Source organism: Kitasatospora sp. NPDC048722, from assembly GCF_040650235.1.
Taxonomy (GTDB): domain Bacteria; phylum Actinomycetota; class Actinomycetes; order Streptomycetales; family Streptomycetaceae; genus Kitasatospora.
Genome location: NZ_JBEZGX010000068.1, coordinates 1 through 43,219, shown reverse-complemented (window position 1 = coordinate 43,219; position 43,219 = coordinate 1). Strand labels below are relative to the sequence as shown.

Below are 43,219 nucleotides of genomic sequence, written 5' to 3'. Positions count from 1 at the left end.
TGGATCATCTTGATGATTCCGCCGACTCCGGCGGCGGCCTGGGTGTGGCCGATGTTGGATTTCAACGAGCCGAGCAGGAGGGGGTGTTCGGTGGGTCGGTCCTGTCCGTAGGTGGCGAGGACGGCCTGGGCTTCGATGGGGTCGCCGAGGCGTGTGCCGGTGCCGTGGGCTTCGAGGGCGTCGATGTCGGCGGGGGTGAGTGCGGCCTGGTGGAGGGCCTGGCGGATGACGCGTTCCTGTGCTGTGCCGTTGGGGGCGGTGAGGCCGTTGGAGGCGCCGTCCTGGTTGATGGCGGAGCCGCGGACGAGGGCGAGGACGTGGTGGCCGTTGCGGCGGGCGTCGGAGAGGCGTTCGACGAGGAGGAGGCCGACGCCTTCGGACCAGCCGGTGCCGTCGGCGGCGGCGGCGAAGGACTTGCAGCGGCCGTCGGCGGACAGTCCGCGCTGCCGGCTGAACTCCAGGAACATGCCGGGCGTCGGCATGACCGTGACGCCGCCGGCGAGCGCGAGGTCGCATTCGCCCTGCCGCAGGGCTTGGGCGGCGAGGTGCAGGGCGACGAGTGAGGAGGAGCACGCGGTGTCGACGGTGACCGCCGGGCCCTCCAACCCGAACGTGTAGGCGATCCGGCCGGAGGCGACGCTCACGGTGCCGCCGGTCAGCAGGTAGCCGTCGAGGCCGTCGGTGGGTTCGTGCAGCCGGGCGCCGTAGTCCTGCGCGGTCGCGCCGATGAAGACGCCGGACGCGCTCCCGCGCAGTCCGTCGGGTGCGATGCCGGCACGTTCGAACGTCTCCCACGCGGTTTCCAGCAGCAGGCGCTGCTGCGGGTCCATCGCGAGGGCCTCGCGCGGGCTGATCCCGAACAGTGCGGGGTCGAACTCGCCGGCGTCGTGGAGGAATCCGCCCTTGCGGGTGTAGGAGGTGCCGGGGTGGTCCGGGTCGGGGTCGTACAGCGCGGAGAGGTCCCAGCCGCGGTTGGTGGGGAAGTCGCCGATGGCGTCGGTGCCGGAGGCGACGAGCCGCCAGAGGTCCTCGGGGGAGGCGACGCCGCCCGGGTAGCGGCAGGCCATGCCGACGATCGCGATCGGGTCGTCGGCGCCGGTCCGGGACGGGGCCGTGGCCGGCGCCGCGACGTCCGTCCGCGTGCCGGACAGCCGCTCGTGGAGCAGCCCGACGACGGCCTCGGGGGTCGGGTGGTTGTAGATCAGCGCGCTCGGCAGCGTCAGCCCGGTGGCGGCCTGGAGGCGGTCGCGCAGCTCGACCCCGGCGAGCGAGTCGAAGCCGAGGTCCTTGAAGGTGCGGCCGGTGTCCACGGTGTCACCCGTGACGTGGCCGAGCACGATGGCGGTCTGGGTGCGCACGAGGTCGAGCAGTTCGGCGGGCGCGGCCGGTCGCGCCGGGCGGCCCGCTGCGGCCGGGCCCGCCGGCCCGGTGTGCGGTGCCGGTGCGGGGGCCGCCGTCTGTGCGGGGGCGGTCTCGGGCGCAGGGGACGCGGCCGGGGTGTCCAACCAGTGGCGTTCGCGCTGGAACGGGTAGGTCGGCAGGGGGACGGGACGTCCGCCCCGGACGGCGGGCGAGCCGGCCCAGTCCACCCGGGCGCCCCGGACGTGTGCGCCCGCGAGGGCGGCCAGCAGGGTCGTCGGTTCGGGACGGCCGCGGCGCAGTGCGGCCAGCAGCGCGGGGCCGTCCTCGTCCGGGCCCGCCAGGGATTCGCGGCCCATGCCGGTGAGCACGGCGTCGGGGCCGAGTTCGAGGAACACGCCGACGCCGTGGCGGCGCAGCGTGCGGATGCCGTCGTGGAAGCGGACGGCCTCGCGGATGTGCCGCGTCCAGTACGCGGGGGAGGTGAGCTCCTCGGCGGTGGCGAGCTCGCCGGTGACGTTCGAGACCACCGGGACGCGGGGCGCGTGGAAGGTCAGTCCGGCGGCGACGCGGTGGAACTCGTCGAGGACGGGGTCCATGTGGGGGGAGTGGAAGGCGTGGCTGGTGGTGAGGCGTTTGGTGCGTCGGCCCTGGGCGGTGAGCGCTTCGATGACGCGCAGGACGTCGGGTTCGTCGCCGGCGATGACGACGGCGCGGGGTCCGTTGACGGCGGCGAGCGAGACGCGCTCGTTGAGGAGCGGCAGCACCTCGTCCTCGGTGGCCTCGACGGCGGCCATGGCCCCGCCCGCGGGCAGCGCCTGCATGAGCCGTCCGCGGGCGGCGACCAGGAGTGCGGCGTCGTCGAGCGAGAGGACTCCCGCGGCGTGGGCGGCGACGATCTCGCCGACGGAGTGGCCGGCGAGGTGTTCCGGCGTCAGGCCGAACCGTCCCACCAGGTGATGGAGGGCGGTTTCGAGGGCGAAGAGGGCGGGTTGGGTGTAGCGGGTCTGGTGGAGGAGCGCGGCTTCGGGGGTGCCCTCGTCGGCGAAGACGATGTCGCGCAGCGGGCGGTCGAGGTGGGGGTCGAGGGCGGCGCAGGCGGCGTCGAAGGCGACGGCGAACTCGGGGTAGCTGGTGTGGAGTTCGCGGCCCATGCCGGCGCGCTGACTGCCCTGGCCGGTGAACAGGAACGCGACGCCCACCGGGCCGGACGCCCGCCCCCGCACGATCGCCGGATGGTCCTCGCCCGCGGCCAGCGCCTCGACGCCGCGCAGCAGCCCGGCGGGGTCGTCCGCCAGCACCACGGCGCGCTCGTCGAAGAGCGTCCTCGTGGTGGCCAGCGCGTGGGCCGTGTCGACCGGGCGGGCGGTGCCGGCCCCGGTGGCCAGGTGGTCGCGGAGCCGGGCGGCCTGGGCCCGCAGGGACCGGGCGTCGCGTGCGGACAGCGCCCACGGGACGGGTCCGGCGCCGTCCGCGCCCTGTTCGGCGGCGAGAGCGGTGGCGGAGCCGGCCGGTGTGCTCACCGGGCCCGTTCCGCGCAGCTCGGCCACGCTCGCGGCATCGGCCAGCACCACGTGGCAGTTGGTGCCGCCCATGCCGAACGAGCTGACGCCCGCGATCAGCGGGAGCTCCGCCCGTGGCCACGGGCCCTGCTCGGTGCGCACCCGCAGGCCGAGCTCGTCCAGGGGTATCGCCGGGTTGGGCGCGCGGAAGTTGAGGCTCGCCGGGATGCTGCCCCGCGAGATGGCCAGCGCCGTCTTCAGCAGGCCGACGAGTCCGGCGGCGCCCTCCAGGTGGCCGACGTTCGTCTTCGCCGAGCCGACGTGCAGCGCGTCGTCCGGCGTCCGGCCGCGGCCGAGCACGGCGCCCAGGGCCGCCGCCTCGACCGGGTCGCCCACCGGCGTGCCGGTGCCGTGCAGTTCGACGTACTGCACGGCGAGCGGCGAGGTGCCGGCCCGCTCGTGGGCCGTGCGCAGCACGGCCTCCTGCGCGGTCCGGTCGGGGACGGTCAGGGCGGTGGAGGCGCCGTCGTTGTTGACGGCGCTGCCGAGGATCACGCAGTGCACGTGGTCGCCGTCGGCGAGCGCGCGGTCGAGCGGTTTGAGGACGACGGCGACGCCGCCCTCGCCGCGGACGTAGCCGTTGGCGCGGGCGTCGAACGTGTAGCAGCGTCCGTCGGGGGAGAGGGCGCCGAACCGGGCGCTGTCGGCACTGGACCCGGGGGAGAGGATCAGGTTGACCCCGCCGACGACGGCGAGTTCGGATTCGCCGCTGCGCAGGCTCTCGCAGGCCAGGTGGACCGCGACGAGCGACGAGGACTGTGCCGCGTCCACCGTGAGGCTCGGGCCGGTGAGGCCGAGGACGTACGACAGCCGGTTGGCGAGGATCCCGCGGTGGAGGCCGGTCACCGCGTGGCGGTCGCCGGCGTCCTCACCGCGGCGGTGGTGCAGGGCCGCGTAGTCGTCCCAGATGGCGCTCGCGAACACCGCGGTGCGGCTGCCGGTGAGTGCGGCCGGGACGATCCCGGACTCCTCCAGCGCCTCCCAGCCGAGTTCGAGCATCAGCCGCTGCTGCGGGTCCATCGCCGCGGCCTCGCGCGGGGAGATCCCGAAGAAGGCGGCGTCGAAGCGGTCGACCTCGTCGAGGAAGGCGCCACGAGCGGGGGCGGCAGCGGACCACCGGCCCGCCGGCGCCTCTCCCACCGCGTCCTCGCCGCTGCTGAGCAGCTGCCAGAACGCGGCGGGGTCGGGCGCCTTGGGCAGGCGGCAGGCGAGTCCGATGACGGCGATCGGTGCGGAGTGGTCGCTACGCATGGTCTGTGACGTGCTCCCTCGTCGACGACGACCTGGTGGCAACCACCCTCGCCAGCGGGGCTAACGACGACCTTTGCGCGTTCTAAACCCCGCTAAACCCGGCGGTCAGGGTGCAGCCCGCGGCGCAGCGTGACCAGGTGCTCGACCGCGATCCGCTGCTGGTCCTCCGGGGCCGCCGCCCCGCCGAAGGCGTGGTAGGCACCGGGGTAGTTGTGGACTTCGGTGGGCACACCCGCCTCGGCGAGCCGCAGGCCGTACCGGAGTCCCTCGTCGCGCAGCGGGTCGAGGCCCGCGGTGGAGATGTACGCCGGTGGCAGGTTGCGGAGGTCCGCGGTGCGGGCCGGTGCGGCGTACTTCGGCGTCGTCTCCCGGCCCGCTCCGAGGTACAGCTGCCAGCTCTCCTCGGCGAGCGGCCGGTTCCAGATGGGTGTGGCGGTGTGCTCGGCCATCGAGGGGGTGTTCAGCCGGTCGTCCAGCACCGGGGTGCTCAGGTGCTGGAAGCACAGCGCCGGGCCGCCGCGGTCGCGCGCGAGCAGGGTGAGGCCCGCGGCGAGGCAGCCGCCGGAGCTCGCGCCGGCCACGGCGAGCCGGGCCGGGTCGGCGCCCAGCTCGGCCGGGTTCGCGGCGGTCCACTCCAGTGCCGCCCAGCAGTCGTCGAGACCCGCCGGGAACGGGTGCTCGGGCGCGAGCCGGTAGGCCACGGCGACCACGACGGCCGAGGCGTGCAGGGCGGCCTGCGCGGCGCCGTGGTGGGCGGCGTCCACGTTGCCGAGGACGAAGCCCCCGCCGTGGATCCAGAGCACCGCGGGCAGCGCGCCGTCGTCGGCGTCGGGGCGATAGGTCCGCACCCGCACGTCCGGGGCCCCCGGAGGGCCGGGCACGAACAGCTCGCGCACCGAAACGCCGGGTACGGCGGGCAGTTCGCCGAGCGGGCGCGGGCCGGCCCGGTGGTCGGCGATCGCGTCGGCGAGGTTTCCCGTCACGGGCATGGTCAGGCCTCCAGGGCGATCGCCTGCGACGGGCAGAGCGCGATGGTCTCGCGCAGCCGCGCCTCCTCCGCCTCCCCCTCCACCGAGGGGGTCAGCACGAGCACCGTGCCTTCCGTCGACTGGTCGAAGCGGTCGGGCGCGGACAGGACGCACTGTCCCGCGCCCAGACACCTTCCGGTGTCGGCCGTGATGCGCATTGTTCTCCTCGTTCTTCTGATCCGTCAGGTACCGCTGCCGGTCTGCAGGTTGGCACCCGTCACCAGGTGACCGGCAGTTTCCAGACGCCCTGGACCCCGCCCGCCTCCTTGACCGGCAGTTCCGTCTCCGGCACGGCCAGCCGCAGACCCGGCAGCCGGCGCAAGAGCGTGGACAGGGCGATCTCCAGTTCGGCCCGGGCCAGGTTCTGGCCGATGCACTGGTGGACCCCGTGGCCGAAGGAGATGTGGTGCCGGGCGCCGCGGGCGACGTCGAACGACCCGGCTGCGGGGAAGGCGGCCTCGTCCCGGTTGGCGGTGGAGATGACCACGACGACCCCGTCACCGGCCTTGATGCGCTGTCCGCCCAGCTCGGTGTCGGTGGTGGCGAACCGGGCCACGCCGTCGGCGATCGCCATGTAGCGCAGCAGCTCCTCGACCGCGGTCGGCAGCAGGTCCGGGTTGTCGCGCAGGGCGGCGAGCTGGTCCGGGTGCTTCAGCAGGGTGAGGACACCGAGGGCGATGGCGCTCGCGGTGGTCTCGTGGCCCGCGACGAGCAGCAGCAGTGCGATGTCCACCAGTTCGCGGCGGGAGAGCGCGCCGACGGCCAGCTGCTCGGCGATCAGGGTGTCGAGCAGCCCGTCGCCCGGTTCGCGTTCCTTTCGCCGGATCAGCTCGTCGAGGTAGGAGCTCAACTGCGCGAAGGCGTCGGCGCTGTCCTCCAGGGTGGTGCTCCCGGTGACCACGCGCCGTGACTGCTGTTCGAAGAACGTGTGGTCGGCGTAGGGCACACCGAGCAGCTCGCAGATGACGATCGACGGCACGGGCAGCGCGAAGTCGGGAACGAGGTCGGCCACCGGGCCCTTGGCCTCGATGGCGTCCACGAGCTCGTCGACCAGGCGCTGGATGCCGGGGCGCAGCGCCTGCACCTTCTTGACGGTGAAGGTGGAGAGCAGCATGCGCCGTTGCACGGTGTGTTCCGGCGGGTCCATGCCGATGAAGTTCTTGACCTTGCGCGCGGATTCGAAGCGCGGGGCGGTGGCCGGGTAGTCGCGGTGGACGCGGTCGGACGAGAAGGTGGCGGCGTCGAGCAGGACCTGACGGGCCTCGGCGTGGCCGCTGACGGCCCACACCCGGCGGCCGTCGTAGAGTTCGACGGCGGATACCGGTCCTTCCTCGCGGTACCGGTCGTAGCCGGACGGCGGCTGGAAGGGGCAGCCGCGCGCCTGGGGGTACGCCGGTGGTCGGCGGTCGTCGCTCGCGGCTCGCGTGGTGTCGGTCATTCCTTGGCCTCCAGGGCGGGGACGGAGAGGGGTGTGGTGTGCGGTGCGCGGCGCTCCGCGCGGGGTGTGCTGAGCAGGCGCACGAGCGGGTTCTCGACCCAGGCGAACAGCGCGAGGGCCAGCACCAGGCAGAACGCCAGCGCCGCGACGAGCAGGGCGGCCGCGGCGGCCGTCGGCAGGTTCCGCCCCTCGACGAGCCACCGGTGCCCGTACGTGACGACGAGGCCGTGCACCATGTAGAAGGCGAAGGAGAGTTCGCCGAGCCGCACCAGGAGCCGGCCGCGGAACGGGGTCGGGGTGCGGTCGCGGTCGGCGACGGCGGCGCTCGCGACCAGCGGGGTGAGCCAGAGGGCGGCGGTGCCCGCGACGCCGTACAGGTACGGCACGGCCGAGTTGAGGGTGTAGCCGCCGACGGCGATCAGGCCGGCCGGCCACAGGCCGAGCCGCGGCCACGAGCCGGACAGCACGAGCCGGGCGGCGACCATGCCGAGGACGAACTCCAGCGCCCGGACCGGCGGGAAGAAGTAGACGAACCAGATCTGCTCGAAGGAGAGCGAGCCGTCGGCGATGAAGGGCAGCGGCTGCCCGTGCAAGGTGTGCAGGCTGATCCACGGGACCGCCACGGTGCACGCGGCGAGGACTCCGGCGAGGGCCCACAGCCGCCGTACCGGCACCCGGTCGATCAGGCGCAGGAGCCAGGGGAAGCTCAGGTAGAAGAACAGCTCGCAGGAGAGCGACCAGCTGACGGCGTTCATCGTGTTGGGGACCTGGATCTGCGGCACCCACGCCTGCAGCAGGAACAGGTTGGTCAGCGTGCCCTCGGTGGTGAAGACGTCGGAGGCCGCGAGCATCAGGGCGGCGGCGATCACGAAGGTGACCAGGTGGTTCGGGTAGATCTTGACGAGTCGGCGGCGCCAGACCCGGGTCGCGGTGTCGTTCGGCCGCGCCGACCAGGTCAGGACGAAGCCGCTGAGCACGAAGAAGAAGCTCACGCCGTAGAAGCCGGCGTTGGCGAAGACCGTGCTGAGGGTGTCGCCCGCACCTCCCGGGATGAACCGGGTCTGCCAGGTGGTGTGGAAGGCGAAGACGAGCAGGGCGGCGATGAACCGCATCCCGGTGAGCGAGGGCAGTCTGGTGGTTCTCGGCGGTCTCGGCGTGGCGGGCATGAGTGGCGGCCTCCGGGGCGCAAGAGTGTCCGAAATTGGCCCTTCGAGGCTTGCAGCGGCTCATTGGCCGGATCTAAAGCTGTTCTTTGGCAGCACCAAACGCCGCACGGGTGCGGCGCGGTACCGCGTCGAGCAACTCGGCGGTGTACGGGTGCGAGGGCGTGGCGAGGACCTCCTCCACCGGTCCCGACTCCACGACGCGGCCGGCGCGCATCACCATCACCCGTGCGCACACCTCCCGGACGACCGCCAGGTCGTGGGAGACGAAGAGCGTCGCCAGACCGAGGGAGTCCTGCAACTCCCGCAGCAGGTCGAGGATCTGTGCCTGGACGGACACGTCCAGTGCCGACACCGGTTCGTCGCACACGAGCACCCGGGGTCCGGGGGCGAGCGCCCGGGCGATGGCCACGCGCTGACGCTGGCCGCCGGACAGGGCGAGCGGCCGGCGCTCCAGCAGTTCCTCCGCGAGTCCCACCTGCCGCAGCAGCCGCACCGTCCGGTCGCGGCGCTCCGCGCGGGCCGTTCCCGCGGCGCCCAGGGCCTCGTCGATGATCCTGGCCACCGTCCAGCGCGGGTCGAAGGCGCTCAGCGGGTCCTGCGGGACGAGCTGGATGGCGTGCCGCCGGGCCCGCCGGGCCCGTTCGGGCAGCGTGCTCCACGGCTCGCCGTCCAGCCGCACCTCGCCGGTGTCCGGAGTCAGCAGGCCGAGGGCGATCCGGGCGAGCGTGGACTTCCCGGAGCCCGACTCGCCGACGAGGCCGAGCGCCTCGCCGGCGTGCAGGGTGAACGAGACCTGCTCCACGGCCGTCCGCCGGCTGCGTCGCGGACCCCGGTAGTGCTTGCCGACGCCCTCGGCCCGCAGCACCGGGCGGCCGGTGCCGGTGGACGGCCGGGCCGCCCGCGGGCGGCCGCCGGGCACAGCGGCCAGCAGCGAGCGGGTGTAGGGGTGCCTGGGGCGGTCGAGCACCTCGCCGACCGGGCCCGACTCGACGACGCGGCCGTCCTTCATCACCGCGACCTCGTCGGCCAGGGCCTCGACCACGGCGAGGTCGTGGCTGATCAGCAGCACGCCGGTGCCGGCCGCCTTCAACTGGCCCAGCAGCGCGAGGATCCGGGACTGCACGGCGGCGTCCAGCGCGGTCGTCGGCTCGTCGGCGATCAGGACCGCCGGGTCCGCCGCCAGGGCGGAGGCGATCAGCGCCCGCTGCCGGAGTCCGCCCGACAGCTGGTGGACGTACGCGCGGGCCCGCTCGGCCGGCTCGGGCACGCCGACCCGGGTCAGCAGGTCGACCACCGCCGCCGCGGCGTCGCGCCGGGGCACCGTCCGGTGGGTCAGCAGCGATTCGGAGATCTCCCGGCCGACCGGGCGCAGCGGGTCGAGGGCGACCAGGGCGTCCTGGGCGACCAGCCCGATCCGCCTGCCCCGGACCGCACGCCAGTCGCGCGGCCCGAACTCCCGGGCGTCGTCCCCGCAGATGCGCAGTCGCTGCGCGGTGACGGCCGAGGTGGGCCCGGCGAGGCCGAGCAGGCTGCGGGCGAACGTGCTCTTGCCCGAGCCGGACTCGCCGACCAGTGCCAGGCACCGGCCGGCGTCCAGGGTGAGCGAGGCGCCGCGAACGGCGTGGACCTGCCCGGGTCCCGTGCCGAAGCTGACGTCGAGCCCGGCCACGTCGATCAGTGGTTCCGTCATGCCGCGGACCGCCCTTCGGATCGTGCCTGGGCGTGGCGTCCCAGCACAGTGACGGTCACCACCGTGGTGACCAGCAGGAGGCCGGGGAAGAACGCGATCCACCAGGCCTGTTCGAGGAAGCCCTGGCCCTCGGTGAGCATCGCGCCCCACTCCGGCGTCGGCGGCTGGGCGCCGAGGCCGAGGTAGCTGAGCGCCGCCCCGGTGGAGACGGACGCGCCGAGCGTGACGGTCGCCAGGACGAGCAGCGGCGCGAGCGTGTTGGGCAGGACGTGCCGCAGGACGATCAGCGACCGGCGGACCCCGATCGCGACGGCGGCCTCGACGTACCCGGAGCGGCGCACCAGCAGGGCCTGGGCGCGGACCACCCGGGCGAAGCCGGGGGCGAGCCCGACCGCCACGGCGGCCGTCGCGCCCGTCACGCCCTTGCCGACGACGAGGACGACCAGGAGGGCGAGCAGCAGGCCGGGCACCGCGAGCAGCGCGTCGGCGACGCGCATCAGCAGGGCGTTCCCGAACCGGCCCGACAGCGCGGCGGCCAGGCCCCAGAGCACGGCGAGCGCCACTCCGCAGCCGGTGGCCGCGGCGCCGATCGCGAGCGAGTAGCGGGTGCCGTGCACCACCCTGGTGAAGACGTCCCGGCCGAGCTGATCGGTGCCGAACCAGTGCTCGGAGCCCGGCGGCTGGAGCGCGTTCAGCGGATCGGTGTCGGTCGGGCTGCCGTCCGCGAACAGGGACGGGACGAGGGCGGCCAGCAGGATCAGGGCCAGCAGGGCCGCGGCGAGCAGCACGCCGGGCCGCGGCCGGAAGCCCGGGACCCGCTGCGTCGGTGCCGTCGACCGGCCGGTCCGCACCGGCTGTTCGGTGGTCATGCCGCCGTCACCCCCGTTCCCTCGCGCAGCCGCGGATCGACCAGCACGTACAGCACCTCGATCAGCGCGCCCACGGCGACGAACACCACCGCGGACAGCGCGACCACTCCCTGCACGACCGGGAGGTCGCGGCCCTCGACGGCCTGCAGGGTGACCCGGCCGATCCCGGACCTGGCGAACACGTCCTCCACGACCACCGCCCCGCCCAGCAGGGTGCCGGTGAACCAGCCGGTCAGGGTGAGCGCCGGCAGGGCGGCGTGCCGCAGCCCGTGCCGCACGCGCACGGCGGGCTCGGCGAGTCCGCGGGCCCGGGCGGTCTGCGCGAACGGCTGCTCCAGGGCCCGCAGCAGTCCCTCGCGCACGACCGGGATGAGGACGGCGGCGATCGGCAGGGCCAGTGTGGCCACCGGCAGGACGAGCGACCGCACGTCGTCGCCGTCGGAGACCGGCAGCCAGCCGAGGCGGAACGAGAAGACCGTCAGCAGGACGATCCCGAGCCAGAAGGACGGCGTGGAGACGACGACCAGCTCGATCGCGGCCGACACCCGGCGCGGCAGCCGGGAGCGGCCCGAGGTGAGCACCGCGACGGCGACCGCCAGCGCCACCGCCACCAGCGTGGCCCACAGCGCCAGTTCGGCGGTCGGCCGGAACTGTGCGGAGAGCACGGAGGAGACCGGCTGCTGCAACTGGTAGGAGTCGCCGAGGTCGCCGTGCGCCAGCCGGAGCAGGTAGCGCAGGTACTGGACGGCCAGCGGCTGGTCGAGGCCGTAGTGGTGCCGGACCTCCGCCCGCTGCTCGTCGCCGACCAGGGAGTTCGAGCCGACGATGGCGTTCACCGGGTCGCCGGGGATCAGGTGCAGCGCGAGGAAGGCGCAGCTGGCCGCGCCCCAGACCACGAGGGCGGCGGCCCCGAGCCGGGCCACGACGACGCGCAGGAGGGCGGGCATCAGCGGGCCTCCGTCCAGGCGCCGTAGAACTCGGGCCACGCCGAGCTGCCGAGGCGCAGGCCGTGCACCTTCCGGTTCACGCCCACGGCGGCCTTCACGACGTACGCGGGCACCACGGCCGCCTGGTCGAGCGCCCAGCGCTGCACCTCGGCGTAGTTCGCGGCGCGCTCGTCCGGCGACTGGGACGCCTGGGCCCGCCGGAGCCAGTCGTCGACCCTGGGGTCGGAGACCCGGGAGAAGTTGTGGCCGGTGGCCGAACCCTCGGTGGTGAGGAAGAAGTGGCTGAGCATGTCGCCGTCGGCGCGGCCCCAGGAGGTCTCGACCACGTCGTAGCGGCCCTGGGCCAGCCGTCCCGCGACCTCGGTGGCGTCGGTGGAGGCGGCCAGGTCCAGTCTGATCCCGGACTTCTTCAGATCGCCCTGGACCGCCTGTGAGAAGAGGCTCGGCTTGCCGTAGACGGGTGCGACGACGGTGAGCGTGCGGCCGTCCTTGGTGCGGTAGCCCTGGGCGTCGCGGCCGGTCCAGCCGGCCTCGTCCAGGAGCCGGCCGGCCAGCGCACGGTCGAACGGCCAGCTCTTCTCCAGGGCGGCGTCGTAGCTGTGCGGCGTGGAGGGGGCGAGCGGGCTCCAGGCACGCGTGCCGGTGCCCTGGAAGACGGACTTGGTGATGGCGTCGAGGTCGACGGCGCGCTGGAAGGCCGTGCGCACCCGCACGTCGGAGAAGAGCTCGCTGCGGGTGTTGAGGAAGAAGGTGTCCACCACGCCGGGGACGTCCATGGTGAGGATGCCGAAGTGGGGATCCCGGGACACCATGGGCGCCTGGTTGGCCGGGACGGCGTCGATGGCCGACACCTGGCCCGAGGTCAGCGCGCCGACCCTGGTGGTGTCCTCGGCGATGAACCGCAGCGTGAGGGAGTCGAGCATGGCCGGGCCGCTGTGCCCGGCGTGCTCGGGGGCCCAGTGGTAGTCGGGGTTCCTGGTGTACTGCCGCTGCTGGCCGCGCAGGTAGGCGCCGGCCTTGAACGGGCCCGAGCCCACCGAGTCGGTGCCGGAGCACAGCTTGTCCGCGCCGGCCTTGAGCGAGGCGGGCGAGGCGATGCCCAGGTACGTGGTGCTGAGGGCCTGCAGGAAGGGTGCGTAGGGGCGCTCGAAGCGCACCTCCAGCTGGTACTTCCCGGTGACGGTGGTCCCCTGGTACGGGCCGAGCAGGCCCGCGGCGTACTGGGAGCGGGTCCCCTTGGCCGTGACGTGGTCGAAGTTGGCCTTCACGGCCTCGGCGTCGAGCGGTGTGCCGTCGTGGAAGGTCACGTCCTGGCGGAGGGTGAAGGTGTAGACCTCGCCGTCCTCGCTCGTCCGCCAGGACTGCGCGAGCCAGGGTTCCAGCTCGCCGTCCGGGGTCTGGTAGACCAGCGAGTCGAACACCGGCCGCTGGACGAAGGCCGTCACGTCCTGGGCGCTGGTGTGCGGGTCCCAGCAGTCCGGCTCCTTCTTCACCGCGTACGTCAGGTGGCCGCCGGTGCGCGGCCCGGAGCCGCCCGGCGTGCCGTCGGCGCCGGGGCCGCAGGCCTGGGCGCCGACGAGCACGAGAACGGACAGCAGCACGGCTTCGAGCGGGGCGGTGCGGCGCGAACGCATTCCAACTCCGGGGCAGCTGGCGGACTCTGGACCGTGCACGACTCTCTCGGGGATCTCTAAAGCCGAACTGAAACACCCTCGCTGCCGGCCCCCGGGCGCACCTCGGCCGCGGCCTCGGCGAGGAGCTCGAAGGAGCGCAGCCGCTCGGTCTGGTCGGGCACGATGGTCAGCGCCATCAGCTCGTCCGCGCCGGTGCGCGCCACCAGATCGGTGAGCTTCTCGCGGACCGTCTCCGGGCCGCCGACCAGCTGGGGCTCGACCAGGTCGTCCAGGAACTGCCGCTCGGCCGGGGAGAACACGTGCGCGGCGGTCTCCCGCGCGGACGGGAAGGCGTCGAAGCGCGGCACCATGCGCATCCGTATCTTGCCGAGGAGGTACGGTGCGGCCGCGGCCCGGGCCGCGTCGTCGGTCTCGGCCACCGTGACGAGCGCGGCGACCAGGGTGCGCGGCCGGTCGAGGTGGGCGGAGGGCCGGAAGGACCTGCGGTACAGCTCCAGGGCGTGCGCCGCGGCGTGCGGGTTGATCTGGTGGGCGAAGGCGTACGGCAGGCCGAGCGCGCCGGCCGCCTGGGCGCTCGACGGGCTTGAGCCCAGCATCCACAGGTCCGGGCGGCCGTCGGCGGCGGGCACCGCGACGATGCCGGAGTCGGGGGAGGCGGGCGCGAAGTACCCGTCGAGCTCGGCTATCTGGTGTGCGAAGTCGTCCTGGCCCAGCTCGGGCACCCGGCGCAGGGCGCGGGCGGTGAGCGGGTCGGTGCCGGGCGCGCGCCCGAGGCCGAGGTCGATCCGGCCCGGGTGCAGGGCCTCCAGGGTGCCGAACTGCTCGGCCACGACCAGCGGTGCGTGGTTGGGCAGCAGCACGCCGCCGGATCCGACCTTGAGGGTGGTGGTGACGGCGGCGAGGCTGCCGACGAGGACCCCCGGTGCCGAGGTGGCGAGGCTCGGGGTGTTGTGGTGCTCGGCGACCCAGTAGCGCAGGTAGCCGAGCGCCTCGACCGCGGGGGCGAGGGCCACGGTGTCGCGCAGTGCCTGGGTCGCGGTCCCGCCGGCGAAGACGGGCACGACGTCGAGGACGGACAGGGGGATTCCGGCGAGCTTGCTCATGGGTTCTCCGCAGGTGGTCGACGGCCCGCGAGGGCCGGGTGTGGCCGGTGGTTCCGGTTCCCCGGGGCGCCGCCGGTCACGGGACCGGCGGCGCCCCGTGAGGGACGCGGCGTCAGACGCTCTCGGGCTGCGGCGCGGGCGAGGCCTCGGCGGCGGCGGGCTGCGCCCGGCCCGGCAGGACGAGGCCCGCGACGAAGACGACGGCGGCGGCGGCGACCGCCCACCAGAAGGCGTCGCCGAAGGACGCGTCGGTCGGGGCCGCGTGCTCGCCGCCGCCCTGGATGATCAGCGCGACGACGGCGATGCCGAGCGACGCGCCGATCTGGTTGAGGATGAAGACCGCGCCGGTCGCGCCGCCCACGGACTCGCCGGGCACGGTGCGGTAGACCGCGCCCATGGTGGGGGCGCCGACCAGGCCCATGCCGAAGCCGGCGGCGAGCTGGGCGACGGTCAGCACGGCCTGCGAGGTGTCGGCGCCGGACTGGGTGAACACCAGGGCCCCGGCTCCGATCAGCAGGGCGCCGAGCGGCACCAGCTGCCGGGCACCGAACTTGTCGGCGAGCTTGCCGGCGATCGGCATGCCGATCAGGGTGCCGAAGCCCAGCGGGGCCAGCAGCAGACCGGACTCCAGGACAGTGTGGTGGTGGACCTGCTGGTAGTAGAGCGGCAGCAGGAAGAGCAGCGAGAACAGGCCGCCGCCGAGCAGGAACATGGTGGCCACCGCGGCGCTGAAGCCCTTGTTGGCGAAGAGCCGCAGGTCGATCAGCGGGGCCTTGTCGGTGCGCAGCGCGTGCACGACGTAGCCGATGAACAGCACGACGCCGAGGACCAGGCCGGTGATCACCTTGGCACTGCCGAAGCCCTCGCTGCCCGCCTGGGACAGCGCGTAGACGATCGCCGCGAAGCCGGGCGGGAGCAGCGCGATGCCGAGGCCGTCGACCGGCACCGGGTCCCCGCTGGGCGCCGGGTCGGCCGGTAGGACCTTGATCGCGAGGATGATCGCGGCGAGCGCGAACGGGATGTTGACCAGGAACATCCACACCCAGGACAGGTTCTCCAGCAGCAGGCCGCCGACGATCGGGCCGACCACCGGGCCGAGGGTGATCGGCACCGAGATGAGGCCCATCACCCGGCCGATCCGAGCGGGTCCGGCGGCGCCGGCCACCACGGTCATCATGATCGGGTCGACCATCCCGCCACCGAGGCCCTGGAGGACGCGGAACGCGATCAGGGACTCGACGTTCCAGGCGACGGCGCACAGCGTCGAGCCGGCCAGGAAGAGGGTCAGGCCGAGCAGCCACATCCGCTTGGCGCCGAAGCGGACCATGGCCCAGCCGGCCAGCGGGATGGCCAGCGCCACCGCGAGCAGGTAGCCGGTGGTGATCCACTCGACGCTGGCCAGGGTGGCGTTGAAGTGGCCGCCCAGGGTGCTGATCCCGACGTTGACGATGGTCGCGTCGAGGTAGGACATCATGCCGCCGAGCACCATGACGCCGACCAGGCTGAGCAGCGGGCCGTCGAGCCGGGCGGGCCCGCCCCCCGCCGCGTTCGTTTCAGACACGGAAACTCCTTTGCACCAGACCGCCAAGCTAAATGAACTAGGTAGTTCATTTCGATGGCTGGGACGGTAGCATGGCTCCATGAGTGTTGGCGAGACCGAAAAGACGACCGGGAGCCCCGGCGACCGGGGCCGGATGGACAAGCGCCGAGCGATCGTGGAGGCCGCCCTGCGGGTCTTCGCGCGGGTCGGCTACGCCCAGGCGAGCCTCGACCAGATCGCCACCGAGGCGGGGGTCGCGAAGCCCACGATCTACAACCACCTCGGGTCCAAGGAGAACCTCTTCCGGCACGTCATGACGGAGACCGCGGCGCGCTCCAACGCGAAGACGATGGACGTGCTGGAGTCCTTCCCCAACGAGCCGCAGGACCTGCGGCCCGGGCTGGAGGACGTGGCCCAGAAGCTGGTCGACTGCTACTGCGACGAGCAGTCCGAGTCGGTGCGCCGTCTGCTGTACGCCGAGGCGGTGCGCTTCCCCGACCTCTTCGACGCCGTCCGGGCGAGCGGGCCGGACCAGTTCGTCGACGCGCTGGCCGGCCGCCTGGCCAGGCTGGCCAACGCCGGGCAACTGCGGATCGAGGACCCGGTCCGCGCCGCCAACCAGTTCATCGCCCTCGTCTACGAGGAACTGCCGGGCCTGAGCGGGCTGGGCACGCGGCCGCTCGACCACGCCGAGGTGACCAAGGTCGTCACCGCCGGGGTCGACACCTTCCTGCGCGCCTTCGGTACGGGGGCAGGCGTCGACCCCGGTACCGCTTCCGGCACCGGGGTCTGACGGATCCGGCCTCAGCGGTCGAGCCGCTGGTACGACCCGCGGAAGAACAGCAGCGGATCGCCGTCGGCGAGCGCGTCGAGCCGGAGCACCCGGGCGACCACGATCACGTGGTCGCCGGCGGGATGCTCCGCCTCGACCGCGCACTCCAGCCAGGCCAGCGCACCGTCGAGGATCGGGGCGCCGCCCGGCGAGGAAGTCCAGGGCAGGCCCCGGAACTTGTCCGTCCCGCTCGCCGCGAGACGGTTCGCCGCCTCGGCCTGCTGCGCCCCGAGGATGCTGATGCCGAGCGGCTCCGCGGACCGGATGCGCGGCCAGCTGGTGCTGGTGTGGGCGACGCAGAAGGAGACCAGCGCCGGTTCCAGCGACACCGAGCAGAAGGAGTTCGCGACCAGCCCGGCGCGGTGGCCGGTGGCCGGGTCGGCCGAGGTCACCGCGACCACGCCGGTCGCGAACCGGCCGAGCACGTTGCGCAGGCACCGGGTGCCGCCGTCGAGGTCGATCGTCGTGTTCACGGCCGCCGTCCCTTCCCGTACCGGAGCCGGGCGAAGTCCCGGGTCAGCGCGACGCGTTGGTCGCCCAGGCCGCCGCGCATGCGCAGCACCGACAGCAGTGTCCACAGCCGGGTCTGCGCGAAGTGGCCCGGTGAGCCGTGCACGTCGTCGTGGGCGAGCAGCCGCACGCCGCGCACGTGTTCCCGCAGCAGCCGGGCGTCGGCGGGCGGGATGATCTCGTCCCGCAGGCTGGTGACGTGGGCCACCGGGATGCGCAGCGCGCCCAGTTCGCCGGGCGTCAGCGCCCAGTCGCGGATCACCTCGTACACCTCGTCGGGCTTGGTGCCGATCAGGTGCGCCAGGGTGTCGGTGGTGACGCGCGGCACCGTCCGCTGCCAGGCGGTGTCGGTGAAGAAGTCGTGCACCGGGGCGCCCGCGCCCACCACCCCTCTGATCCGGGAGTCGTGCAGGGCGGCCCGCAGGGCGCCGTGGCCGCTGAAGCTCAGCGCCAGCGCGTACGTCCGCGAGGTGTCCGCCCGGTCTCCCACGGCGTCCAGCACGGCGGGGAGCATCCGCCAGCTGTCGGCGCGGTAGGGCAGGGTGTTCTCGCCCACGCCCGGCATCTCGGTGACCACGCCGGCGAACCCGAGGGCGCCGAGCTGGAGGAGCACCGGTGCCCACTGCTCCTTGACGGACACGATGCCGCCGGTCATCACCAGCAGCGGCTTGGGGTCCGCGGCGTCGAGCCCGGCGCTCCAGCAGCGGATCCGGCCCTCGGGCAGCTCGACGTCCAGCCGCTGCACGGCGGGGAAGTCCGCGCGCCACCGGTCGAACGCGTCGGTGCAGCGGCTCAGGGCCTCTCGGCGCGCCGAACCGTCCACGTACGGGAACCGGGCCATGTTGTAGTGCACGCAGGCTTCGAGCAGCTTCCCGTCGGCCTCCAGCCGGGCCGCGTCGGTGCTCCACTCGTGGACCCAGGACCCGGGCCCGCCGTTCCCGTCGTGCCGGACGCGGTCCAGCAGCGGGTCGTAGTGCTCGGGTGGCAGGCCCTGCGAACGGGTGTGCGCGACCACGAAGTTCTTCAGCTCGGCGATGTCGTTCATACGCTCTCCAACGACTCCTTGACCTCGGTCAGGACGTCCGCGGCCTCGGCCCCGTCGATCACGCGGTGGTCGAAGGCCAGGCTGAGCCGCAGCACCGGTGCCACGGTGACCCGGCCGTCACGGACCACCGGCCGGTCCAGGATCCGGCCGACGCCGAAGGTGGTGGTCGTGCCGCCCACCGAGTGGAAGGAGTCGACCGCGCGGTGTCCCAGCGAGGTCACCGCGAACGTCCCGGTGAGGTGGGGGCGCAGCGCGAGCGAACCCGCCGCCTCGCGGAAGCGCTCGCGTCCCTCGGCCCACGGCGCCCGGTGCAGCTGCCGCACACCCTCGAAGTCCGGCAGCTGCTCGGCGTCGCCGTCCCGGACCCGGACGAGGTGCTCCTGGATGTCGTCGAGTTCGGCCTCGTGGAGGTTCGGTACGACGGTGCCGAGCACCACCCGCCGGCCGTCGAGGGTCCGGTCGAGGGTCAGTTTGCCGTTGACGAACGGGTAGTGCGCGATACGCAGCCGCTGCGGTCCGCCCTCCACGGCCGCGTTGGCGTCCGGGTGCCCGGCCAGGACCCGTCCGGCCGCGCGCAGCACGTAGGCCGTGATGGAGTACCGCACGCCCGTGCTGTCGAGGGCAGCGGCGCGGTGGGCGAGCACCCGGCCCATGTCCACCTCGGTGTCCAGGAAGACCGGTGAGAAGTCGCGGATCACTTCGAGGAAGAACAGGGTGTGCCGGCGCTGGCGCGGCAGCGGCTCGCCGACCTCGGTCTCTTCGGCGGTCACGACTCCACCGCCAGTCGGTAGACGGCCTCCAGGCTGGGCGCCTCCAGCACCTCGGACAGCCGCAGCGAGCGGCCGGTCTCGCGCTCCAGGAGCGTGCACAGCGCCAGCAGGTGCACCGAGTCCCACTCCTCGACGGTGTCCAGGTCCCGGCCGAGGTCCTCGGCCGAGACGGGCAGGGCGAGTTCGTCGCGCAGGAGCGTGACGAAGTCGTCGATGGTCCTCACGGGGTGTCCCCTTCGAAGTTCGCGGTCAGTCGGATGTGCCCGACGGGCTCGGGCAGCGGCTCCAGCGGGTGCCGGAAGGCGGCCGAGTCGTCGTCGACCGTGACGGTCTCGAAGCCGGCCCGTGGATAGAAGTCGGCGACGTTGCCGTTCTTCGCGGTGCGGCGGTAGTCGGCGCGCACCTCGGTGGCGCCGCTGCCGCGCGCGTGGCGCAGCACGGCGCCGAGCACGGCCTGTTCGATGCCGCGGCTGAACACCCGGCAGCTGAGCAGGAAGTTCTCGATGTGCAGGACGTCCGCGTCCCGGCGCAGCAGCACGGCGCCCACCAGTCCGTTGTCGCCGAAGCGGTCGGCGGAGGCGATGGTGAGCACCTGCGCGGCCGGGTCCTCGGCCATCGCCCGCACCTGCGCGGGCTGCAGCCGCCGCGTGGTGAGGTTGAACTGGTTGGTGCGCAGGGTGATCTGGGAGACCCGGGCGAACCGGTCGGCCGTCGCGGGGCCGAGGGCCACCGAGATGTCCAGCTCCCGCAGGTAGCCGTCGAGCGAGTCGAAGGTCGACAGGAAGTCCTGCCGGGCCCGGTCCTCGCGGTAGCGGGCGGGCCGCGCCAGGTCCTCGTCGGTGAGCCGGCGCGCATCGAACCAGCCGTCGTGCAGCAGCCGCGTCACGTGGGTCGCCGGGTCGCCGTCGACCCGGACCACGGCGACGGTGGGCAGCTCCCGCCCGACCAGGCCGCACTCGAAGGCGCTGTCGTCGACGAAGACGAAGCTGTCCACGGAGAGGTTGAGGGCGAGGGCCAGTTCACGGAGGTTCTCGGGCTTGGGCCGCCAGTCGGCCCGGATCTGCACGAAGTCCTCCTCGCGCAGGACCAGGTCGGGGTGTTCGCGCAGGGTCCGCTCCACCGGTTCGCGGTCGTTCTTGCTGACCGCGGCCAGCAGGACGCCCTGCGAGCTCAGCTGGCGGGCCACCCGCTGGAAGCGGGCGAACGCCTCGCCCCGGTAGCCGCCGGCGGTCTCGATGCCCTCGGGGCCGACCTCGCCGAGCACTCCGCCCCACACCGTGTCGTCCAGGTCCAGCGCGAGGACCTTCTTCACGCCGCCCGACGCCTGCCGGGCGAGGTGGCCGACCTCTCGCGCGTACGCGGCGAGCAGGGCGTCGGACAGGTGCGCCTTCGCGTACACGCTCTGCCGGATGTCGCGGGCGGCGACACCCTCGGCGAGCAGCGGGTCGAGGTCCACGGTGACGACCTCGGGGTGGGCCTCGGACAGGCGCAGCAGCCGGGCGTTGGCCTCCCGCCAGAGCACCCCGAGCCCGGCCCGGGCCCGCAGGTCGACCAGCTGGCCCGTCAACTCGCGCGGCAGCGGGAGGGTGTTGAGGACGAGCGTGGCCCCCTCGGCGGTGCCGGCGAAGACCCGCGCGGCCCGCTCGACGAGGGCGAGCTTCTCCTCCAGCACCCGCGCCACGTCCTCGACCTTCCACGGCGACGGCAGTTCGTCCACCACGGTCGCGGGGTCGAGCACGCACAGTGCGAACGAGGGGCGGGCCGCGTAGAGGCCGCTCGACGGGTCGACGAGGTCGAAGACCCAGCCGTCGAAGTCGGACAGCCGGGTGCGGGCCAGCAGGCCGTGCCGGGCGAACTGCGCGGTGAGCGCGGGCAGCAGCGCGTTGAGCGTGCCGTGACCGGTGACGGCGACGACCGGCGCGGGGGTGCCGGGGTGCGCGGCGAGCACCGCGTCGGGGTCGGTCCTCGCCAGCACCCGGCCGGCGCGGACCAGTTCGTCGTCCGTCAGGCCGGCGAGCAGCCGCCGGACCTCCGGGTAGCGGTCGGGCAGGCTGCCCTCCCGGTGCAGCTCCGCCAGTGCGTCCGTCACGGCGTCAGTTCCCTTCCAGGGCGAAGCCCGCCTTGAGCCACTTGCTGGATTCGATGGAGATGCCGACGGCCCGTCGCCCGGGGCCGAGCGCCCCGGCCAGCGCGCGCTGCAACTGGAGGAAGACGATCGCGTTGCCGCAGTTGCCCGCGTCGTCCACGCAGGAGACGTCCTGCGCGCGGGGGAGTCCGAGCCGTTCGCTGATCAGCTTGGTCATCCGGCCGGAGAGCTGGGGCGGCAGCAGCAGGTCGACCTCGTCGCCGCGCCAGCCGAGGCCGGTGAGCACCTCGTCCAGCACCTCGCCGGTCATCGTCGGCACGTGCTCCTCGATCGCCTTGTAGTCCTCGGTCGCGGCGGGCCGGTCGCTGTGGCGGTCGGCCGGGCCGAACCATTCGAGGACGGCCCCGGGCGGGCGGCCCAGGCCGACGAGCCGGGTGAACAGGGCCCGCACCGCCGCCGAGCCCGGGGCCGGGTCGGTCGACAGGACCGCCGCACCGGCCGCGTCCCCGAAGAGCACGAAGTTCACCAGCTCGGCCGGGGCCGCCTTGCGCAGGTCCGTTTCGAGGTCGTAGAAGCGGGCGATCACGTCACCGCCCAGCACCAGCACGGTGCGCCCGCTGCCGCTCAGCAGGATCTGCCGCGCGACGTCCAGCGCCTGCACCGCTCCCGAACAGCCGGACTGCAGCTGGAAGCTGCGCACGCCGTCGATGCCGAGCCGGTCGGCCACGACGTTGACGGTCGCCGGCATCAGCTGGTCGGGGGTGGCCGTGGCCAGCACCACCGCGTCGACGTCGCCCGGGCCGAGGCCGGCGGCGGCCAGCGCGCGGCGCCCCGCCTCCTCGGCGAGCGAGGCCAGGGTGCGGGTCTGCTTGCCGGTCTCCAGGTCCAGCGCCAGATGGCGGGCCCGGGTGCCGATGAACGCGTCGACCCACTGCTCCCACAGCGGATCCATGCCGAACCGCCGGGCCAGCGTGGCGTTGTCCAGGGCGGGTCCGGGAAGGGCGGCTGCGGCGGACAGGATGTGTACGTCCCGGCCGGTCATGTGTGGTCTCCCGTCGGTTGCCGGCGTGTTGGCGTCAGTCGGACAGCAGGATCCGGGCCTCGGCCGAGGCCCGGACACCCGTCATCCGCCACGTGCGGAACCCGGTCAGGCCCTCGTAACGACCGCCGGTGCCGACAGCCGGGTAGAAGACCCACTCGCTGGTGCGGACGTCGTTGAAGTCGGCCCACCCCTCGGCGTGGACGGTGCCGTCCTCGAATGTGAGGTCCTCGCTGTAGTACGTCATCAGACCGCCGTCGCCGGGGCGCACGTACTCGATCCGGAAGGAGCCGTGGGAGGTGCCGATGAGCTTGCCCGACTCGTCGAAGAGTTCGTCGTCGAAGGTGCCGGTCTGGCCCACCTGCGGGTCCGAGACCTCGACGTCGTCGACGACCTTGACCACGATTTCCCGGGGAACCCGGAGGACGATCTGCTCGGCCATGTGTCCGTTCCTTTCAGTGCGGTGGAGGGGGTGGATCGGGGGTGCGGCACGCGCGCGGTGCGCGGTGCGGCCCGTGCGGGTCAGTGCGCCGCGAACCGTGCCGGCGGCGCCCCGGTGATCAGCGGGGGGACGTCGGGGGTGGCACCGGGACCGGTGAGATCGGTCAGCAGCCGGTCGGCCGGTCCGGCCGGGGCCGGCCGGGGGAGGAACGACCCGGCGGCCGGTTCGAACGGGCGCACCAGCACCGACCGGAAGTCGTGCCTGGTCCAGGTGCCGCTGTTCACCGGGTCGTTGTCGGAGAACGTGTACGGCGCGTACTGCCGCCCGGTCGGGTCGGGCTGGGTGAAGCGGCCCCAGAACCCGTTGTAGAGGTGGTGGTCGAGGACGTGGGCGCTGCGCAGCAGCTGGTACGCGCCGCGGTAGCGGAAGGGGTTGGCGGTGGCGGCCTCCCCGGTCGCCGTCACCGCGCCGTGCGGCGTGTAGCGGTAGCGGGCGGCGAGCCTGCCCTCCTCGTCCAGCAGCGCGAGCACCGAGCCCTGCTGGTCGGTGACGGCCCAGTAGTGTCGGCCGTCGGCGGTGAGCACGGCGAGCAGCGCACCGTCGGGGGTGCGGACGAAGTCGGTCGGGACCCCGTCGTCGGTGGCGCGGGCGATCCCGAGCGGGGTGTGGGTCAGGACGTGGGTGACGGTGCGTCCGTCCACGGTGGTCTCGGTGATCCGCCGCGGCAGCTCCTGACCGAGTCCGTCGTACCGGATGTCCACCACCTGCTGCCCGCCGAACACGCCGGTCAGGGTCTGGTTGGTGGCGCTGTAGGTGAAGGAGCCGGTGGGGTTGGTCTCCTCGGTGAAGTTGCCGGCGCCGTCGTACGCGAAGCCCGTCTCGCCCAGCAGGACCACCTGGCCCGCCGTGTTGAGGGTGAAGCGGGTGCCGCCGAGGCGGACCAGGTGGTGCGCGCCGTCGTACTCGAACTCGGTGTCCCCGGCCCGCACCAGGCGCTTGAGGCCGTCGTAGGCGAAGGTGACGGTCTCGCCGTCGACGGTCGTCGAGAGCAGGACGTCACCGTCCGAACCGTCGGCGGTTCCGTAGCGGTACTCCGCGCCGACCAGGAGGTCCCCGACGGGTCCGCGCACCGTCAGGGCGGTCCGGCGCCCGGCGGCGTCGTAGCCGATCTCCTGGCGGCCCGCACCGAAGTCCACGGCGGTGAGGCGGCCCGCGGCGTCGTGGATGAGGCGGGCGGTGCGTCCGGCGGGGGTGGTGACAGTGACGGGCCGGCCGGCCGGGTCGTAGTCGTAGCGCGTCGTGCCGCCCGCGGTCGTCAGCGTGGTCAGCGCGCCCTCGGCGTCGTGACCGGCCCGCACCTCCTCGGTGTCCGCGCCCTCGGTGCGCACGGCCGAGGCGAGCCGGCTGCCCGCCGTGGTCCGGACCCAGCGGAACTCGTAGGACCAGTCGGGGGAGGACTTGCGGACCACGCGGCCGAAGGCGTCGTGGGCCAGGGTGAGCAGGACCCGGCCGGACTCCTCGTCGGTGACCTCGGCGAGCCGGCCGGTCGGGTCGTGCCGGTAGCCCGTGCGCCGTCCGGTGCCGTCGGTGACCCCGACGACCCTGGACAGCCGGTCGTGGCGGTAGGACGTCCGCCCGAGCGGCGCGGGCGGCGTGACGTCGGTCAGGTTGCCCTGCCCGTCGTAACCGAAGACGGTGGTCCGGCCGTTGCCGTCGGTGAACGCGGTCGGCCTGCCGTGCACCGGATGGTTGACGCGGGTGTCCAGGTCGGCCGCGCGGCCGGGGGCGCGGCTGCGGACCAGGTGCCCCGACGCGTCGTACTCCAGGAGCAGTTCGTTGCCGGCCGGGTCGCGCAGGGCGGTGGCGAGCGCGGGGTGCGCGGCGTCCTCGTAGGCGATGGTGGAGCGGGCGGAGGTGGGCAGCCGCAGGGCGACCGGGCGGCCCGCCGCGTCGTGCTCGAACGCGGTCCGGGCGCCGGTGGCGTCGACGACCGCCGTCAGCCGGCCGTCCGCGTCCCACTCCCGCCGGGTGACGTGCCCGAGCGGATCGGTGACCGAGGCCGGCCGTCCGTGGTCGTCGAACTCGTAGGTGGTCGGCAGGCCGGTGGCGCCGGTGACGACGGTGCGCCCGGGGGAGCGGGTGAACCCGGTGCGGACCCGGCCGTCCGGGCCGTCCCAGGCCACCTCCAGGACGGCGTCCCGGTCGTCGTACCCGAGCCGGACCGTCTCGCCGCCCGCCGCGACCGATACCAGCCGGCCCCGGTCGTCCCAGCCGTAGGCCGTGACGCGGCCGTCGGCACCCGTCAGGCGGGCCATCCGGCCGGAGGCGTCGTACGCGAAGGCCGCCGCCTGCCCGCCGGCCGGGTCGACGACCTTGGTGACCATGCCGTCGCCGTCCCGGTGCAGGGTGACCGTGCGGCCCAGGCCGTCGGTCACCGTGGCGGGGTCGCCGGAGGCGTCGACCTCGAACCCGGGGCCCGCGCAGAGCGACCAGCCGGGGCCGAAGCCGTCGGCGCCGGCCGAGGCGCGGCGGTGCTCGCGCAGGAGCCGCAGGTGGCGTCCGGCCCCGGCGAGCACCAGGTCGATCTGGCGGAGCGTCGGTTCGCCCGTGGCGAGGTCGACCACCAGCTCGGCCAGGTCGCCGAGCGGCAGGCGCCACACTGCGCGGTGGTCGGGGAAGTCCCGGAGTTCGAGCACGGATGGGCTCCTCGGTCTGCGGGTCGTCGGTCGGACGGGCGCCAGACTCGCCCGGCCGTCTAAAGCTCGACTAAGTCCGCGTGGCGTGCACGTGGGCCGTCCGTGGTCGGTGCGAGCGCGGTGCGGTAGCCGTCGTGCCACTTGTGAACTAACTGGGGAGGTTCTTTCCGGGGCCGGTTGGCATGGATCGGCCTCTTAGGCTGGTTGTGGCTGTTGGTGATCCGTTCGCGCACTTCATCGTCGGAGCCACACCGTCGCTTACGGGGGAAGGGATTTCGGGATGACCACTACCGTCATGACAACGCCGCCGGCTCGGGCGGCCGTTCGTACCACCGAGCTCGGCCGACTGCTCGACCACGTCCGCACGATTCGTGAACGGCGGTCCACGATCGTCGAGTTGGCCGGTGACCCGGGCAGCGGGAAGACCTGGCTGCTGACCGCGCTGGCGCAGGAGGCGCGCGGCCGGGGCCTGGCGGTGCTCCGGGGCTGGTGCTCCGAGGCCGACGCCCGGGTGCCGTTCCAGCCGTTCGTCGACGCGCTGGCCACCTGGCGGGGCGGGGCCGGGGCCGGGTCGGTCGAGTCGAGAGCCCGGGCGCTGACCGGCGCGTCGACCGCCCCGTCCGAGGAGGCCGGGGACACCGACTTCACCTCCCGTGGCCGCCTCCTGACCGAAGCACGCCGGCTGATCGCGGACTGCCTCACCGCCGCGCCCGAAGGACTGGTGCTGATCGTCGACGACTTCCACTGGGCCGACCCCGGCTCGGCCGCGCTGCTGAACATGCTCGTGCGCTGGCCCATGGACGGCGGCATGGCGCTCGTGGTCGCGCACCGGCCGCGGCAGGCCCCGGTCGCCGTGCGCTCCGTCCTGCGGCACGGCACCGAACTCGGCACCGTCGAGACGATCGAGCTCGCCCCGCTGACCTTCGCTCAGAGCGCCGAACTACTCGGTCCCACCAGACGACCGGCCGAGGTCGCCGACCTGCACGAGCGCAGCTCGGGTAACCCGCTGTACCTGACGGCACTGGCGGACGCCGCCTCCCCGGCGGACGGCGGCTGCGAGGACTGGGCGCGCAACGGCCTCGGCACCCGGCTGCTGGCCGAGACCGAGGCCCTCGACGGAGCGGCCCGCGCGGCCCTGCAGGCGGCGGCGGTGCTCGGGGGCGCGTCCGGCATGAGCGCGGTCGCCGAGGTCGCCGGGATCGGCGAGGACGAGGCCTGCCGGGTCCTCGGGGAACTGCAGGGGCGGGACCTGCTCCGCGCCACCGGGCCGGACCTGGTGGCCCTGCGTCACCCGCTGCTCGGCCGCTGCCTGAACGCCGCCATGGACGCGTGCTGGCGGGCCGGCGCCCACCGGCGGGCACTGGCCCGGCTCACCCGACTCGACGCCCCGGCCACCGAACTCGCCCCGCACATCGAGCGGTCGGGTTCACTGGCCCGCGCCTCGGACGCCCGGGTGCTCGCCTCCGCCGCGCGCACCGCCCTGCACCTCGGCGAGCCCTCGAGGGCCGCCCACTGGCTGACAGCCGCGATGCGCCTGCCGCGGCCGGCCGACGAGTCGCCGGACGCCTCGCCGGTGCGACCGGAGCTGTGGCGGGCCGTGGTCCGGGCGCTCGCGGCGCAGGGTGACGCCGAGCGGATCAGGTCGCTGGCCGGCGCGATCCTGTCCGGGCCGGTCCGGCGCCTGGCCCCCGGGCCGCGCTCCGCCGAGGTCGCCTTCCTGACGACCGTCCTGGCCTCGCTCGGCCAGGACGAGGCGGTGCAGACCCTCCTGGTCGTCGAACTCTCCACCGCGGACCAGGCGGACCCGGCCGTCGGCGTACTGCTCCGTGAGCAGCAGCACCTGGCGAAGGTCCTGGCGGGCAAGCTGCCCGCCCGTTCCGACACCGAGGCGCTGGTGCGGGAGGTGCAGCGGACGGACGGGGTGTCGCCGGCCGGAGCACTGGTGCTGAGCGGCCTGTGCGCGGTCCTGGAGGGCGACGTGTGCGCCGCGAAGCAGGCGTTCGAGGCCGGGTCCCGGGTGCTCGACACCACCGCGAACGGCGGCCGGCCGAACCACCGGCAGGTCGTCCACCTGCTCGTCCTCGGCTGGGCGGAGGCGCTGATGGGCCGTTACGGCACCGCGCACGCTCACATCGACCGGGCGCTGACGGCCGCCCGGGAGCGCGGCGACGTCCACCTGACGCTGCCGCTGCTCGCCACCCTGGGGTACGTCAACTACCAGTCCGGCCGGATGGCCGACGCCCTGGACGCCGCCGAGGAGGGGCGTGTCATGGCCCTCACCCTCGGGCGCCTCGACCACGCCGCGCTGCTGGACGCGACCATCGCGGCCGCCTCCGCGCAGCTCGGCCGCGGCTCGTTCCTCGTCGCCAGCGGTGTGCTGAGCACGGCCCCCAGGACCCCCCCTCAACGCCCTGCTGCGGGCGGAGGCCGCCCTGGTCTCCGGCGACGCCGAATCGGCGCTGGCGCTCCTGCTGCCCGAACGCGAGGCGTGGCGGGTGGCCGAACCGGTCGGGGTGCTGGCCGCCCGCGGGTACGAACTGCTCGCCGCGGCGGCGCTGCGGACCGGGATGGACGAGGCGAGCATCGAGCAGTGGGCCGACCACGCCGCGGACGCCGCCGCCGTGGTGGGCATCGCCGAGCAGAGCGGGCACGCGCTGCTGGCCAGCGGCCACGTCCTGATGAGCAGGCACCAGCCCGTCGAGGCCGCGCAGCGCTACCAGGAGGCGCAGGAGCTCCTCGGCGCCGAGAGCTCCGCCGGCGTCCGGGCCAGGGAACTGGCCCGGGCCGCGCTGCGCACCGCCGACCGCGGGCCGGAGGGGGCGCTCGCCGACCTCACCATCCGCGAACGGGAGGTGGCCGATCTCGCCGGCCAGGGGCTGAAGACGAAGGACATCGCGGAGCAGCTGCGGGTCAGCCCGCGCACCGTCGACGTCCATCTGACCCGCATCTACAGCAAGTTGGGGATCGCCTCCCGGGTGGCCCTGGTCCGGCTGATGACGCTGGCCGGCTGACCGGGGCGGGTGGTGGCGCCGGGACGGGCGCCCCGCCGCCACCACCCGTTCGAAGGCCGGATCAGCTCGCCAGCGGAAGGTCCAGGAGCTGGTCGGAGGTCAGGATCGCCTGGTGCAGGCGGCGCAGCGAGCGGCACGGTTCCAGCCCGAGTTCGGACCTCAGCACCTGCTGGGCCGAGCGGTACACCTGCAGGGCCTCCGCCTGCCGGTCGGCCCGGTAGAGCACGAGCATCAGCTGGCGGTAGAAGGACTCGCGCAACGGGTACTGCGCGATCAGTGTGTTGAGCAGCCCGGTCACCTCCCGGTGGCGGCCGAGCGCGGTCCGCGCCTCGATCGACAGCTCCAGGCACTCCAGCCGCTCCTCCTCCACCCAGGCGGTGAAGGAGGCCAGTACCGGCCCCTCCGCGCCGCCGTCCAGCACCGGCCCCCGGACGAGCGACAGCGCACGCTCGAAGTCGTCGAGCGCCGCCTCGTACTCCCCGGCATGCTGCCACGCGCGACCGCTGCGCATCGCCGTCTGGAATTCGGCCACGTCGTACTGGGCGCCGTCCAGCCGCAGGAGGTACCCGGACGGCTTGGTGGTGATCGCGGCCCCGTCGGTGTCCCCGGCGGCCGCGAGGAACTTGCGCAGCTGGGAGAGGTAGACGTGGACCGCGGCCGACGCGCGCCGCGGCGGACCGGAGCCCCACAGCTCCTGGATCAACTGGTCCTTCGTGGTGATCCGGCCGGCCCCCACGAGCAGGGTGGCCAGGGTCAGCTCCATCTTCGGCGCGCTCATGGAAAAGCTCGTCGTACCGTCGGACACGCGGAGCGGCCCGAGCAGTTCATAGCGCATCGATACCTCGCAAACGGTGGGAATGGGGAGCCCTCGTATCTCCTCGCCCCCAACTCTCCGGTCGGCACACGTGTTCGCGCATCAGGGAAACTGCGTACGTAAGGTCGATTGGCCGATAGTCGACGCCCCGGGCCTGTCGGCCCGGCCCGGATCACGGCCGTAGTCTGCCGCGTCTTCCCTCCCTTCGCACGGTCGTCCCGCACAGTCCTCCCGTGCCACCGGCTGACTGGACGATGCGTCTCCGCTGCAAGCCTGGCGCCTCTCCGGCAGTAATCTGTAGCCGGGTCAGCCCGTCCCGGCACTCCACGTACCGCCGGTACGTGGCCGAGGCGTAGTCCGTGACGGGCCCCAGCTGCCGCCCGACGAAACTCCGCCGGTCGAGGACCAGCTCGGGGTAGAAGGCCGCCACTCGCTGCCACAACGCCTCCAGGCCGTGGTACTGCGCGCGGTGGTCGCGCCGGTCCCGCCGCAGCTGGAACAGGCCCACGAAGAACGGCAGGCTCAGCCCCGCTCACACCACGATCGTGGCTGCGATGCCGAAGCCGAAGTCCTCGTCGTACGTCACCAGCGTCCCGGGCGTGCGCAGCCCCGGCAGGTTGACCCACAGCACGCGGTGGACGCAGTTCAGGTCCAGCCCGATCAGGCCGACGGCGATGACCGCCAGGGACCACCTGCGCAGCGGGTGCCCGGCGCGCGAGTGCCGCAGGGCGAGGAGGGGCGCACGCGGCGTACCCGGAGAACAGGAAGACGTTGCCCAGGTCGTAGAACAGGCCCGTGCAGCAGGGGTTTTCGCCGCGGCCGCCGAGGAGACCGGTGCCCCGACCGCGCGTTCGCGGCCCGGGCACCGGGGCCCCGCCTCAGCGGGTGGCGGCGACCGTGCCGGTGAGCCGCTGCGCCACGTCCGTCGGGCTCGGCATCGCCGCTATCTCGGCGCCGACCTCGCGCGCGGCCCGGCGCAGCGCCCCGTCGGTGAGCAGCCGGTCCAGCAGCGCGGGACCGATCTCCTCGGCACTCGCCCGGAGCCCCGCGCCGCGGGCGTGCACGGCGTCCGCGGTGATGAAGCGGTCGGAGCCGTCGGGCAGGACGAGTTGCGGGACGCCCGCGTCCAGCGCGCCGAGCGCGCTGGCGCTGCCGCCGTGGTGGATCGCCGCCGCGCAGGTGTCCAGCAGCGCCCGCCACGGCACCCAGCCGTACGCGCGCACGTTGTCCGGCAGCGTGCCGAGCGTGCTCAGGTCGAGTTCGCCGGTGGCCAGCACGAACTCCGCGTCGAGGCCGGCCGCTGCCGCGATCACCCGCTCGACCCTGGTCAGACCGTCGGTCTTGGGCGGCACGGTGCCGAGCGTCACCGCGACGCGCGGGCGGTCGGCCGGTGCCGCCAGCGGCGCCGGGACGCCGCCCTCGCCGTTGTACGAGACTGGCCGCATCGAGCAGCCGTACAGATCGCCCCCCGTCGTGCTCGGCGGCGCGAGGTCGATGGTCTCCGCGGGCTCGGGCAGCCGGTCGATCCCGTGCCGCGCGAAGGTGTCCGCCATCTCGGCGAGCATCAGTGCGCGCAGCTTCGGGGTGCGGACGAAGCCCAGGTCGTGCTGGACGGCGGGCACGCCCAGGCGGGCCGCCGCGAGCAGTGCCACCGGGAACTGGTACTCGTACACCACGAGGTCCGGCCGCCACCGTGCGGCGAGCTCGACCACCGCGTCGGCCACCCGGCTGTTGACGTGGGCGGCGAGCGGGACGAACGCCTCGCGGTCGGCCGAGTTGGTCGCGATCACCCGCTCCATCAGGTCGGGCCGCCGGGTGCGGCCGGCCTCCCTGATCTCCTGGCGCCAGTCGACGCCGGGGGCGATGGACAGGTACGGCAGCCCGGACGCGGCGACCGGCTCGCCGCCGTCCATCGAGGCCACCGCGACCTCGTGGCCGAGCCCGCGCATCGCCCTGGCCAGCGGGACGAGCGGGAAGAGGTGGCCGAAGCCGGGGGCGCCGGCGAACAGTACGCGCATGGGAGGAACCTCGGTCGTCGGGACGGGCGGGATCAGGAGGAGGCCCGGTGCAGGGCGGCTTCCAGGCCGTTCAGCACGGCGTTGCAGTCGTGGTGCAGGGTGGCGGCGTCGACGGCGGTCAGCAGGTAGACGCCGAGCCAGTTGCGCGACCCCGCGGACGGGTCGAAGGCCGGGACCGGCTGGCCCTCGGGCAGGGTGAAGGCGGGGACGGCCTCGATGGTGCTGCCCGGCGAGAGCAGGCCCTGCCAGTCCACGCCCCGCGGGTTCCAGACCGGCCTGCTCCGCCAGGGCGTCCCGGCCGCGTCGGCCGGGACGACGGCCACCGACGCGGCGGCCCTGACCCCGTCGGTGAGCATGGCCGCGGGGTAGTCGACGCGCTCGCCGAGCAACTGCCGCACCAGCATGCCGATCGGGTCGAGCCCGAAGACCTCGTGGACCTGGCGGGTCGTCAGCAGGCCGCCGAACCGCGCGGCGGTCTCGATGACCACCAGCCCGCCGTCCGCCATGAGCTTCAGCTCGGTGTGCGTACCGCAGTTCTCCAGTCCGAGCGCGTCGACGGCCTGCCGCGAGACCTCCTCGATCCGGCGCTGCAGCGGCACCGGGAGGACCGCGGGCGAGGTGCTGGCCACCTCGACGAAGGAGGGCACGGTCGGCAGCTTGGCGGTGATGGCCAGCGGGTGGTAGGCGCCGTCCGCGACGATCCCCTCCACGCTCACGTAGTCGCCGTAGCCGGGTTCGTCGTACCAGCCGTCGGTGGAGCCCTGGGCGATCTCCTCGACCAGCCGGTCCCGGTCGGTGTCCGCGGCGTAGAGCTCGTTCATGCCGACCCGGCTGCCGGCCCGCAGCCCGCGCTCGATCTCCTCCCACGCCGGGGCGGCGTCCTCGGGCGCGTCCAGCACGATCTGCGCCACCGACCCGGCGCCCCAGGCCGGCTTGAGCAGCAGCGGGGGCGTCAACGCGGCCAGCGCGGCGTCCAGGTCCGCGAGGCTGTCGACCCGGCGGAAGGCGGGTATCGGCACGCCGGCCGCGGCCCACGCCTCCCGCATCAGCCGCTTGTCGCGGGCGCGGAGGATCCCCTCTCCGGCGCCGGCCAGCCCGAGCCGGCTCGCCGCGTGCGCGACGGCCAGCACGGCGAACTCCGAGAGGGTCAGCACCGCGTCGGCGCCGACGGCCTTCGCGTGCTCCACGATCAGCTCGACGAGCTCGTCGCCGCGCGGGGCGTCCGGTACGAGCTCGATGCTCGTGCAGCTGGGACGCCACACGGCCTCCGCGGTCGTGGGCAGCGGCGCCAGCGCGAGGACGTGCAGCTCCCCGCACGCGGCGATGCGCGGGAAGGCGTATTCGAGCGGGGCTCCGCCCTTGACGTAGACGTACAGGATCTTGTTCAACTTCGGTTCTCCAGGGGAAGTTCAGTCGGCCCGGCGGCATGCGTGAGCTGCCTCGGAGCAGGCTCGTGCGGGGCCCGGGACGTGTGGACGGGAGTCGTCAGCCGGCGGTGCGGAACGGGCGCACCTGCAGCAGGCTGATCCGGTCGCCCTCGACCGCCCACTCGACGTCGACCGGGGCGTCGTACGCCTCGTCGGGTGAGAAGTGCGACTGCAGCAGTCGGCTGACCAGGGCCAGCCGACCCAGGACGTCCTTGGTCCCGCGGTCCAGGTCGGCGGCGGCGGTGCCGAGCGAGACCGTGCGGCTGCCGCCCTCCATCGTGTTGCACAGGTACTGGATCGGGACGCCCCGGCCGGTGACGACGTCGGTCACCGAGCGCGGCGAGATGTTGAGGAGGACGTTGCGGAAGTCCCCGGGGCTCAGCGGGTTGCAGCTCACCAGGACACCGCCGACGGTGGCGCCCACCTGTTCCTGGACGATCACGCCCATGCGGCAGTGCTCCGGCGGGATGCCGGCCTGGCTCCGCAGCAGCACCGCGCGCGGCGACAGCAGCGACGCCCACACCTCCCGGACCGCGTCGAGGAGCGCGTCGAGGACCGCGCCGCCCGCGGCGCCGACGTTCGCCACCGACTCGTAGAGCCCGGCGGCCGAGAAGCCGGGCAGGTCCTCGGCGTTGGAGGAACTGCGGACGACCAGGACGGGCGCGCCGTACAGGTGCCGGCCGACCGCCCGGTCGATCTCGGCTCGGATCGGCCCCGGCACCGGCGTGGTGCGGACCAGTCGCTGGGCTTCGCGGCAGAGCTCCTCGACCCGCTGGGGCGAAGTCCCGTTCGGCAGCTCCGAATTGATCGTCTCGACGACTGCCCGAAGCTCCGCCGAGGAGTCGAGGAAACGCTGCTGGAGGGAGAAGGGCAGCACGATCCCGCGCGGCACCTGGACGTGCTCCTTGACCAACTGCTGCGCGGCGGAGTTCAGTTCGGACTCGTCCGCGTCCTCCGGGAGATCGAGCTGGCGGGCCAGGTAGCGCAGCAGGTTGTCCCGGGGCGGCCGGGGCACGCGGTAGAAGCCGAGCCAGCGCGGCGAGCCGTGCTGCAGCAGGTGGGTGAGCTCGCCGAGGCCCGCCGCCTTGGTGCCGAACCGGACGTGGTCGCCAGCGCGCAGGTCGAACAGCGGGGCGATCGGCGTGGGCGTGAGGTCGGGCGAGTCCACGACCACGCGGTCGCCCGACGCGGCGGGCCGTGTGCCTCCGGGGCTGCCCGGCTCCGCGGCCTCCAGGAGGAAGTCCTCTCCGTCCGCGTCGACCCGGTAGTGCACCCACCGCCCGGCCAGCCCGGCACGCTCGATCCGCTCGACGGCCCCGACGCCGACGGCGTTGGGGATCCGCCAGCCGGCGGCCATCACGTTGATGTGGGAGAGCGGCGTGGTGTGCTCGGTGTGGATGATCCCGGACACCCGGGGGATGTCCTCGGGCACCCGCGGCATCACCACGATGTCGTGCCACGCCAGTGGTTCGGGATCGCCCCGGTACTCCTCCTCCGACCGGAACACCCGCAGCCGCCCGTGGGCCGCCCCGGCCGCGAGCGGCACGAACGCGGCCGTGGAATAGAGCTCGTGGGACAGGACGCGCGGCATCTCGCTCTCAGGGATGCGGGCGACGTAGCCCTCCTGGCGGTGGTTGGCCGGCTTGAGGACCAGCGGCAGCGCGGGGTCGACGTGCGCGCGCACCCGGTGGAAGAAGAACCGCAGCATCTCCTGGGACATGGTGTCGACGTCGACCGTTTCCAGGGACAGGAATTCGCCGTGGTGGATGTGGTGGGTGTGGTGCGCGAGGGTGCCGAGATAGAAACGGCGATCGGGATTCCGGTAAACCTCGTCGTTGAACGCGTCGAGCCCGCGGGCCAGTTCGTCGATCGACATTCCGAGGATCTCGCTCGCGATGTACCGGACGTGGAGGGTGCCGTCGGCACTGTCGATGAAGTGGAGCACGGACTCCTGACGGTCGAGCACGACCTTCACGTAGGGGTAGCCCCCGACCTGCCCGGCGAGCCGGGAGAACTCCTGGAGCGTGAGCTGTTGATCTGGAAGGCAGGGCCGCGTGGTCGCGTCGTTGCGATCCGAACGGGTAGTGCGCACAGTTCAGCCATTCGTCATCGTGTACACGATCATGTGTACTTGGTGCAGAAGGGTGGTACGGCTACGCACACAGTGCCATCGAATATGAAGGTTTGACGAATGATCACATGACATCAGGCCAACGTGGATCGTTTCGGCCAGGTAAACGGCCGCCAATGAATGAGGTGACCCTTGCGGCTGTGGCAAGGGTCACATCGGGGCTGCGCATCCGGATGCTTGATACGCGATCAAGCGCATCCGGAATTGTTGATTTCCATGCGATTCTCCGCGACCGCCGGCGCGCCGGGATCACGTCCCTGGAAGCGCGCGGACCTGGGGTCGTGGCTCACCGCCCGCCGGGGCGAATGGGGCGCGTTGGCGTGGGCGAAGGTGGACCGGGGCGGCCTCTCGTGGATGTTGTCACTCCTTTGACGACCCCTTGTTTGTCATCCGATGGATGACATGCTAGAACGGACTCAGGTGAAGCGCACTGGCACCATCGATCCACTAGGAGGTGTTCGCGATGCTGATGCGCACCGATCCGTTCCGCGAGCTGGACCGTCTCACCCAGCAGTTCCTCGGCAGTACGGGTACGTGGTCGCGTCCGGCCCCGATGCCGCTGGACGCCTACCGCACCGGCGACGAGTACGTGATCTGCTTCGATCTTCCGGGGGTGGACCCGAAGGCGATCGAGATCGACGTCGAGCGGAACATGCTGACCGTCAAGGCCGAGCGTCGGCCCCGCCACGAGGGCGAGGACGTGAAGTGGGAGCTGTCCGAGCGCCCGCTCGGAGTGTTCTCCCGGCAGGTCATGCTCTCCGACACCCTCGACCCCGAGGGGATCGGCGCCGACTACGACGCCGGCGTGCTGACCCTGAAGATCCCGGTCGCCGAGAAGGCCAAGCCCCGCAAGATCTCGATCAGCCACCGCGGCGAGCGCAAGCAGATCCAGGCCTGACGGGCAGCTTCGAGACCGGACCGTCCCGTGCGGCTATCCCCCCGGTCGCACGGGACGGTCCACCGTCACGTCCCACCCGAACCCGCCCCTTGCCACGCCGGGTGTTGTGCAGGCGAACCGACAGCGAGACTGCCATGCACGACCGGCACACGGCCGCCGCCGTGGTCACCGCAAGCGGCGACCTCGACCTCGAAACCGCCTGCGTACCGCGCCGGGAGCTGACCGCAGCACTCCTGGCCCGCCGCGAGGTGGTGCTCGACCTGTCAGGGGTGGACTTCATGGACTGCGCGGGCCCGAGCGCCCTCGTCCACGCCCGGAACCAGGCCGACCGGCCGGGTGCACGCCTGGTCCTGCGCGGAGCAGGCGCCCGTGTGCTGCGCCTGCTCGAGCTCACCGGCTGCACCGGCGACTGACCGTCGAACCCTGACCTGGGCGCCCGAGCGCCCGCCCGGATGGAAGGCAGACGCGCGATGACTCTGCGATGGGAAGCGTTCCTGGACCGGGTCCGGGAACGCGGCGAATACGGCACCCGCCAGGAGGCCGATCGGGCGGCCCGTTTCGTGCTCGCACTGCTGGGTGCCCACCTGGTCGGCCAGGTCCGCGCCGAGCTCGCGGCCCGGCTGCCCGAGACCCTCGCCCTGATCCTGCTCAACCCGCTCCAGGCCGCCGAACCGCTCACCCCGGAACGGTTCGTGCGCGCCACCGCCGCCTGGATCGAGGGCGCCACCGAAACCACTGCCCTGTGGGACATCGGTGCCGTCCTGTCCACCACCGCGGACGCCGCGGGCGACGACCTGATACAGCGTGCTCTCCTCCAGCTGCCACCCGGCTACGACGTCCTCTTCGGCCGCCCCCGGCCCGGCCAGCGCCCCTGACCCCTGCCGCCGCCCCGAAGCGGCCTGCCACACGAAAGGCACCGTCATGACCTGGCACACCCTCGTCCAGCAGGTCCGCGACCTCGGCCGCTACAACAGCGACCAGGAAGCCGAATGCGCCCTCAACGCCGTCCTCGGCATACTCGGCTCCCAGCTCACCGGCGACGAACGCTGCGACGTGGCCGCGGTTCTGCCCGAGCGGGCCCGCGCCCTCCTCGTCGCCCCGATCCCCCTCACCCAGCCGGTCACCGCCCCCGCCTTCGTCGAAGCCGTCGCCCGTAACCTCAACACGACCCTCGAGGGCGCGCGCTGGGATGCCTCCAGCGTCCTCACGGCCCTCGCCGACCTCGCAGGCGCCCAGCTCACCGGCCGTCTCCTCACCTACCTCCCCCGTGGCTACGCGCTCCTGTTCGGCCGAGCCGACCTCACCCCCGCCGCCGCCTGACCCGCACCGGACAGGACGGCCGCTGACCCGTCCCGCGCGCATGAAAGGGTTTCCTGCTCATCGCCGTGGTGTTCGGCTTCGTCGGCGCCCTCGTGAAGGGCCTGCTGTGGCTGCTCGTCATCGGCGCCGTGCTGTTCGTCGCAGCCCTGGTGTTCGGCGGCGTGCGCCTGGGCCGCGGGCGGGGTGCGCGCAGCCGGCGCGGGCCCCCGGGGCGCCGCCGTCCGCACAGGGAACGGGCCGCCCGTTCGGGCACTGCTCCGACCCCCGCGGCACGATCCTCGGGGGACGGGACCGGCTCGGGGGCGGCGCGCCGACACGGCTCCCGCCGCACCTGCACCCTTCGGGGTCCCACCATGGCATTCGGCAACGGGCACTGGTGGACCGGAGTGGGCTCGGGGCGGATGCGGATGCGGATGCGGTCGCGGTACCCGGTGGCCTCCGGTGTGCGCATCGCGCAGACCGGAGGCCACCTCGGCCGTGAGAGCGCACGGTCGGCGGTCCGGACCCGGTACATGGCTCGGTTTCCCGGGGCGATCGGGCAGCCGTCGGGGTGTCCGGGGCCCGGTTCCGGCTGCCGGGGCGGGTGATGGCGGCGGTGCCGCGTAGGCGTGGATGCCGAATCGGGCGCTGCACGTGCGTCCCGCCGGGGCCGGGCTCGGCTCCGGCGGGACGCACGGTTCGATGCGACTCGTGTGCGGCGCCCCAGCCTTCCCTGCGGCGTGCGCCGGGCGGGGACGGCCGAGCACGGTGCGGGGTGCGCCGGGCGGGGACGGCCGAGCACGGTGCGGGGTGCGGCCGGCCGGGCCGGGTGGCGTCCGGCGGGCCGCACCCGGTGGGGGTCAGAGGGTGTGGGTGAGGCGGTCGGTCAGGAGACGGGTGAAACGGGCCGGGTCGGGCAGGTCGCCGCCTTCGGCGAGCAGGGCGCTGCCGTGGACGAGTTCGGCGAGGTCGGCGAGCGCCGGGTCGTCGGCGTTCGTCTCGTGTGCCCGGCGCAGCGCGGTGATGAGGGGGTGGGTGGGGTTGAGTTCGAGGATCCGCTTGACGGCGGGGAGTTCCTGGCCCATGGCCCGGTACATCTTCTCCAGGGTGGGGGTCAGGTCCTGGGCGTCGCCGACCAGGCACGCGGCGGAGGTGGTCAGGCGGGTGGAGAGACGGACCTGCTTGACGTGCTCGGTCAGGGCGGCCTGGAGCCAGCCGAGGAGGGCGGCGAATTCCTGCTCGCGCTGGGCCTTCTCGGTCTTCGCCTCGTCACCGCCGTCGCCGTCGGTGTCGTCGTCGAGGTCGACCTGGCCCTTGGCGATGGACTGGAAGCGGTGGCCGTCGAAGGCGGGGATCTGGTCGGTCCAGATCTCGTCGATGGGGTCGGTGAGGATCAGGACCTCGTAGCCCTTGGCGGTGAAGGCCTCCATGTGCGGGGAGTTCTCCACCATCGCCCGGTTCTCGCCGGTCAGGTAGTAGATGGCGTCCTGGCCGTCCTTCATCCGCGCGACGTACTCGCGCAGCGCGGTCGGCTGCTGCGCATCGTGGGTGGAGGCGACGCTGACCAGTTCCAGCAGGGCGTCGGTGTTGTCGCGGTCCTCGATCAGGCCTTCCTTGAGGACGCGGCCGAACTGCTCCCACAGCTTGAGGTAGGCCTCGGTGTCGGTGGCCTGCGTGCTCTTGAGGGCGCCGAGGACCTTCTTGACGAGGCGCCGGCGCACGGCGGTGATCTGGCGGTCGTGCTGGAGGATCTCGCGGGAGACGTTGAGGGAGAGGTCGTGGGCGTCGACGACGCCCTTGACGAAGCGCAGGTAGTTCGGCATCAGCGCGTCGCAGTCGTCCATGATGAACACGCGCTTGACGTACAGCTGGACACCCCGCTTGGTGTCACGGGAGAACAGGTCGAACGGGGCGTGGGCGGGGACGAACAGCAGCGCCTCGTACTCGAAGGTGCCCTCGGCGCGCATGTGGATCGTCTCGGCCGGGTCCTGCCAGTCGTGGCTGATCTGCCGGTAGAACTCGTTGTACTCGGCCTCGGTCACCTCGCTGCGGGGGCGGGCCCACAGCGCCTTCATCGAGTTCAGCGTCTCCGGAGCGACTGCGCCCCCGTCCTCGGCACCGCCTTCGGTACCGGATCCGGCTTCCTCGCCGACGCGTTCGGCGGCCATGCGGATGGGCCAGCGGATGAAGTCCGAGTACTGCTTGACGATCTGGCGGATCTTCCACGCGGCCAGGTAGTCGCCCAGCCCGTCCTCGCCGTCCGCCGGCTTGAGGTGCAGCGTGACCGAGGTGCCCACCGGCAGGTCGCCGGCCTCCGCGATGGTGTAGGTCCCCTCACCGTCGGACTCCCACACGGTGCCCTGCTCGGTGCCGGCCCGGCGCGTTCGCAGGGTGACCTTGTCGGCGACCATGAACGCCGAGTAGAAGCCGACCCCGAACTGGCCGATCAGGCTCTGTGCCGCGGCCGCGTCCTTGGTCTCCTTGATCTTCGCCAGCAGGCTCGCGGTGCCGGACTTGGCGATGGTGCCGATCAGGTCGACGACGTCGTCGCGGGTCATGCCGATGCCGTTGTCCCGCACCGTCAGGGTGCGGGCGTCGCGGTCGATGTCCAGCGTGATGTGCAGGTCGGAGGTGTCGGCGTCGAGGCCGGCGTCGGTGAGGGACTCCAGGCGGAGCTTGTCGAGGGCGTCGGAGGCGTTGGAGATCAGCTCGCGCAGGAAGATGTCCTTGTTCGAGTAGATCGAGTGGATCACCAGCTGCAACAGCTGGCGGGTCTCCGCCTGGAACTCCAGCGTCTGGGTCGGGCTGGCCACGGGAGGCGTCTCCTTCGAGAGGTGGATAAGGGTTCGGAACGGTCGGAAAGGCACGGGCGGTCTGCATGCCGAGAGCTGCCGGAGCATCAACTCACGCCCCCTGCGGGAGTGGTGTTGCTGCAGGCCTGCGGCGGTTCACGGCGTACCGGTCACGGGCCGACCGGGGGTGTGCGGCGCTGCCGGTCGCTGTCGGCGCGTAGCTGGTCGGCTCGGGCGGTGAGCTGATCGAGGCGGTCTGCGATCTTCGGGTGGTCCGCCTCCAGGAGGGGCCGGGTCTCGGCGAGCGGGGCGAGCAGGCGGGCGGGGTCGTGGTGGCCGAGCGCGTCCAGGAGGCGTCCTATGGCGGGGGCCGCCTGCGTGCTGAGGTCGTCCAGAGCGCCGATCTGTCCGGCGAGGCGGCGCAGGTCGGCGGCGTTGTCGCGGGCCCAGGTGGTCACCGCGCGGTCGGCGGCGCGCTGGTCGCGCGTGGCCTGGACGCGTTGCTCGCCGGTGCTTCCCGCCTGGGTGCCGGCGTCCGCGTTGGGACGCAGGCGCAGGTAGCGGCGCTCGGCGGCCTGGCGGCTCTGGACGCCCAGGGGCTCGGCGAGGTCGGCCCAGGTGGCACCGGCATCGCGGGCGGTCTCGATCAGGCCGGTCTCCCAGCCGGCGAGTTCCTCGCGCAGGTGGCGTAGCAGCAGGAGTGCGGACAGGGCCTGTCGCGGATCGCTTTGGCCTGCGTCGTCCGGGGGGGCGTGGCGGGCGGTGCGGGCGGCGGCGTCCATCATGCCCAGCGCGGCGGCGGCGGCCAGGAACGAGGCCGGCCCCACCCCGGCCGCGCCGGTGTCCTGGGTATCCATGTCGTCACTCTTTCGCTGACTGGGTGTTTGTCATCGTCTGGATGACATGTTACAACGGTTCGTGTCGCGCCGCACCGGTGCGAACCACCCGAAGACCTTCTGGACCGGAGGTGTCCGACGATGTCCATGCGCACTGCGGTGACCCACCAGGCGCCCCCCGGGCCCTGGTCGCGGCCGACCCCGATCCCGATGGACGCCTGGCGCGAGGACGACCGCCTCGTGCTCGCGCTCGACCTGCCCGGCATCCCGCTGGAGGCGATCGAGGTCCGGGCACTGGGCCGGACGGTCACCGTGCGGGCCGAGCGCCGGTCCACCCCGCGCCGCGAGGGCGCGCACACCCAGCACGCCGAACGGGCCCACGGGGTGTTCGAGCGCCGCATCCAGCTGGCCGACAGCCTCGACCCGGGCCGCATCGCGGCCCACCTGCAGGACGGCGTCCTGACCATCACCGTCCCCGTCGCCCAGGCCTCCCGGCGCCGCAAGATCACCGTCCGGACCGGCGCGGCCGACCAGTCGCCCGACAAGGGCGGCCGGCCCGTTCCCGCGGCGGCGTGAGCCCGGCGAGGCCGGCACGCCACCGCCTTCCGCACCACCCGCGGGCCATGGCGTCGGCGGGGCCCGATCCGGGCGCCGACCCACGGATCGCCGGGCGATCGGCGCACCGACCTCCGTCCGCAACCGTGCCGCCGGGCCACCGCCCGTTCGCGCGCGGCACCCGGGGCCGATGGCCCGGCCCCTGAGGACCTCCTGTCCACTCGTACCTCTGACCATCCGCCCTGTCAGCCGTTCAGCGACACGCGCCAGCGGTCTCTGAGGAGGTGACATGCCCAGACGGATGTGTCTCGAAGCTGCCCGTTGATTCGACGAGGAGATGCTCCACGATGTTGATGCGCACCGACCCCTTCCGCGAGCTGGACCGGATCACCCAGCAGGTGTTCGGCACGACCGGCACGTGGTCGCGCCCGTCCGCGATGCCGATGGACGCCTGGCGCGAGGGTGACACGTTCTACGTCCAGTTCGACCTGCCGGGCATCAGTCCGGAGGCGATCGACCTGGACGTCGAGCGGAACGTGCTGACCGTCAAGGCCGAGCGGCGACCCGCGGAACGCGGCGACAATGCCGAGATCCAGCTCTCCGAGCGCCCGCTCGGGGTCTTCTCCCGGCAACTGTTCCTCGGTGATGCCCTCGACGCCGACCGCATCACCGCCTCCTACGAGGCCGGTGTGCTCACCCTCACCATCCCGGTCGCCGAGACTGCCAAGCCCCGCAAGATCCAGATCAGCGGCGGTGACCGCGAGGAACTCCAGGCCTGACCCCCGCCGGGCCCGGTGCCCCAGCGGAAACGGTGCCGTAGGGGCGGAACAGTCCCCGGCCGCCCCTGCGGCATCCGACCGAGAACCTGCGCCGGCTGCGCGGGCCCCGGGTTCCGGGCCCGACCTCGGCTCTCGGGCCCGGAACCCGAGAAAGGGTTGGGTGCCGCGCGGAACAACGGGCTCCTCCCGTGTCCGCCGCGCGGCACCACGGTCGGTCCCACGGTGTGCCGCGGCCGCGCAGACCGCCCGAACCGTGCACACGGCGTCCTCCTGGGCGCCGCCTTTCACTTCCTCGCCGCCTCACCGACGGGGTCGAACGGGTACCCGGCGGTCCGATCCGAAGCGGTACCTGCGATGACCGGAACGTCATGTGACGAGCGGTCAATGATGGTCGGCCTGGTGCTGGGACGGAGCCCGGGTCAGCACTCGATCGGACCGACCCTCCATGCCTGTCCGCATCCCGCCGACGCCGCCGGGCGCACCGCGGCATCCGCGGCGCGCTGACGTCGGCCCGGCCGGAGGTCCTCGGCTCCGCGGGCTTCACCGTCACCGCCCTGGGAGCCGACCTGCTCGCCACTGCCGGTCCGCGCGATCCGGGCGATGCCCCGGCCTTCACGGCTTGTCCCAACTGTCCAGCGCCGCGGCGCAGTCGACCGGCACATCAGGTCGCCTCCGCGTGGCGCCCGGCCGTGCGGCAGGGCAAGGTCCGCCACCGCCGCCACCACCGCCCCTGCCCCAGGCCCGTGGGCGCCGCGGAGGCGGTGTCCTATTCTGGGGGCATGTCGAACCCTGACACGCTGCTCGTCGACATCGCCGCGATGGTCGAGTCCGAGCACAGCAATCAGATGTCCCTGACCGTGGTGGTCCCCGGAGCGGTGATCACCGGCAGGCTCGCGCCGATGTCCCTGTGGTTGGAGCGGGTGGCGGAGGTGCTCCAGGCCTCGGAGCACCTGAAGCCGTTCGCCGCCCTCTTCGCCCCGCCCGCCGACGGCCGGCCCGCGCGGCCCACCCATCTGCATCTCCACCGGGCGAAGATCCTGCAGGGCGACTTCGGGCTGCCCCACACCGGTGGCATGTACCGCATCGCGATCGAGGACGTCAGCAGTTGGACGGTCGGGGACCTCAGCTACTCCGATTCCTGACAATCACGGCAGGCCAAGGCCGCCCGACTTGGCGCCCCAGGTGTTCTGATGATCGGCGGCGCCCGGCGGCGGACAGCCGGACCTACTCGGCGCACGACCCGCCCCTGGGCCGCCGCCAAGACGCCGAGGCCGCAGCGCGTCCGCTCGCGGCCGGTTGCTGACCGGCTGCTCAAGGGGTGGCACCCGACCTCGCTCGTTCGCCGTCCTCCACGGCTGTCGGCGTTGCGGCGCCGGCGGTGGCCGGGGTACGGGCGGGGGAGGGGCGGTGGGATCTGTTGGAGCAGGTCGGGGCTGTTGTTTCGTGTTGGTGAGCCGTGTAGGCCTGGATCACGGGGTGGTTCAGGCCCGTTCCTGCTTGCCGGGCGGCGAGGGCAGGCGAGGGCGATGCGCTTGGGTGCCCGGCGGGTGCCGGTGGGCTCTGGTTGTCGCGGCCGGGGGGCGGACCGGACACCCGCGGCACGGCAGCGGTCGATCGCCGCGGCGATCAGCTCGTCCACCGCGACCGGCGCC

At 73.4% G+C, this 43,219-nt stretch carries 35 protein-coding genes and 1 pseudogene; 10 read left to right on the top strand and 26 right to left on the bottom strand.

Annotation, left to right across the window (positions count from 1 at the left end; translation table 11 throughout):
- The 11 genes from AB0C76_RS34920 to AB0C76_RS34870 form a co-directional block, all read right to left on the bottom strand.
- A partial coding sequence (locus tag AB0C76_RS34920) for a beta-ketoacyl synthase N-terminal-like domain-containing protein (RefSeq protein ID WP_359973427.1) occupies positions 1-4,172 on the bottom strand: 4,172 nt, incomplete at its 3' end.
- 92 nt (positions 4,173-4,264) lie between these two features.
- A complete protein-coding gene (locus AB0C76_RS34915; RefSeq protein WP_359973425.1) occupies positions 4,265-5,161 on the bottom strand; it encodes an alpha/beta hydrolase in 897 nt (298 codons plus the stop codon).
- Positions 5,162-5,163: 2 nt separating this feature from the next.
- Positions 5,164-5,358 (bottom strand): ferredoxin, encoded by a 195-nt coding sequence (locus AB0C76_RS34910; RefSeq protein ID WP_359973423.1) that lies wholly within the window; start codon positions 5,356-5,358, stop codon positions 5,164-5,166.
- 59 nt (positions 5,359-5,417) lie between these two features.
- Positions 5,418-6,638: a cytochrome P450 gene (locus AB0C76_RS34905; protein ID WP_359973422.1), complete on the bottom strand. Its 1,221-nt coding sequence runs from the start codon at positions 6,636-6,638 to the stop codon at positions 5,418-5,420.
- Positions 6,635-7,804, bottom strand: coding sequence for an acyltransferase (locus AB0C76_RS34900; protein WP_359973420.1), 1,170 nt, complete (start codon positions 7,802-7,804; stop codon positions 6,635-6,637). Before AB0C76_RS34900 ends, AB0C76_RS34905 begins: the two co-directional genes overlap by 4 nt.
- A gap of 73 nt (positions 7,805-7,877) precedes the next feature.
- Positions 7,878-9,494 carry an ABC transporter ATP-binding protein gene (locus AB0C76_RS34895; protein ID WP_359973418.1) on the bottom strand — a complete coding sequence of 539 codons (1,617 nt, stop codon included), beginning with the start codon at positions 9,492-9,494 and terminating at the stop codon, positions 7,878-7,880.
- Positions 9,491-10,363: an ABC transporter permease gene (locus AB0C76_RS34890; RefSeq protein ID WP_359973416.1), complete on the bottom strand. Its 873-nt coding sequence runs from the start codon at positions 10,361-10,363 to the stop codon at positions 9,491-9,493. The genes AB0C76_RS34895 and AB0C76_RS34890 overlap by 4 nt, the downstream gene beginning before the upstream one ends.
- Positions 10,360-11,310, bottom strand: coding sequence for an ABC transporter permease (locus AB0C76_RS34885; protein WP_359973414.1), 951 nt, complete (start codon positions 11,308-11,310; stop codon positions 10,360-10,362). The genes AB0C76_RS34890 and AB0C76_RS34885 overlap by 4 nt, the downstream gene beginning before the upstream one ends.
- Positions 11,310-12,944 (bottom strand): ABC transporter substrate-binding protein, encoded by a 1,635-nt coding sequence (locus tag AB0C76_RS34880; RefSeq protein WP_359973412.1) that lies wholly within the window; start codon positions 12,942-12,944, stop codon positions 11,310-11,312. The genes AB0C76_RS34885 and AB0C76_RS34880 overlap by 1 nt, the downstream gene beginning before the upstream one ends.
- Before the next feature lie 56 nt (positions 12,945-13,000).
- On the bottom strand, positions 13,001-14,047 hold the full coding sequence (locus AB0C76_RS34875; RefSeq protein WP_359973410.1) for an LLM class flavin-dependent oxidoreductase: 1,047 nt from the start codon (positions 14,045-14,047) through the stop codon (positions 13,001-13,003).
- A gap of 112 nt (positions 14,048-14,159) precedes the next feature.
- Positions 14,160-15,608 (bottom strand): DHA2 family efflux MFS transporter permease subunit, encoded by a 1,449-nt coding sequence (locus AB0C76_RS34870; protein ID WP_359973408.1) that lies wholly within the window; start codon positions 15,606-15,608, stop codon positions 14,160-14,162.
- Between the two features lie 79 nt (positions 15,609-15,687).
- On the opposite strand from AB0C76_RS34870, the gene AB0C76_RS34865 reads away from it, so the two are divergent.
- On the top strand, positions 15,688-16,380 hold the full coding sequence (locus AB0C76_RS34865) for a TetR/AcrR family transcriptional regulator (protein ID WP_359973406.1): 693 nt from the start codon (positions 15,688-15,690) through the stop codon (positions 16,378-16,380).
- Between the two features lie 11 nt (positions 16,381-16,391).
- Here the strand turns inward: AB0C76_RS34865 and AB0C76_RS34860 are convergent, their stop codons facing one another.
- The 8 genes from AB0C76_RS34860 to AB0C76_RS34825 all read right to left on the bottom strand — a co-directional run bounded on the left by AB0C76_RS34860 (position 16,392) and on the right by AB0C76_RS34825 (position 25,007).
- Entirely contained in the window at positions 16,392-16,892 is a 501-nt protein-coding gene (locus tag AB0C76_RS34860) for a flavin reductase family protein (RefSeq protein WP_359973404.1), read from the bottom strand.
- Positions 16,889-17,974 carry an alpha/beta hydrolase gene (locus AB0C76_RS34855; RefSeq protein WP_359973402.1) on the bottom strand — a complete coding sequence of 362 codons (1,086 nt, stop codon included), beginning with the start codon at positions 17,972-17,974 and terminating at the stop codon, positions 16,889-16,891. Before AB0C76_RS34855 ends, AB0C76_RS34860 begins: the two co-directional genes overlap by 4 nt.
- Positions 17,971-18,744, bottom strand: a complete 774-nt coding sequence (locus tag AB0C76_RS34850) for a 2-oxo acid dehydrogenase subunit E2 (protein WP_359973400.1) — start codon at positions 18,742-18,744, stop codon at positions 17,971-17,973. Before AB0C76_RS34850 ends, AB0C76_RS34855 begins: the two co-directional genes overlap by 4 nt.
- Positions 18,741-18,968, bottom strand: a complete 228-nt coding sequence (locus AB0C76_RS34845; RefSeq protein WP_359973398.1) for an acyl carrier protein — start codon at positions 18,966-18,968, stop codon at positions 18,741-18,743. The genes AB0C76_RS34850 and AB0C76_RS34845 overlap by 4 nt, the downstream gene beginning before the upstream one ends.
- Positions 18,965-20,833 carry an HAD-IIIC family phosphatase gene (locus AB0C76_RS34840; protein ID WP_359973397.1) on the bottom strand — a complete coding sequence of 623 codons (1,869 nt, stop codon included), beginning with the start codon at positions 20,831-20,833 and terminating at the stop codon, positions 18,965-18,967. The genes AB0C76_RS34845 and AB0C76_RS34840 overlap by 4 nt, the downstream gene beginning before the upstream one ends.
- Before the next feature lie 4 nt (positions 20,834-20,837).
- Positions 20,838-21,872 (bottom strand): 3-oxoacyl-ACP synthase III family protein, encoded by a 1,035-nt coding sequence (locus tag AB0C76_RS34835; RefSeq protein WP_359973395.1) that lies wholly within the window; start codon positions 21,870-21,872, stop codon positions 20,838-20,840.
- Positions 21,873-21,906: 34 nt separating this feature from the next.
- The gene (locus AB0C76_RS34830) at positions 21,907-22,311 is read right to left on the bottom strand and encodes a hypothetical protein (protein ID WP_359973393.1); all 405 of its coding nucleotides are present in this window, start codon (positions 22,309-22,311) and stop codon (positions 21,907-21,909) included.
- An 80-nt stretch (positions 22,312-22,391) separates the two neighbouring features.
- The gene (locus AB0C76_RS34825; protein WP_359973392.1) at positions 22,392-25,007 is read right to left on the bottom strand and encodes a DUF6531 domain-containing protein; all 2,616 of its coding nucleotides are present in this window, start codon (positions 25,005-25,007) and stop codon (positions 22,392-22,394) included.
- Positions 25,008-25,287: 280 nt separating this feature from the next.
- Between AB0C76_RS34825 and AB0C76_RS34820 the strand changes: the two are divergent.
- Together AB0C76_RS34820 and AB0C76_RS34815 are read left to right on the top strand one after the other, a co-directional pair.
- Positions 25,288-25,737 (top strand): annotated as a pseudogene (locus AB0C76_RS34820) (ATP-binding protein); the annotation flags it as partial.
- A gap of 1,837 nt (positions 25,738-27,574) precedes the next feature.
- Complete coding sequence (locus AB0C76_RS34815) at positions 27,575-28,018, top strand: helix-turn-helix transcriptional regulator (RefSeq protein WP_359973429.1); 444 nt, start codon at positions 27,575-27,577, stop codon at positions 28,016-28,018.
- A 61-nt stretch (positions 28,019-28,079) separates the two neighbouring features.
- On the opposite strand, the gene AB0C76_RS34810 is transcribed toward AB0C76_RS34815, so the two are convergent.
- From AB0C76_RS34810 to AB0C76_RS34790, 5 genes are all read right to left on the bottom strand, one after another.
- Positions 28,080-28,796 (bottom strand): AfsR/SARP family transcriptional regulator, encoded by a 717-nt coding sequence (locus AB0C76_RS34810; protein WP_359973390.1) that lies wholly within the window; start codon positions 28,794-28,796, stop codon positions 28,080-28,082.
- Between the two features lie 208 nt (positions 28,797-29,004).
- Complete coding sequence (locus tag AB0C76_RS34805; protein WP_359973388.1) at positions 29,005-29,340, bottom strand: DUF6545 domain-containing protein; 336 nt, start codon at positions 29,338-29,340, stop codon at positions 29,005-29,007.
- 370 nt (positions 29,341-29,710) lie between these two features.
- Positions 29,711-30,850 (bottom strand): nucleotide disphospho-sugar-binding domain-containing protein, encoded by a 1,140-nt coding sequence (locus tag AB0C76_RS34800; protein ID WP_359973386.1) that lies wholly within the window; start codon positions 30,848-30,850, stop codon positions 29,711-29,713.
- Positions 30,851-30,882: 32 nt separating this feature from the next.
- Positions 30,883-32,238 (bottom strand): ATP-grasp domain-containing protein, encoded by a 1,356-nt coding sequence (locus AB0C76_RS34795; RefSeq protein ID WP_359973384.1) that lies wholly within the window; start codon positions 32,236-32,238, stop codon positions 30,883-30,885.
- A 97-nt stretch (positions 32,239-32,335) separates the two neighbouring features.
- Entirely contained in the window at positions 32,336-34,369 is a 2,034-nt protein-coding gene (locus AB0C76_RS34790) for a PEP/pyruvate-binding domain-containing protein (RefSeq protein ID WP_359973382.1), read from the bottom strand.
- Between the two features lie 502 nt (positions 34,370-34,871).
- On the opposite strand from AB0C76_RS34790, the gene AB0C76_RS34785 reads away from it, so the two are divergent.
- From AB0C76_RS34785 to AB0C76_RS34770, 4 genes are all read left to right on the top strand, one after another.
- Entirely contained in the window at positions 34,872-35,306 is a 435-nt protein-coding gene (locus AB0C76_RS34785; RefSeq protein ID WP_359973380.1) for an Hsp20/alpha crystallin family protein, read from the top strand.
- Positions 35,307-35,440: 134 nt separating this feature from the next.
- Positions 35,441-35,719 carry an STAS domain-containing protein gene (locus AB0C76_RS34780; RefSeq protein WP_359973378.1) on the top strand — a complete coding sequence of 93 codons (279 nt, stop codon included), beginning with the start codon at positions 35,441-35,443 and terminating at the stop codon, positions 35,717-35,719.
- Positions 35,720-35,776: 57 nt separating this feature from the next.
- Complete coding sequence (locus AB0C76_RS34775) at positions 35,777-36,181, top strand: DUF2267 domain-containing protein (protein WP_359973376.1); 405 nt, start codon at positions 35,777-35,779, stop codon at positions 36,179-36,181.
- A gap of 46 nt (positions 36,182-36,227) precedes the next feature.
- Positions 36,228-36,626, top strand: coding sequence for a DUF2267 domain-containing protein (locus tag AB0C76_RS34770; protein WP_359973374.1), 399 nt, complete (start codon positions 36,228-36,230; stop codon positions 36,624-36,626).
- A gap of 839 nt (positions 36,627-37,465) precedes the next feature.
- On the opposite strand, the gene htpG is transcribed toward AB0C76_RS34770, so the two are convergent.
- Positions 37,466-39,418: a molecular chaperone HtpG gene (gene htpG / locus AB0C76_RS34765; RefSeq protein WP_359973372.1), complete on the bottom strand. Its 1,953-nt coding sequence runs from the start codon at positions 39,416-39,418 to the stop codon at positions 37,466-37,468.
- 149 nt (positions 39,419-39,567) lie between these two features.
- Entirely contained in the window at positions 39,568-40,254 is a 687-nt protein-coding gene (locus tag AB0C76_RS34760) for a type III effector protein (RefSeq protein ID WP_359973370.1), read from the bottom strand.
- A gap of 120 nt (positions 40,255-40,374) precedes the next feature.
- Between AB0C76_RS34760 and AB0C76_RS34755 the strand changes: the two genes are divergently transcribed.
- The 3 genes from AB0C76_RS34755 to AB0C76_RS34745 all read left to right on the top strand — a co-directional run bounded on the left by AB0C76_RS34755 (position 40,375) and on the right by AB0C76_RS34745 (position 42,709).
- Positions 40,375-40,809: an Hsp20/alpha crystallin family protein gene (locus tag AB0C76_RS34755; protein ID WP_359973368.1), complete on the top strand. Its 435-nt coding sequence runs from the start codon at positions 40,375-40,377 to the stop codon at positions 40,807-40,809.
- Positions 40,810-41,135: 326 nt separating this feature from the next.
- Positions 41,136-41,567 carry an Hsp20/alpha crystallin family protein gene (locus AB0C76_RS34750; protein ID WP_359973366.1) on the top strand — a complete coding sequence of 144 codons (432 nt, stop codon included), beginning with the start codon at positions 41,136-41,138 and terminating at the stop codon, positions 41,565-41,567.
- 779 nt (positions 41,568-42,346) lie between these two features.
- Positions 42,347-42,709: a hypothetical protein gene (locus AB0C76_RS34745; protein WP_359973363.1), complete on the top strand. Its 363-nt coding sequence runs from the start codon at positions 42,347-42,349 to the stop codon at positions 42,707-42,709.
- The last annotated feature ends 510 nt before the right edge of the window (positions 42,710-43,219 follow it).

What these genes read in the sequence shown, in the direction of transcription:
- AB0C76_RS34770 (WP_359973374.1), top strand. Translation starts at nt 36,228, where the DNA reads ATGACCTGGCACACCCTCGTCCAGCAGGTCCGCGACCTCGGCCGCTAC.
- AB0C76_RS34800 (WP_359973386.1), bottom strand. Translation starts at nt 30,850, where the DNA reads ATGCGCGTACTGTTCGCCGGCGCCCCCGGCTTCGGCCACCTCTTCCCG.
- AB0C76_RS34885 (WP_359973414.1), bottom strand. Translation starts at nt 11,310, where the DNA reads ATGCCCGCCCTCCTGCGCGTCGTCGTGGCCCGGCTCGGGGCCGCCGCC.
- AB0C76_RS34760 (WP_359973370.1), bottom strand. Translation starts at nt 40,254, where the DNA reads ATGGATACCCAGGACACCGGCGCGGCCGGGGTGGGGCCGGCCTCGTTC.
- AB0C76_RS34810 (WP_359973390.1), bottom strand. Translation starts at nt 28,796, where the DNA reads ATGAGCGCGCCGAAGATGGAGCTGACCCTGGCCACCCTGCTCGTGGGG.
- AB0C76_RS34750 (WP_359973366.1), top strand. Translation starts at nt 41,136, where the DNA reads ATGTTGATGCGCACCGACCCCTTCCGCGAGCTGGACCGGATCACCCAG.
- AB0C76_RS34815 (WP_359973429.1), top strand. Translation starts at nt 27,575, where the DNA reads ATGGACGAGGCGAGCATCGAGCAGTGGGCCGACCACGCCGCGGACGCC.
- AB0C76_RS34915 (WP_359973425.1), bottom strand. Translation starts at nt 5,161, where the DNA reads ATGCCCGTGACGGGAAACCTCGCCGACGCGATCGCCGACCACCGGGCC.
- AB0C76_RS34900 (WP_359973420.1), bottom strand. Translation starts at nt 7,804, where the DNA reads ATGCCCGCCACGCCGAGACCGCCGAGAACCACCAGACTGCCCTCGCTC.
- AB0C76_RS34755 (WP_359973368.1), top strand. Translation starts at nt 40,375, where the DNA reads ATGTCCATGCGCACTGCGGTGACCCACCAGGCGCCCCCCGGGCCCTGG.
- AB0C76_RS34785 (WP_359973380.1), top strand. Translation starts at nt 34,872, where the DNA reads ATGCTGATGCGCACCGATCCGTTCCGCGAGCTGGACCGTCTCACCCAG.
- AB0C76_RS34780 (WP_359973378.1), top strand. Translation starts at nt 35,441, where the DNA reads ATGCACGACCGGCACACGGCCGCCGCCGTGGTCACCGCAAGCGGCGAC.
- AB0C76_RS34880 (WP_359973412.1), bottom strand. Translation starts at nt 12,944, where the DNA reads ATGCGTTCGCGCCGCACCGCCCCGCTCGAAGCCGTGCTGCTGTCCGTT.
- AB0C76_RS34830 (WP_359973393.1), bottom strand. Translation starts at nt 22,311, where the DNA reads ATGGCCGAGCAGATCGTCCTCCGGGTTCCCCGGGAAATCGTGGTCAAG.
- AB0C76_RS34865 (WP_359973406.1), top strand. Translation starts at nt 15,688, where the DNA reads ATGAGTGTTGGCGAGACCGAAAAGACGACCGGGAGCCCCGGCGACCGG.
- AB0C76_RS34895 (WP_359973418.1), bottom strand. Translation starts at nt 9,494, where the DNA reads ATGACGGAACCACTGATCGACGTGGCCGGGCTCGACGTCAGCTTCGGC.
- AB0C76_RS34855 (WP_359973402.1), bottom strand. Translation starts at nt 17,974, where the DNA reads ATGAACGACATCGCCGAGCTGAAGAACTTCGTGGTCGCGCACACCCGT.
- AB0C76_RS34745 (WP_359973363.1), top strand. Translation starts at nt 42,347, where the DNA reads ATGTCGAACCCTGACACGCTGCTCGTCGACATCGCCGCGATGGTCGAG.
- AB0C76_RS34835 (WP_359973395.1), bottom strand. Translation starts at nt 21,872, where the DNA reads ATGACCGGCCGGGACGTACACATCCTGTCCGCCGCAGCCGCCCTTCCC.
- AB0C76_RS34890 (WP_359973416.1), bottom strand. Translation starts at nt 10,363, where the DNA reads ATGACCACCGAACAGCCGGTGCGGACCGGCCGGTCGACGGCACCGACG.
- AB0C76_RS34775 (WP_359973376.1), top strand. Translation starts at nt 35,777, where the DNA reads ATGACTCTGCGATGGGAAGCGTTCCTGGACCGGGTCCGGGAACGCGGC.
- AB0C76_RS34875 (WP_359973410.1), bottom strand. Translation starts at nt 14,047, where the DNA reads ATGAGCAAGCTCGCCGGAATCCCCCTGTCCGTCCTCGACGTCGTGCCC.
- AB0C76_RS34905 (WP_359973422.1), bottom strand. Translation starts at nt 6,638, where the DNA reads ATGACCGACACCACGCGAGCCGCGAGCGACGACCGCCGACCACCGGCG.
- AB0C76_RS34910 (WP_359973423.1), bottom strand. Translation starts at nt 5,358, where the DNA reads ATGCGCATCACGGCCGACACCGGAAGGTGTCTGGGCGCGGGACAGTGC.